The sequence below is a fragment of the Serratia sp. PGPR-27 genome (assembly GCF_022678525.1).
In the GTDB taxonomy this organism is placed as follows: Bacteria; Pseudomonadota; Gammaproteobacteria; order Enterobacterales; family Enterobacteriaceae; genus Serratia; species Serratia nematodiphila.
The window spans coordinates 55,760-104,253 of sequence record NZ_JALBYS010000016.1; the positions used below are offsets into that span (position 1 = coordinate 55,760).

The following is a 48,494-nucleotide window of genomic DNA, read 5'->3' on the forward strand; positions in this document are numbered from 1 at the left end:
AGGCAATACCGAGTCTGGCGGCATTGCAGGAGCTGCGTTTATACAACAATCGCATCGGCAACCTGCCCGGCGAAATCGGGCAGCTGCGCGCGCTGCGCGAGTTGCATATCATGAAAAATGCCCTGACCGCGCTGCCGGCGGAAATGGCTCTGCTCGGCGAGCTTGAGATACTCGATGCGGCCAACAATGCCATCACCGAACTGCCGGCATCCTTCTGCCGCCTGCCGCGATTGAGCGAGCTGAACCTGCGTTTTAATCAGCTGACGCGCCTGCCGGAAAATATCGGTGAGCTCACGGCGCTGAGAAGCCTGGATCTGCGCGCCAACCGCCTGAGCAATCTGCCGGAAAGCCTCGGTGAACTGAGCCGGCTGCGCAAGCTTGATCTGCGCTGGAATGATTTCACCCACACGCCTAAAATCGTCGACATCCTGCGGGCTCGCGGCTGTAGGGTGCACATCTGAAGAGACGCCGGCCGGGTTGTGGCCCTGCCGGCGTTAGCGGTAGAAAGGATTAACGATACAGATCGTCGCGCGAGTAAGGCTCAATCTCCCCTTCTTTGCGCGTCTTCAACAGTTTGAGGATCCAGGTGTACTGCTCCGGGTTCGGGCCCACCAGGTTTTCCACTTCTTCATTCATACGGCGGGCAATGCGCGGATCGTCCGCTTCGGCCAGATCGTCCATCGGCTCGCGAATATAGATATCCAGCATGCTGGTTTTGCCGTCGTACACCGGGAACAACGGCACGATCGCCGCACGGCATACCTTCATCAACCGCCCGACCGCCGGCAAAGTCGCCTTATAGGTGGCAAAGAAGTCGACAAACTCACTGTGCTCAGCGCCGTGGTCCTGATCGGGCAGATAATAACCCCAATACCCCTGGCGAACCGAACTGATAAACGGTTTGATGCCGTCATTGCGCGCGTGCATGCGGCCGCCGAATTTACGACGCACGGCGTTCCACAGGTAGTCGATCAGCTGATTGCGCTGGTTGTGGAACATCGCCGCCATCGGTTGGCCGCGCGCGGCCATCAACATCGCCGGCACATCCACCGCCCAGCCGTGAGGCACCAGGAAAATCACGTTGCGCCCTTCCGCCCGGATCTTGTCCAACACCTCTTCACCGTGCCAACGCACGCGCTTGAGCACTTTCTCGGGCTTGGTGCAGGCCAGCTCAGCCATCAGCACCATCGACTGCGGCGCGCAGGCGAACATCTGGTCGATAATGTGCTCGCGTTCGCTTTCAGGCAACTCAGGCAAGCAATACAGCAGGTTGATGCGGGCACGACGGCGCGCGCCCTTCGCCAGCTTGCCGGCCAGTTTGCCGACCGCACCCAGCACCGGATCGCGCAGGCGCGCAGGCACCAGCGAAATGCCGGCCATCAGACCGGTTCCCAACCACACGCCCCAGTAGCGCGGATATAAAAAGGCTTTTTGAAACTGCGGAATGAACTCTACGTTCGATTTCTTCTCGTTTTGCATGCACATGCTCTTGGCTTAGCGATTCGGCTAATCATAATTGCCAGCACCGATTTTGCAATTAACAACCGCGAACCGCCCAGATAAAACAGCATCGGCCCGCAATCAGGCCGATGAAATTAACGGCGCCGAAGCGCCGGAAAAAGGGGGCGTTAATCCAACTGCAGCTGAGGAACCACTTCCTTCACCTGCGCCAGATAATCGCTGCGGTCTTTGCCGCCCAGCCCTTCGGAACGCGGCAGTTTAGCCGTCAGCGGGTTCACCGCCTGTTGGCCGGTCCACAGTTCAAAGTGCAGATGCGGCCCGGTGGAACGGCCGGTGTTGCCGGAGAGCGCAATGCGATCGCCGCGTTTCACCTTTTGGCCTGGTTTCACCAGCAGTTTTTTCAGGTGCATATAGCGCGTGGTGTACTGACGACCGTGGCGGATCGCTACATAGTTACCCGCTGCGCCGCTGCGTTTGGCGATCACCACCTCACCGTCACCGACCGCCAGCACCGGCGTGCCGACCGGCATGGCGAAATCGACGCCCTTGTGCGGCGCCACGCGGCCGGTCACCGGGTTCACGCGGCGCGGGTTGAAGTTGGAGGAGATGCGGAACTGTTTCATGGTCGGGAAACGCATGAAGCCGCGCGCCAGGCCAGAGCCTTGGCGATCGTAGAATTTGCCGTCTTCGGCGCGGATCGCATAGTAATCCTTGCCGCCGGTGCGCAAACGCACGCCCAACAGCTGGCTTTGCGATTTCTTACCGTCGAAATGCTCACGCGACATCAGCACGGAGAACTGATCGCCTTTGCGCAGCTTGCGGAAATCGAGCTGCCACTGCAACGCCTTGATCACCGAGTTGATTTCGTTACGGCTCAGCCCGGCGTCGCCGGCGCTGCTGACGAAGCTGCCGTTGACCCGGCCGCTGATCACGTTGTTGCGCCATTCGCCCTGCTGCGCCTCTTTTGACTCCTTGAAGCTGTTGCCGACGCGATCATAGGTGCGAGTTTCGCGGCGGGAAACCTCCCAGGTCAACTGCTGCAAATCGCCTGCGTCGTTCACGGTCCACGACAGCTGTTGGCCGATCTTCAGATTACGCAGATCGCGGTTTTGCGAAGCCAGCAAGGTGACATCCGACATATCGATGCCGTACTGCGTCAGAATGCTGCCAAGGGTGTCACCGGTGGAAACCACATATTCATGCACGCCATCATCGCCGGCATCCTTCTGGTCCAGCTCATCCTGCGGGATTTCGTCATCGGGGGTGGGTTGGTCGACATCTATCGGTTCACTGGCTTCAGGGAGCAATGACCGCATCTGGCTGGATTCTAACTCGACGCTCTTGGCGATGGGGTTGTGTTCTGGGTGGTAAACAAAAGGCCGCCAAACAGCGACGGCCAATGTGACGACTGTCAGCGACCCCAGCATGACGCGGTGGGGCCGTGGCAGGTTGTTATACGCCAGAGCGATAGTTCGGACTATCTGCTGCACTCGATATTATCCTCATAAGCTTTACTTCAGGCAGCTCACGTACTGGTTTGACAACTGTGTCAGGAATTTCCCGTAGCTGTCCTTCCCCAGCGCGATGCCGGTGCCCAGCGGGTCCAGCGTTCCGGAACGCACTTTGGTACCCTTGGCGACGGCATTGATTACGGCCGGCCTGAATTGTGGCTCAGCAAAAACGCATACCGCTTTCTGCTCAACCAACTGTGTTCGAATTTGGTGTAGGCGCTGTGCTCCAGGCTGAATTTCGGGATTGACGGTGAAATGGCCCAGCGGACTCAAACCGTAGTGTTTTTCAAAGTAGCCGTAAGCATCATGAAAAACAAAATAACCCTTACCTTGCACAGGCGTAAGCATGTTACCAACATTTTTGTCAGTTTGCGTCAGCAGATTCTCGAACTGGCGCAGGTTTGCGTCTAATTTGTCCTTATTTTGCGGCATAAGTTCCAACAATCTGTCGTGAATCGCGATCGCGGTCACTTTTGCTATCTCCGGCGACAGCCAAACGTGCATATTGTACTCGCCGTGATGATGCCCATGATCGTCATCGGCATGGTTATGCGCTTCGCCTGCATGTTCATGATCGTCGTCCTCTTCGCCTTTCATCAGCAGCGGCTTCACCGCCGGCAGTTCGCTGATAGCCAGCTTTCGGGTCGCCGAGATCGGCACCAGCGCCTTGTTCAAGTACGCTTCCATGTCCGGCCCGACCCACAACACCAGGTCAGCGGAACGCAAGCGTTGGATATCGGAAGGACGCAACGCAAAATCGTGCGGCGAAGCGCCGTCCGGCAGCAACACCTCGGTCGGCGTCACGCCGTCGGCGATCGCCGAAGCGATAAAGCCTAAGGGGCGAATCGAGGTCACCACCGCAGCGGAAGCGCTGCTCAGCGGGCCGGCCATCAACAGTGCGCTGGCCAGCAGCGTGCGCTGCAGCCATTTATTTTTCTTTGCCATCATCAGTAATCCCATCGTTTTCATCAACAAGGCGTGATATTATAACATCCGCTTCGTTCTGCAACCTGTAATCTCGAGATGTCTACACTGATAACGCTAAAAAATATCTCCGTCGCCTTCGGCAGCCGCAAGGTGCTGTCGAACATTTCCCTCAGCCTGCAGCCCGGCCGTATTCTCACGCTGCTTGGCCCGAACGGCGCGGGCAAATCCACACTGGTACGCGTGGTGCTGGGATTGGTCAAACCAACCACCGGCACGCTGGAGCGGGAGCCCGACCTGCGCATCGGCTACGTGCCGCAAAAACTCCACCTCGACGCCACCCTGCCGCTGACCGTCAGCCGCTTTATGCGTCTTAAACCCGGCGTAAAGAAAGCCGACATTCTGCCGGCGCTCAAGCGCGTGCACGCCGCCCACCTGCTCGACCAGCCGATGCAAAAGCTCTCCGGCGGCGAGAACCAACGCGTACTGCTGGCGCGAGCGCTGCTGAATAAACCGCAGCTGCTGGTGCTGGACGAACCCACGCAAGGGGTGGACGTCAACGGCCAACTGGCGCTGTACGATCTGATCGATCAGCTGCGCAAGGAGCTGGGCTGCGCCGTACTGATGGTCTCGCACGATCTGCATCTGGTGATGGCGAAAACCGACGAGGTGTTGTGCCTCAATCAGCACATCTGCTGCTCCGGCGCGCCGGAGGTGGTCTCGATGCATCCCGAATTCATCGCCATGTTCGGCAACCGCGGCGCAGAGCAGCTGGCGGTGTATCGCCACCATCACAACCACCGCCACGACCTGCAAGGAAGAATTGTCTTGAAGAAAACCGGGAGCCGCGAAGCATGATCGAATTGTTACTTCCCGGCTGGCTGGCCGGGGTGTTGCTGGCTAGCGCCGCCGGGCCGCTGGGCTCCTTTGTGGTTTGGCGCCGCATGTCCTACTTCGGCGATACCCTGGCGCACGCCTCGCTGCTCGGCGTCGCCTTTGGTCTGCTGCTGGACATCAATCCTTTCTATGCGGTGATCGCCATTACGCTGCTGCTGGCTCTGGCCCTGGTGTGGCTGGAACGCCGCCCGCAACTTTCGGTGGATACCCTGCTCGGCATTCTGGCCCACAGCGCCCTGTCGCTGGGTCTGGTGGTGGTGGCGTTGATGTCCAACGTGCGGGTCGATCTGATGGCCTACCTGTTCGGCGATCTGCTGTCGGTCACGCTGAGCGACATCGTGATGATCGCCGGCGGCGTCGCCGTGGTGCTGTTGGTGCTGTGGTGGCAATGGCGAGATCTGCTGTCGATGACCATCAGCCCGGAGCTGGCGCACGTCGACGGCGTCAATTTGGCGCGGGCACGTACCGTGCTGATGCTGGTCACCGCGTTGACCATCGGCCTGGCGATGAAATTCGTCGGCGCGCTGATCATCACCTCACTGCTGATCATTCCGGCGGCCACCGCTCGCCGCTTCGCGCGCACGCCGGAGCAGATGGCGGGCGTCGCGGTACTGCTCGGCATGGTGGCGGTTACCGGCGGCCTGGCCTTCTCGGCATTTTACGATACGCCGGCCGGCCCTTCGGTGGTGCTCTGCGCTGCCGTGCTGTTCACGCTGAGCCTGTTCAAAAAACAACAGGCTTGATTAAAGCCGGGATATGACAAGGGCCGCATCTGCGGCCCTTTCTTATTGGCGGATTAAAAATTTACTCTTCGCGTTCGAGACCAAAGTGCCGGTAGGCGTGCTGCGTCGCCAGACGGCCGCGCGGCGTGCGCTGGATAAAGCCCTGCTGGATCAGAAACGGTTCAATCACGTCTTCGATGGTTTCGCGCTCTTCACCGATCGCCGCCGCCAGGTTATCCAACCCGACTGGGCCGCCGGTAAACTTGTCGATAATCGCCAGCAGCAGTTTACGATCCATATAGTCAAAGCCTTCGGCATCGACGTTGAGCATATCAAGCGCCTGCGCCGCTACCGAACCGCTGATCACGCCGTTGGCGCGCACTTCAGCGAAATCGCGCACCCGGCGCAACAGGCGGTTGGCGATACGCGGCGTGCCGCGCGCGCGGCGGGCCACTTCATGGGCGCCCTCGTCGGACAGCTCCAGCCCCAGGCACCCGGCGCTGCGCGAGACGATGTGCTGCAGATCCGCCACCTGATAAAACTCCAGCCGCTGGACAATGCCGAAGCGATCGCGCAGCGGTGAGGTCAGCGAACCGGCGCGGGTGGTGGCTCCCACCAAGGTAAACGGCGGCAGATCGAGCTTAATCGAACGCGCCGCCGGCCCTTCGCCGATCATGATATCCAGCTGGTAGTCTTCCATCGCCGGATACAATACTTCTTCCACCACCGGTGACAAACGGTGAATTTCGTCGATGAACAACACGTCGTGCGGTTCGAGGTTGGTCAGCATCGCCGCCAAATCGCCCGCCTTCTCCAGCACCGGGCCGGAAGTGGTGCGCAAATTTACGCCCATTTCGTTGGCCACGATGTTGGCCAGGGTGGTTTTCCCCAGCCCCGGCGGGCCGAAGATCAGTAAATGGTCGAGCGCGTCGCCGCGCTGCTTGGCCGCCTGAATGAAGATCTCCATCTGCTCGCGCACGTGCGGCTGGCCGACGTATTCAGTCAGCAGCTTGGGACGAATGGCGCGATCGAGGATCTCCTCTTCGTTGATCGGTTCGGCGGAAATCAGGCGATCGGCTTCAATCATTATCTACCCCTTTTCGGCCTTACAGGGCGGCGCGCAACGCGTCGCGGATCAGGGTCTCGCAGTCGGCACCCGGCTTGGCAATCTTGCTGACCATGCGGCTGGCTTCCTGCGGCTTATAGCCCAGCGCCACCAGCGCCGAGACAGCTTCGGCTTCCGCGTCCGCTTCCGGCGTTTTGTCGGCGGCGGCCGGCAGGCTGATCTCGCTGCTGTTGTTGAACAGATCGCCGTTCAGCCCTTTGAAGCGGTCTTTCATCTCGACCACCAGGCGCTCGGCGGTTTTTTTGCCCACGCCCGGCAGCTTGACCAGTGCGGTGATCTCTTCGCGCTCCACCGCGCTGACGAACTGCTGCGCGGACATGCCCGACAGGATGGCGAGCGCCAGTTTCGGCCCGACGCCGTTGACCTTAATCAGCTCGCGGAACAGCGCGCGCTCCTGCTTGTCGTTGAAACCGTACAGCAGCTGCGCGTCTTCACGCACCACGAAGTGGGTAAACACGATGGCCTCTTGCCCCAGTTCCGGCAGCTCGTAAAAGCAGGTCATCGGCATGTGCACTTCATAACCCACGCCGTTCGCCTCCAGTAACACCAGCGGCGGCTGCTTTTCCAGAATATTTCCTCTGAGACGACCTATCATTTACCCTCCTGCAGAATGACCGGGCATGGCGCCCTGCCATGCCGTTGCTGGTAAAGCTTATAACATAAAAAAGGCTGGATGAATATCCAGCCTGAGCAATCATCGTTTCGCGTCAGCGCAAACGCCCGCGCGCCAGGTTCAGCCGCCCTTCGCTCATTCGCAGCACGTTCTGGCTGAGGTGGCAGTGGGTGATGGCGATGGCCAGGGCATCCGCGGCATCCGCCTGCGGGTTGGCCGAGAGTTTGAGCAGCGAGCGCACCATGTGCTGTACCTGCGCCTTTTCGGCCGCGCCGGTGCCGACCACGGTTTGTTTGACCTGCCGCGCCGCGTACTCGAACACTTCCAGGTTCTGATTCACCGCCGCCACGATCGCGACGCCGCGCGCCTGGCCGAGCTTGAGCGCCGAATCCGGGTTCTTGGCCATAAACACCTGTTCGATGGCGAAGAAATCGGGCTGAAACTGGGTGATGATCTCGCTGACGCCGGCGTAAATCAGCTTCAGCCGCGTCGGCATGTCGTCCACCACCGTGCGGATGCAGCCGCTGGCGATATAGCTCAACTGGCGCCCCTGCTGGCGGATAAGGCCATAGCCGGTGACGCGCGAGCCGGGATCGATACCGAGTATGATCGCCATATCTACATCCACCTTGCATGCACGGCGCCGCCGAACGGCGGCGCCCGTTTTACCGGATTACAGCGTCGCCGCCACTTCGTCGGAGATTTCACCGTTATGGTAAACTTCCTGCACGTCGTCGCAGTCTTCCAGCATATCGATCAGGCGCAACAGCTTAGGCGCAGTTTCCGCGTCCATGTCGGCCTTGGTCGATGGGATCATCGACACTTCCGCCGCTTCGGCTTCGAAGCCCGCCGCGGTCAGCGCGTCTTTCACCGCGCCCAGGCTTTCCCAGGCGGTGAACACGTCGATGGCGCCATCGTCATAGGTCACGATGTCTTCCGCACCGGCTTCCAACGCCGCTTCCATTACGCTGTCTTCATCCAGGCCCGGTGCGTAGGTGATCACGCCCTTCTTGGTGAACAGATAAGCCACGGAACCGTCGGTGCCGAGGTTGCCGCCGCATTTGGTAAAGGCGTGGCGCACTTCCGCCACGGTGCGGTTGCGGTTGTCGCTCAGGCATTCGATCATGACGGCGGTGCCGCCAGGACCGTAACCTTCATAGATGATGGTTTCCATATTGGTATCATCATCGCCGCCCACGCCGCGCGCGATTGCACGGTTCATGGTGTCGCGCGTCATGTTGTTCGACAGCGCCTTGTCCATCGCCGCGCGCAGACGCGGGTTGGAATCCGGATCGCCGCCGCCCAGCTTGGCGGCCGTGACCAGCTCACGAATAATCTTGGTGAAAATTTTACCGCGCTTGGCGTCCTGCGCCGCTTTACGGTGCTTTGTGTTGGCCCACTTACTATGACCTGCCATAAAAAATCTCCGAAAAAAACTACTGGACTGAATTGATCACGAACTCTTCAATCGCCTGCTGATTGCTCCACGACTTGGTCAACTTCACGGCCTCGGCCGCCTCAAGCCATTGGTAAGCGTGATGCTCGGTAATCACCGGATCGCGCTCCTCGGGCAACGCCAGACAGAACCAGTGCTCTTTATTGCGCGTGGTTCCCGGCGCATAGCGATGTCGCAAATGGACAAAGAGTTCAAACTCCACGCAGCGCTGGCAATCGAACAACGGCAGGTGCTCTGCTTCGATATCGATGCCCACTTCTTCCATGACCTCACGCCGCGCGGCATGCGGCGGCGACTCATCCTGTTCCAGGCTGCCGGTGACCGACTGCCAGAACTCGGTATCGTCGCGCCGCTGTAACATCAGCACCCGACCACTGGATTTCGCGTAAATCACTACCAGGATAGATTCAGGGCGCTTGTAACTCATCACTCGCTCTCTTGTTCCGCACCGGCTTTCTTTACCACGCTGATCGCCAGCTCCTGCAGCGCCGCCGGGTTAGCGAAGCTCGGTGCGTCGGTCATCAGACAGGCCGCCGCGGTGGTTTTCGGGAAGGCGATAACGTCGCGGATGTTGTCGGTGCCGGTCAGCAGCATCACCAGACGGTCCAGGCCGAAAGCCAGGCCGGCGTGCGGCGGCGTGCCGTACTTCAGCGCGTCCAGCAGGAAGCCGAACTTCTCGCGCTGTTCGTGTTCGTCGATGCCCAGAATGCTGAATACCGTCTGCTGCATTTCGCTGCGGTGAATACGCACCGAACCGCCGCCCACTTCGTAACCGTTGATCACCATGTCATAGGCGTTGGCGATGGCGTTGACCGGCGCTGCGGCCAGCTCTTCCGGGCTCATGTCGCGCGGCGAGGTGAACGGGTGGTGCATCGCCGCCAGGCCGCCCTCTTCGTCTTCTTCGAACATCGGGAAGTCAACCACCCACAGCGGCGCCCAGCTGTCGAGTTGGGTCAGCCCCAGATCGCGACCCAGCTTCAGGCGCAGCGCGCCCATCGCATCGGTGACAATCTTGAAACTGTCTGCGCCGAAGAACAGGATGTCGCCTGTCTGCGCGTCGGTGCGCGCCAGGACGGCTTCCAGCACTTCCGCACTGAGGAATTTGGCGATCGGGCTCTGCACGCCTTCCATGCCGGCGGCGCGGTCGTTGACCTTCAGCCAGGCCAGGCCTTTGGCGCCGTAGATGTTGACGAAAGCGCCGTACTCGTCGATCTGCTTGCGGGTCAGCTGTGCGCCGCCCGGTACGCGGATCGCCGCCACGCGGCCTTTGTCGTCGTTGGCCGGGCCGGAGAACACTTTGAACTCGACGTCCTTGACCAGGTCGGCCACGTCCACCAGCTCCAGCGGGTTACGCAGGTCCGGCTTGTCGGAACCAAAGCGACGCATCGCTTCGGCGAAGGTCATGACCGGGAAATCGCCCAGATCCACGCCCTTCACGTCCAGCCACAGTTCGCGCGCCAGCTTCTCCATCACTTCACGCACCTGCTCGGCGGTCATGAAGGAGGTTTCGACGTCGATCTGGGTGAATTCAGGCTGACGGTCCGCACGCAGGTCTTCGTCACGGAAGCATTTGACGATCTGATAGTAACGATCGAAGCCGGACATCATCAGCAGCTGTTTAAACAGCTGCGGAGACTGCGGCAGCGCGTAGAATTTGCCCTTGTGCACGCGGCTCGGCACCAGGTAATCGCGGGCGCCTTCCGGCGTCGCTTTGGTCAGCATCGGCGTTTCGATGTCGAGGAAACCGTGGCTGTCCATAAAGCGGCGTACGAAGCTGGTGATTTTGGCGCGAGTCTTCAGACGCTCGGCCATTTCCGGGCGACGCAGATCGAGGTAACGGTATTTCAGGCGCGCTTCTTCGCTGTTGACCTGGTTGGAGTCCAGCGGCAGCGGCTCGGAGCGGTTGATGATCTCGAGCGCGTGGGCGAACACTTCCACTTCGCCGGTAGCCATATCTTTATTGATCTGGCTGTCCGGACGCGCACGCACGGTGCCGACGATCTGGATGCAGAACTCATTGCGCAGGTCATAGGCCTTGTCGAACGCCACTTTCTGGTCCGGATCGAAGAACACCTGCACGATGCCTTCGCGGTCGCGCATATCAATAAAGATCAGGCCGCCCAGATCGCGACGACGATTGACCCAACCACACAGAGTGACTTCCTGGCCCACGTGGGACAGATTCAACTGCCCGCAATATTCAGTACGCATACGCTATCCTTTTACACAGCCGATGCCGCGCCGGGCTACTGCGCCCCTGTCGCGCGGCTGTTATCTGATAAATTCTACTTGTTGCCCGGTTTAAAATCCGTCGCATACCAGCCGGTGCCCTTAAGCTGGAAACCGGAAGATGAAATCAACTTGGTCAACGCGGGCTGCCCACACGCCGGGCAGTCTGCCAGCGGCGCATCGGAAAATTTTTGCAATTTCTCTAACCGATGGTTGCAAGCACCACATGCATATTCATAAATCGGCATAGGTCGTTGGATTAAAGAGTGTTGAAAAAAGGGAGTCATTATAAAGGAAATTCATCCGCCCGATAAGTGCGAACACAGCATTGTTACTGCACTAAATGGCGCGTTTTTGTTCGAATCAACACATCGGTTAACAAATTTCCCATTAACCTGCGACAGTTTTTTCACGTAGCCTGATTCTCCCCCGGTTTTGCGCCGAACGCAGCTCGCCCGACGCGCCGAACAGTTTTTATCCACTTCGCAACGAGATGAAATCCATGCTGAAACTTGACGCCCAAACCACCGCTCTGGTGCTGATCGATTTGCAAAACGGCATTCTGCCTTACGCCGGCGGCCCGCACGGCGCCGACCAGGTGGTGGCGAACGCCGCCCTGCTGGCCGCCCGTTTTCGCATGCTGGGCGCGCCGGTGCTGTTGGTGCGCGTCGGTTGGTCAGACTCCTTCGCCGAGGCGCTGAAACAACCGGTGGATAAACCGGCTCCCGCGCCCGCCGGCGGTTTGCCGGCCAGCTGGTGGGAATTCCCCGCGCCGCTGGCGGTCTGCGACAACGATATTCTGATCACCAAACGCCAATGGGGCGCCTTCTACGGCACCGATCTGGACTTGCAGCTGCGCCGCCGCGGCATCAAATCCGTAGTCTTGGGCGGCATATCCACCAATATCGGCGTGGAATCCACCGCCCGCGCCGCCTGGGAGCACGGCTATGAGCTGGTGATCGCCGAAGACGTCTGCAGCGCGCAGAACGCGGAAATGCACCGCTTCGCGTTCGAACACATCTTCCCGCGTTTGGCGCGGGTGCGCGACACCGGCGAAATTCTTGCCGCGCTCGAGCGGTAACGTTAAGTTGTAGCCTGATAAACCAAGCACAAGTAAAGGAAGACGACGCCGTGATCTACATCGGACTGCCGCAGTGGCAACATTCAGCCTGGAATCGTATCGGGCTGCGTGATTTGGCGGATTACAGCCGCTACTTCAACTGCGTGGAAGGCAACACCACCTTCTACGCGCTGCCGAAACTGGAAATCGTGCAGCGCTGGCGCGACATGACCGGCGACGATTTTCGCTTCTGCTTCAAATTCCCGTCGGACATCAGCCACAAGGCCGCCCTGCGCAACTGCGCCGCCGAGCTACAGGCATTTTACCACTGCCTGGGCCCGGTGCATCAGCGCATCGGCCAGTTGTGGCTGCAGCTGCCCGCCGCCTTCGGCCCCGATGAGCTGCCGCGCATGTGGCAGTTCTTCGAAAGCCTGCCGCAGGAATTCACTTACGGCGTAGAAGTGCGTCATCCGGCGTTTTTCGCCAAGGGTGAGGAAGAGCGCGCGTTGAATCAGGGGTTACACCAGCGCGGCATCAATCGGGTGATCCTCGACAGCCGCCCGGTGCATCACGCCGCCCCCAATACCGCCGCCGTGCGCGATGCCCAGCAGAAAAAACCGAAGCTGCCGGTACACGCTCTGGTCACCGCCGACCAACCGTTGGTGCGCTTTATCGGCGGTGACCAACTGGCCGATAACCTGCGCTGGTTCGAAGCCTGGCAACAAAAACTGCCGCTGTGGCAGCAACAGCATCAGCCCTATCTGTTTATTCATACGCCGGACAACGGCGATTCGCCCCAGCAGGCGCAAAAAATTTGGCAGCAGTTGCACCTGGCGATCCCTGATTTGCCTGCGCCGCCAGACTGGCCAGAACAAGATGCACTGTTTTGACCTATTAATCTGACCAATAACATCAAATATTTCCCCGCGACAGTGAATACAATGACGGCTATGATGCTGGCTGCCAGTTTTGGTTAGGGAACGGAGTTAAAAATGGTAAGCGCGCTTTATGTGGTGCTCGGCGCATTGTTGTTGATCAAACTCTCTTATGACGTAGTCAGGTTAAGGATGCAGTACCGCGTAGCCTACGGCGACGGCGGTTTCTACGAATTGCAGACCGCCATCCGCGTGCATGGCAACGCCGTTGAATACATTCCTATCGCTGCCGTATTGCTGGTGATCATGGAAATGAACGGCGCAGAAATCTGGATGATTCACCTCTGCGGCCTGATGCTGATGGCCGGGCGGTTGGTGCATTACTACGGTTTACGCAACCGCGAGGTTCGTTGGCGTCGTTCAGGCATGGCCGCGACCTATATCTCTTTGTTGTTGATGGTTCTGGCAAATATCTTCTATCTGCCTTGGGATCTGATTTTCAGCCTGCACTGATCCCGTTTTATCATCAGGCGGCCGCGCCGCCTGCTTCCGCTCCGCTTTTTTGCGCTTTTCTGTTAGACTACGCAGCTTCGAATTCTGAACTGATTTGCCGCTATGCCAAACCGCGATACTCTTTTCTCCGCCCCCATCGCCAAACTGGGCGACTGGACCTTCGACGAACGCGTCGCCGAAGTATTCCCCGACATGATCCAACGCTCCGTTCCCGGCTATTCCAACATCATCTCGATGATCGGCATGCTGGCCGAACGTTTTGTGCAACCCGACAGCCGGGTGTATGACCTGGGCTGCTCGCTGGGCGCGGCGACGCTGTCAATGCGGCGGAATATCAAGGTGCCCGGCTGCAATATCATCGCCGTCGACAATTCGCCGGCGATGGTAGAACGTTGCCGCCGCCATATTGACGCCTTCCGCGCTGACACGCCGGTTGATGTCATCGAAGCCGACATTCGCGACATCGACATCGAGGACGCCTCAATGGTGGTACTGAACTTTACGCTGCAGTTCCTCGAGCCGGCCGATCGCCTGCGCCTGCTGGAGAAAATCTATCGTGGCCTGCGCCCAGGCGGCGCGCTGGTGCTGTCGGAGAAGTTCAGCTTTGAAGACGCCGAAGTCGGCGAGCTGCTGTTCAACATGCACCACGATTTCAAACGCGCCAACGGATACAGCGAGCTGGAGATCAGCCAAAAACGCAGCATGCTGGAAAACGTGATGCTGACCGATTCGGTGGAGGCGCACAAGGCGCGTCTGCAACAGGCCGGATTCGAGCATGCTGAAGTGTGGTTCCAGTGCTTCAACTTCGGTTCGCTGATCGCCCTGAAAGCGGGGGATGCGCAATGATCGAATTCGGTGATTTCTATCAGCGCATTGCCAAGAGCCCCCTCAGCCACTGGCTGGATACGCTGCCCGCGCAGCTGAGCGCCTGGCAACGCGAATCGCTGCACGGCAAATTCAAGCAGTGGTTCAACTCGGTGGAGCATTTGCCGACGCTGACCCCCACCCGTCTCGATCTGCTGCACGGCGTGCGCGCTGAGATGGAGCCTGGCCTGTCGCCGGGCCAGCGTGAAGGCGTCGAGAAAATGCTGCGCACCCTGATGCCGTGGCGTAAAGGGCCGTTCTCGCTGTATGGCATCGATATCGATACCGAATGGCATTCCGACTGGAAGTGGGATCGCGTGCTGCCGCACATCTCCCCGTTGGCCGGACGCACCATTCTCGACGTCGGCTGCGGTAGCGGTTATCACCTGTGGCGCATGATCGGCGCCGGCGCACACTTTGCCGTAGGCATCGATCCGATGCAGCTGTTCCTGTGCCAGTTCGAAGCGGTGCGCAAGCTGTTGGGCGGCGATCAGCGCGCCCACCTGCTGCCGCTCGGCATCGAGCAGTTGCCGGAACTGGCGGCATTCGACACCGTGTTCTCAATGGGGGTGCTGTATCACCGCCGCTCGCCGCTCGATCATCTGTATCAGTTGAAAAATCAGCTGGTAGCTGAAGGCGAACTGGTGCTGGAAACGCTGGTGGTGGAAGGCGATCGCCACCAGGTGCTGGTGCCGGGCGACCGTTATGCGCAGATGCGCAACGTGTATTTCATTCCTTCCGCCGAAGCGCTGAAATGCTGGCTGGAGAAATGCGGCTTCGTCGACGTGAAAATCGCCGATATGTGCGTCACCAGCCTCGAAGAACAGCGCCGTACAGACTGGATGACCAGCGAGTCGCTGGCTGAATTCCTCGACCCGAACGACCGCAGCAAAACGGTTGAAGGCTATCCTGCGCCGCTGCGCGCCGTATTGACCGCCAAAAAGCCCTAGCGCTTGCTAATCGGGCCGGCCTGCGCCGGCCTCAACTTACCCGTTGCCGGCATCGACAATCCGCAGCTCATACACCATCGTCGCGTTCGGCGGGATCTGCGGCGCATAGCCCGTTTCACCGTACGCCAACTCCGGCGGCACCACCATCGTCAGCGAACCGTGATTTTTCAGATGGCCGATCGCCTCGCGGAACAACGGCGGATAGGCGGAAAGCGGCTGAGACATCACCTTTCCACTGCGATCCATATCCTGGATCACGCTGCCGTCGGTTAAGCTCTCTTTCACCACGATATCCACCCGCGCGTTTTCCGCAATGGTTTCATCACCCGCATAATCGATGCGATACCAGAAGCCGGCTGGCGACTTCTGCGTGCCCTTCTTCTTTTTGAACTCGGCAACGAACGCTTCGCCTTTGCTGGTTTGCCTCTTCGCCGCCTGGCTTCTGGCGTCGTTCACCGCTTTTTCCGACTCCGCCAATGCGCGGGTCAGCTGCGCATCGCTCAACTGGTAATGGCCGTTGAAGGTATCGATCACGCCGGCCAGCAGCACGGTTTTATCGGGTGTGATGCCCCAATTTTTACGCTCCGCCAGCATCGTTTGGATATCGCGCCCCAGGGCGACGCCGGCAGCATAGCTCTGTTGTTCCGGCTTTTTCTTCAGCGTTTTCACCTCCGGCAACCATTTGGCCCGCGATCTCAGCCCGCTCAGTTCGTCTTGCAAAGCTTGCTGAGCCTGATGGGCGGCAGCCAGCTCCGCCGCCGTTTTATCCGCCCGTTGCGTCGCTTCATCCCTCTTCTGCGCTGCCTGCGCGCTTTCCGCCGTCACCGCCGCCAGACGTTGTTCCAGCGTTTTGGCCTGCTCGGTTTGCGTTTTGTTTTTTTCCTGCAGTTGCGCCAACTGCCGCTGCAGTTCCTCCGTCGCTTTGGCGGCTTCTATCGCCTGCTTTGCCAGCGCCGCCTTCAGGCTGTTCTCTTGCTGCTCGGCCTGCTGGCGTTGGTCATCACGCTCTTTTTGCAGCGCTGCCAGCTGCCGCTGCAGTTCCCCCGTCGCTTTGGCGGTCTCGGTCTTTTGCTGCTCCAGCGCCATCTTCAGGTTTTTCTCCTGTTTTTCGGCCTGTTGGCGTTGGAGATCCTGTTCTTTCTGCAGTTGTGCCAGCTGCCGCTGCAGTTCCCCTGTCAACTTGGCGGCTTCGGCCTTCTGTCGTTCCAGCTCAGCGGCGGCCGCTTTTTTGTCCTGTTCATAACGCTGACGCGCTTTATCGTTGGCGGTTTGCGCCGCCGCCAGCTTCTCCTCCCAAACCTGCTGCCGAACGTTTTCCGCCGGTTTAGGCAAGGCCGCCAGCCGTTGTTCCAGCAAGGCAATGCGCCGATCTCGCTCCGCGGTTTGTTGCTTTTGCCGCGCTAACGCGGCTTGCGCTTCGGCGATCTGCGCCTGAGCCTTGCGCTCCTGCGGCGTCAGATTCAGCGCCTGTCGCACGCCGCTGGCGAAGTCGCTCAAGGCGCTCAGATCGGGAGCAGGTGCCGGTTTATCGGCAGCCGTCAGGGATGACGCAACGCGCAGCGCGGTCAGCTCCTGCTGCAGTGATTGAATAGCGGCTTGCTGTTGTTCCAATCGAGTCTCTTTCTCACGCAGCGCCTTTTGCAACTGCGTCAGTTGCTTTCTCTGCGCAGCCGTTTCACGAATCTGAACCGGCCGGGACGCCGGCTTTTGGGTTTCCTGAGATGGGGTAACCACGGTATCAGCCGCCGGTGCATCCTGCCGCTGATAACGCTCGGCAAACTGCAATAACGCCGGCACATCGTCATCCGCCGCGGCCACCGCTGGCGCAAACGCCAGCGGTATCATCAGGCTCAGTAATGCCTTTCTTGCACGAGGGGTCATTGGGCGCGTTCTCCGCGCTCAGCCAGGCCGGTCATCATGGCAGAACTGATGTCTGCGCAGAGACGGCTGGTGCGATAACGATACAGCGCGTCGACGGTTTCCTGCGTGCCCGTATTGACCCGCTGACGTACCCCGGCATACTGCGCGGCGCCGCTCATCAAGGTATCGAACTCGCGTTTGAATTTCTGATATTTCTCGTTATCCATGCCGCGCATGGCATCCAGTTCGCGCTGGCACTGTTGCATGCGCTCGGCCTCACGCTGCCGCTTATCTTGCTCCGCAACTTCTTCTGCGCTGGGCGGCTTACTCAATGTAGAAACAGGCCGCTTGGCGGTCTGGCAGCCGGTCAGGGCCAACGTCAGCAAAAGCGCAGCGGTCAAACAGTGTGCCGTTCGGGTCATTATCGTTATCTCCTTGTAAAGTCCGCCGTCGACGTGCTCTGTGGCTGCGCCGACGGCTCTCCTCATTGGTGCTGTGATGTTCCGGCCATCAACCAGGCTGTGTTCGGACATGAAAACGCAGACGCAGCGTTGAGAGGCATGACGCCAATAATTCACCGCATCAATACATACAAAAAAATCATTTAATATTATGATATTTAAAGGATTTTAACTCACAAACTTATCAGCAGGACATGACGATCGCAAGAAGATATGGGGGGTTGGTCGACCGAGATACCGCGTTGAAACGGGCAAATGGTCTTTACAAAACATAAAAAAAGCCCCGGCAAAACGCCGGGGCCTGACTTTACGCTGTATCAGCGTCCTACAAACCTTATCGACTGTTTCAATCGTCCCGTCTGATTGACAATCATGTTGCCAACCAACAGGAGAAATACCATGAGCAATATGATTAGTGTAAATAATATCAGTGAATTGCGTAATCTGACGCCAGTTACAGATGACCAGATTGTCTTTTTAGTTTCTCACTCCGCCGGACGTTTCGCCGGCGGCGGAGAATTCTATTATGCGAAAACGGATACAACCAGTGCAGACAATAACGGCACCGTGGTGGTTACATCGGGAGGAGCCCGCTGGAAACGACTGGAGCAGAAACTTAGTTTCGATCACTTCGGCGCCGATCCCAGTGGTGCCTCCGCCTCGGATGCAGCAATCAGCGCGACATTAAACTATGCCGCGAGTTTAAAAAACAAAGTGGTCTATGCTTCGGAAAATGCTCAATATCTGCTGACCAGTGCTCAGCCTATCAACGTCGCTAGCGGCGTCACTGTGAGAGGCTCCCGTCGCGGTATTGCTCAAGGCCCTGCAAGCCTCACAAGCAATGGTCCTAATCGGGCAGGCCTTGCGGACGACAGTGCTTTCATTATCAAGAAACCCGCGGGTACGGTTTGTTTCGCCTGCGATAAGAATGTTGTCTTTGATGGTTGGTCGTTCCTCTACCCGGATCAAAAATATACTGCCACCCAGCCGGAGGCATTCGTTCAATACGGTGCCACCATTACGGCAGGTGGCGCTCTGTCAGTCGCCAACTGCCGTTATGTAGGCGCCTATGACTTTGTTGAAGCTCGAGGAGAAGCCAACAACTTTGAGAATATCTACGGTTGGGCAGTCCGCTGCGACTACAGGGTTTATGAAAGCAGGGACATCAACAGATTTACCAATGTTCACGTCAATGCCAATGTCGTGCGTCCGACAGAAAACGCGGTTACTGCCTCTATCGCCGTAGCCGGTTCTTGTGCTTTCAATTTCGATCGCCACGACAATACGTTTATGGTGAATGTATTCTCTTATGGCAAAAAGATCTTTATCAAAACCACAACACAAGGAACTTCCTATTTAGGCGGTCTCAGCCTAAGCAATTTCATGGCAGACAGAAATGGTACCGGCATCGATATCGACTCAGATTCCTCCGCCAATATTCAAATCGCCAACGGTTCCTACATCAATGATTATGGTGATGCCGTTGGGGGATTCCTGGTATTAAGAAAATCCACCAGCCAATCTAATATCACCCCAGTTCAAATCAGTAATGTTAACTTCGCTACCGCCAATGGGCCCAAGGGCACACTGTCGCCCCAGGCTATTCGCTTCGAAGCTAACGCTGGGTATCAACTCTCATTCAGCAACACCGTTATGCCAATGTGGACAAACGGCAGTCTGAACAATGAAGCTGGTTACAACATTCTCAGAGGCACACTGGGCATTGCACAGCGCAGTTATCAGCTGCATGAGGCCCCGCTAAATTATTTGACGAACAGCAATCTGATCGCCATCGGTGCTGACAATCAGCCTACAGGCTGGTTTATCGACGGGAAACTGACGGTAGACAGCAATCTTCTGACAGCCACTGGCGACAACCCGGCCTACAAAGGTTTGGGTCAACGTATTCATCGGAGCATGGGACCGAGGACATTCTGGGCCATCGCATCCTCTATCGGCGATCAATCTATCGCGCAAGCTTCGACTGGCATTTGGGCCCGCTCGTTCAACGATAACTATACCGACACTGTCGAGAGCAATCAGGCTATTCCCTGGATACGCATCGGCAACCTTTACTACGCGCGTTTTGTCATGAACAACAATCGCACTATCCACGATATCTTGGTCAATCCCGGCAGTGGCAATAATACGGTGCGCATTTTAGCCTGCGGCATTAGCCCGGGTGAAATCTTCGACTTCTCGCCTGACACGTTGCAATAGTCTCTCGCGGCATAAAAAAAGCCCCGGCAAAACGCCGGGGCCTGGTACTTGCGTGATCGCCGAGGGCTTCAGTGACACGCAAAGGGGTCTTACGGCCCGGAAACCGGTTGTCAAACGCGGCTAACTGCGTGCTTATGCGCTTTGCGCCAGAGGATCAACCAAGGCCAGCGCGTTTTTCATCGCCTCCACCATTTCGCCATCCACGCAATAATGGCTAAATTCGTCAAACTCGTTATCGGAGCACATGGTGACGCCCGCCTTGCGATAACGCATGGTCGACGGCACCAGATGGCCGGAAGAGCTGTGCAGTTCATGCAGGCCGATATCGACAAACTTGTGCAGATTGCTGAGGCGCACGCCGGCACCCGCCATGATCACCGGACCCTGGCTGGCCTGGCGCAAATCGCGCAGCAACGGCAGGCCAAGTTCGGCGCTCTGCTGCTGGCCGGAGGTCAGAATGCGCGCCACACCCAGTTCGGTCAGTTGCTCCAGCGCCACCATCGGGTTCTGGCACATGTCGAACGCGCGATGGAAGGTCACCGCCATGCCCTCGCACAGCCTCATCACTTCGCGCATGCGCGGCAGATCGATGTGCCCTTCGTCGTCCAGCATGCCAACCACCACGCCGGGGAACCCCATCTCGCGAATTTGGCGGATATCTTGTTTGATCACTTCGAAATCCACCGCGCCGTAGCAGAAATCGCCACCGCGCGGGCGAACGATCGGATGCACCGGGATCGCAACCCGCTCACGCGCCAGACGCAGCGTGCCATAGCTCGGCGTCAATCCCCCTTCGCTCTGGCTGGCGCACAACTCGATGCGATCGGCGCCCGCCCGTTCGGCCGTCAGCGCACAGTCGACGCTAAAGCAACAAACTTCCAGTTTTATCATTGTCACCCCCAGATAACGGCCAACATACGGCGGCAATTGTTCATTTCTTCATTTCTCACGTAGGCTCATGCATAGGCATAAACCGGCTCAGGGTTATCACTATGGCATTCAATTTTGATCAATGGGTAGACCGCAGTCACAGTGACAGCGTTAAGTGGGATAAATATCGCGGCAGCGACATCATCCCGCTTTGGGTCGCCGACAGCGATTTCACCTCACCGCCGGCGGTGATCGAAGCCTTGCAGCGACGCGTAGCACACGGCGTATTCGGCTACACCCACCCATCCCCTGATCTTGTTGAGGTTTTTACCCGCCGCATGGTAGAGCGCTACGATTGGCACATCAAGCCTGAATGGATCATTTTCCTGCCTGGCCTGGTGTGTGGCCTGAACCTGTGCGTGCGGGCCTGCACCGAACAACATCAGAGCACGCTGGCCCCCTCGCTCATTTATCCGCCGTTTCGCAAAGCGGCCAAATTCGCCGGGCGTAAACACCTTCCGGTATCGCTAACAGCGGTCAACCAGCGTTGGGGACTGGATTTTTCCTCGATGCATGATCAGCTCAACGGCAACGAAAAACTTCTGTTGCTGTGCAACCCGCAGAACCCCGGTGGCACCGTGTATCGCCGAGAGGAGTTGTTGCAGCACCATCAGTTCGCTCGCGAACACGATTTAATCGTCTGTTCGGATGAAATCCACTGCGAACTGCTGCTTGAGCCCGGCGCGCGGCATATCCCCTTCGCCACCCTGAATGAAGACGCGGCCCAACGCAGCGTGACGCTGATGTCACCGTCAAAGACGTTTAATCTCGCCGGGCTCGGCGCCTCAATGGCGATCGTTCCCAACGAAGCATTGCGACAAAAGCTGAAACGCGCGCGCAGCGGCATCGTGCCGGAGGTCAATCTGTTGGCGCTGGTGGCGGCGCAGGCGGCTTATCAATACGGACAACCCTGGCTGGATGAGCAGTTGATTTATCTGCGCGCCAATCGCGATCGGCTGACAAAACGTATCAACGCCATGCCGGGATTGACGTTGCTGCCCGTCGAGGCCACCTATCTGGCCTGGATAGACTGCAGCGCACTGCCGGTAGATAACCCGCATCAGTTCTTCGAACGTGCGGGCGTTGGGTTAAGCGCCGGCCTGGACTTCGGCGATCGGCGCTTTGTACGGCTTAACTTTGGTTGCCGATGGGCTCTGCTCGATGAAGCGCTCGATCGCATGGCGCGCGCCTGTGCGGCGCTGCCTGGCTAACCTTGTTCGCTGGCGACGATGTCTCGAATGGAATACGGATGAAACTTGATCGTGACCGTTCCGTCGGTGATGGCCAGCGTCGGGTTCGGTAGCCGCTCGCCCTCGCCTTTTGGCGAGCTTTGCTTCAGCTTGATCCCCGGCGCCAACAATGCCTCATCGGCAAGGTGGCTCAACGCCCGAGCGTACAGCGTCTGAGGATCGCCACTGAGCACTAATTCGACGTGTTCCCAGCCTTCGTGCGGATAGCGTTTCTCCCCAGGATACGGCAGCTCGATGCAGTCTATCCGCCACGGCCCTACTGCCAGCGGCTGAGACAAATCGAACAGACAGATAGGCCGCCCGTTGATCATCGATTCGGATAGCAGTGTCCCGCACTGCATCAGCCCCTGGCGCCAACGTTCGGCGGTGGCATTCTGGTGACAGCGCAGGGAGATGTGATCGGCGGTGAACGCGGCCAGATCAAGCCGCAATTTGGCGGCAAATTGATGCAGCGCCTGCTCGAAACGCGGCAAATCGAGCTTCAGATCGTCAAGCTCGGCAATGGCCTGCAAGGGAGTGGTCATAGAAACCTCAAAACAACGGAGCGCAAAGTTAAACGCGGTAATTTACACGGTGGCGGCAGTGCTCGCCACCGTTACGACGTTTTTCGGCGGCAGTTCAGAATGATTTTTGGTTGCGGACGGGGAGAATAAAAAAACCAGTCCCTTATTAAGATGACAGCTTATTAAAGCAACAGAAAAATAAAAAATAAGATTTTTCGCAAGCCATTATACCTTTTCTTCATGACGCTATGATTTAAGTTATTTTGCACAAAACTCTCTGCAGTCCATTGGGCAACTCGATTGAATAGTCTGGTTTAATCAAACCTGATCCACTTATCGAAACCACATAAAACCATAAGCACAACCTATTGTAAAAGAAGACAATAAACCCCACTAATTGATGTGAAACTAAGGATTATCTTAATTTAACCCCGGGCAATTGATTCACCAAGACAACTCAGCTACTTTGGAGGAAATTTAAATTCGAGATGATCATTATGTTATTGCTGACGATATCCTTGGTGTTGATAATTATCGCCGTATACGCCATCTACCGTCATTTCAAATCACGCAGCGCCAACACGCTGGATGCCGGTCGCCGCAATAAAAAGCGCTAGCTTCGCAACTCTCCCCTTCGTACATTCTGTTCAGATCATTCTGCTTTCACCTTCCGGCAATCAACGCGCCGCCCTCGACAACTGTTTCATCGCAGCGGCCGCGCCAACTGCTGACGGGCTCCGTCAGATCGGTTACAATTACAGGCTGTTTTGTGGCGGTCGCCCATCGCGCCCGCCACCGTTGAATCCCGCAGGGGCTGGCTTCAGCCCCTCGTTCGTCATTAAGGTAACCCGGTGAATATTCAGGTTCTTCTTTCAGATAAAGTCAGCCAGGCGCTGATCGCCGCTGGCGCGCCAGCCGATTGCGAAGCGCAGGTCCGCCCTTCCGCCAAGGCGCAGTTTGGTGATTACCAGGCCAACGGCGTGATGTCAGTCGCCAAAAAGCTGGGCATGCCGCCCCGTCAGCTGGCGGAAAAAGTGGTGCAACTGCTGGATCTCGGCGACGTCGCCGGTAAAGTGGAAATCGCCGGTCCCGGCTTTATCAACATTTTCCTGAACAGCGATTGGGTCGCCTGCCAGGCCGATCAGGTGCTGAACGCACCGAAGCTGGGCATTGCGCCGGTTGAGCCCCAAACCATCGTTATCGACTACTCCGCGCCGAACGTGGCGAAAGAGATGCACGTCGGCCACCTGCGCTCCACCATCATCGGCGACGCCGCGGCGCGTACCCAGGAGTTTTTGGGCCATAAAGTGATTCGCGCCAACCATGTCGGTGACTGGGGCACTCAGTTCGGCATGTTGATTGCCTACCTGGAAAAAATGCAGAACGAAAACGCCAGCGATATGGGCCTGTCCGATTTGGAACAGTTCTATCGCGAAGCCAAAAAACACTACGACGAAGACGCCGAGTTCGCCGAGCGTGCGCGCGCTTACGTCGTGAAGCTGCAGGGCGGCGATCAGTACTGCCTGAAAATGTGGCGCAAGCTGGTCGACATCACCATGGCGCAAAACCAGCTGACCTATAACCGCCTGAACGTCACGCTGACCGAAGACGACGTGATGGGCGAAAGCCTGTATAACGCGATGCTGCCGGGCATCGTCGCCGATCTGAAAGCCAAAGGGCTGGCGGTGGAAAGCGAAGGCGCCACCGTGGTGTTCCTCGACGAATACCAGAACAAGGACGGCGACCCGATGGGCGTCATCATCCAGAAAAAGGATGGCGGCTACCTCTACACCACCACCGATATCGCCTGCGCTAAGTATCGCTACGAAACTCTGGGCGCCAACCGCGTTCTGTATTACATCGACTCCCGTCAGCATCAGCACCTGATGCAGGCCTGGACCATCGTGCGCAAGGCCGGTTATGTGCCGGAGTCCGTCTCGCTGGAACACCACATGTTCGGCATGATGCTGGGCAAAGACGGCAAGCCGTTCAAAACCCGCTCGGGCGGCACGGTGAAGCTCTCCGATCTGCTGGATGAAGCCATCGAACGCGCCGAACAGCTGATCGCCGGCAAAAACCCGGATATGCCGCAAGACGAAATGAAGACCGTGGCCCGCGTGGTCGGCATCGGCGCGGTGAAATACGCCGATCTGTCGAAAAGCCGCACCACCGACTATGTCTTCGACTGGGACAACATGTTGGCCTTCGAGGGCAATACCGCGCCTTATATGCAATACGCCTATACCCGTGTGGCATCGGTATTCAAGCGCGCCGGGATCGACGAAAGCAGCCTGACACTGCCGCTGACGCTGACCGAAGAGCGTGAAATTGCGCTGGCTACCCGCCTGCTGCAGTTCGAAGAGGTGCTCACCACCGTCGCACGTGAAGGCACGCCTCACGTCATGTGCAGCTACCTGTATGATCTGGCCGGCTTGTTCTCCGGCTTCTACGAACACTGCCAGATCCTGAACGCCGACAGCGAAGAAACCCGTCAGAGCCGCCTGAAGCTGGCGCTGCTGACCGCTAAAACGCTGAAAACCGGCCTGGATACGCTGGGTATCGAAACCGTCGAACGTATGTAAGCCGCACCGCGCGGAAAGTAAAAAGGTCGCCAAGGCGACCTTTTTTTGTTCTTGCATTCGGCTCAGGCGACGCGGCGCGCAAAATCACGCGGGCGGAAGCCCAACCCGGCCAGCACGCCAAAGTAGGCCATCACACCGGCCACCACCACCGCCGCCAAACGCAGCAAACGTTCCAGCATATTGCCCTGATCCCAGGCCGGCATCAGCCACATCACGCCAATCAGCACCGCCGACATCGCCAGCACGGCGATCACCAGCTTAGTGAGGAACAGCGCCCAACCCGGCTGTGGCTGGAAGATCTTCTGCTTGCGCAGCTGCCAATACAGCAGCGAGGCGTTCAGGCAAGCCGCCAAGCCGATCGACAACGCCAGGCCGGCATGCTTCAGCGGACCAATAAACGCCAGGTTCATCACCTGCGTCATGATCAGCGTGATGATAGCGATCTTGACCGGCGTTTTGATGTTCTGCCGCGAATAGAAGCCCGGCGCCAGCACTTTAACCACGATCAGCCCCATCAGCCCCACCGAGTAAGCCACCAGCGCGCGTTGCGTCATCGCCGCGTCAAAGGCGCTGAACTTGCCGTACTGGAACAGCGAGACGGTCAACGGTTTGGCCAAAATGCCCAGCGCGATGGCGCTCGGCAGCGCCAGCAGGAAGCACAGGCGCAGCCCCCAATCCATCAGGCGCGAATACTCATCGTGGTTGCCGCTCGAGAAGCTTTTGGCCAACGACGGCAGCAGGATGGTGCCCAATGCCACGCCCAACACGCCGGAAGGAAATTCCATCAGGCGGTCGGCGTAGTACATCCAGGACACCGAGCCGGATACCAGGAACGATGCGAAGATAGTATTGATGATCAGCGAGATTTGGCTGACCGACACCCCAAGGATCGCCGGCCCCATCTGACGCATTACCCGCCAGACTCCGGCATCGCCCAATTTGATGCGCGGCAGCACCAGCATGCCGATCTTGCGCAAGTGCGGCAGCTGGTAACCCAGTTGCAGCACGCCGCCCACTACCACCGCCCACGCCAGCGCCAGCACCGGCGGGTGGAAATACGGCGCGGCGAACAGCGCGAAGCCAATCATGCTGACGTTAAGCAGCGTTGGCGCAAAGGCCGGGATCGAGAAGCGGTTCCAGGTATTGAGGATCGCCCCCACCAGCGACGCCAGCGAGATCAACAGAATATAGGGAAATGTGATGCGCAGCAGCGCCGACGTCAGGGCAAACTTGTCGGGCGTATCGGTAAAGCCCGGCGCGGTGAGATAGATAACCCAGGGCGCGGCCAACATCCCCAGCACCGTCACCACCGCCAGCACCAGCGTCAGCAGCCCGGAGACATAGGCGATAAAAGTGCGTGTCGCCTCGTCGCCCTGCTGGCTTTTGTATTCGGCCAGGATCGGCACGAAGGCCTGCGAAAATGCCCCTTCGGCAAAGATACGGCGTAACAGATTCGGGAGTTTGAACGCCACGAAGAAGGCGTCCGTTGCCATGCCGGCCCCGAACACCCGCGCGACGATCGCATCGCGGGCAAAGCCCAACACCCGCGAAAACATCGTCATCGAGCTGACGGCAGCCAAGGATTTGAGTAGGTTCATGTGGTTGTCTGATAGGTACCGTAAATATCAACGCCTGCAACAGCAGGCGTCAGTGAAACAATCGGCTCAGTTTACGCATCCGGAAAAGAATAGCTACCGCCAGATGTTACATAGAGTTATCCCGCAGCAAACGCTCGACCACCCGCTGGGCAAGCAGCGCCTGTTCGCCGCCGGTTTCTGGCGCGCTCTGATTGGCGACGGCATCAAGGAAATGCCGCACCGCACCGTCGAAGCCGCGTTGCACCAGCGTGCTTTGCCAGCCAGGCACCGGTTGTTCCAACTCGCCCTGCGCATCTTCACGCAGCCAGTGGCGCATATCGGTCAACTGATACAGCGCGCCGTCTGTCACCGCCTGCACGCTTTCGCGCTGGCTGCCGCCGCGGCGATGCATGCTGGTCGTCACCTGCGTATCGCCGCAGGCGAAGTGATGCTCGGCGTACAGCATTTCGCCTGCGGCGTTGGTGCGCACGCTGCCGCTCAGCAGTTGCTCGCCGCCGCCCGCCAGCCACAGCGCCGTGTCCACCACGTGCAGGTAATCATCCAACAGGGTAAAACGCAGATCGTGCGGGCCGACGCTGTCCGCCCGATGTTTATCCATGCGAATGGAGGCCGGCTGGTTCATTTGCTGCTTGAGCTGCCGGTAAAGCGGCGCGAAACGCCGGTTGAACCCCACCATCAGCGTTTTGCCTCGCCGCTCGGCCAGCTCAAGCAACTGCTCGCCCTGCTCCAGCGTCTCCGCCAGCGGTTTATCGACGTAAACGTGTACGCCGCGGTTCAGCAGCTCGCCTATTACCGAAAAATGGCTGGCGGTGCTGCTGTGAACAAAGACCGCGTCGCACTGTTCGGCCAGGCTGTCCAGCCGGGAGAAACAGGCCATGCGGTAGCTATCGCACAGCGGCTGCGCTTTTTGCTGATTGGGCGAAAAACCGCCCACCAGCGACCAATCCGCCGCCTGGCCGAGGATTGGCAGGTAAGCCTTCTGCGCGATACTGCCCAATCCCACCACGCCTACACGCAATTTAGTCATTCGCATCCCTCGCCAACAGGTGTTGCAACTGCCGTTTCAGTTCCGCCACTTCGCTTTCCAATGCGCTAACCCTGGCGCTCAGTTCGCCGTCGTCCTCGGATTCGAACGCCGCCGGCGGCGCTTCATCAATCTGGCCGCTGAACAGATGCATGAATCGGCTTTCGCGCTTGCCCGGCTCACGCGCCAGGCGCACCACGAACGGGCCATCTTCTCGCGTGGCCAGCTGTTGCAACACCTGTTCGACCTCGCTGACATCACTGAACTCGTGCATCCGATTGGTACGGGTGCGCAGCTCGCCGGGCGTTTGCGCGCCGCGCAGCAGTAAGGTGGCGATCACCGCCAGTTCGGCGGGCGAAAGTTTCAGCTGGCCAAATTCGGAATTGCAAAACCGCTGCTCGTACTTCACTACCCGGTTGCCGAATCCGCTGAGGGTGCGCAGGAAATGTTTGCGCAGCAACAGATCGAGCAGCTGCTGCACCTCGCTTTCGCTCAGATCCATCACCGGTTCACGGTTGGTCTTTTGGTTGCATGCCAGCGTAATAGCGTTAAGCGAAAGCGGGTATTGGTCCGGCGTCGTCACCTGTTTTTCCAACAGGCAGCCGATAACCCGAGCCTCTTTGGCGTTCAATTCATATTTCATCGTTTGGCCTCAACGTGGGGGTAGCCACTCTTTATTGGTGTATGCCGTCAAAACGTGGTCTTGCCACTGGCCGTCGATCAGCAGGTAATCCTTGGCGTAACCTTCGCGTTCGAATCCCAGACGCGTCAGCAATGCGCCGCTGCGCTGGTTGTGCGGCATATAGTTGGCCATGATGCGGTGCATGCGCTGTTGGCGCAGCATATAGCGGATGGCGGACTGCAAGGCTTCGAACATCAGCCCCTGTCCCTGCCATTTCTCCCCCAGCGAATAACCGAGGAAACAGGCGTGAAACGAACCGCGCAGCACGTTGCTGAAGTTCGCCACGCCGCGCACTTCCTGCTCTTCTGGATCGAGCAGGATAAAATAGTAGGCGCTGCCCTGCTTTTGCATTTCAGCGATCATGCCCAGACGCGCCTGCCAGCCGGAAGGATAACAATGGCTTTCGTCGCGTACCGGCTCCCAGGGTTTGAGAAAGGCTCGGTTCTCGGCATAATAATCCGCCAGACGATAGGCATCCCGTTCATGCACTAAACGGACCACCATCCGGTCGGTAGTAAGGCGTACTTTTGGCGATGCAGAGCGGTAGCCGAACATCATTTCCCCCGCAGTCAAAACGGTTCGATAAGAAGTATTTATTGGGAAGCCGCGTGGATAATCATCCGATGCCGATCTGATGGCATGATTTTATTTTGCCAATAGCGCTTCAGAACCGCACTTCCCTGCATTCAATATAACCGTAGCCCGCCCCCGAGGTAAAACCTCGGTCGCTCAGTAAATCGCCGAATACGCGTTTTACGGCGTTTTTCCGCCCATTTTGCAGCACAGGTAACACCTTGACGATAAAAAAATATTATCTACTCAGCCCCTGTCGCCGTCCGGCAATTGGGTAGAGAATGGTGGGGTTGCCTCCCCCCTCTCTCTTAATTGCTCATGGTGATGCATGTCTCTGGTATCGCAAGCGCGCAGCTTGGGTAAATATTTTCTGTTGCTCGACAACCTGCTGGTGGTTTTAGGCTTCTTTGTCGTGTTCCCGCTTATTTCGATCCGCTTCGTCGATCAATTGGGATGGGCGGCGCTGATCGTCGGCATCGCGCTGGGTTTGCGTCAGCTGCTGCAACAAGGGCTCGGCATCTTTGGCGGCGCCATCGCCGATCGCTTCGGCGCCAAGCCGATGATCGTCACCGGCATGCTGCTGCGCGCCGCCGGTTTCGCCACCATGGCGATGGCCGATGCGCCGTGGATCCTGTGGTTCTCCTGCGCGCTGTCCGCCCTCGGCGGCACGCTGTTCGATCCGCCGCGCACCGCTTTGGTGATCAAGCTGACCCGCCCGCACGAACGCGGCCGCTTTTTCTCGCTGCTGATGATGCAGGACAGCGCCGGTGCGGTCGTCGGCGCGCTGATCGGCAGTTGGCTGCTGCAGTACGATTTCCACTTTGTCTGCTGGGTCGGGGCGGCGATCTTCGTGCTGGCCGCCGGCTGGAACGCCTGGCTACTGCCGGTTTACCGCATCTCCACCGTGCGCGTGCCGATGAAAGAAGGCATGTTGCGGGTCGTGCGCGATCGCCGCTTCCTCACCTATGTCCTGACGCTGACCGGCTACTATATGCTGGCGGTACAGGTGATGCTGATGCTGCCGATCGTGGTCAATGAAATCGCCGGCTCACCGGCGGCGGTGAAATGGATGTACGCGATCGAAGCGGCGCTGTCGCTGTCGCTGCTCTATCCGCTGGCGCGTTGGGGTGAAAAACATTTTCGGCTTGAACAACGCCTGATGGCGGGCCTGCTGCTGATGACGCTCAGCCTGCTGCCGATCGGCCTCGCCACCAGCTTGCAGGGCGTATTCACGCTGATCTGCTGTTTCTACCTGGGTTCGATCATCGCCGAACCGGCGCGCGAAACGCTGAGCGCTTCGCTGGCCGATCCACGTGCGCGTGGCAGCTATATGGGCTTTAGCCGCCTTGGTCTGGCGCTGGGTGGCGCGTTAGGTTACACCGGCGGCGGCTGGATGTACGATACCGGACGCACGATGAACATGCCGGAGCTACCTTGGTTGCTGCTTGGGGCAGTGGGTTTCGCTACGTTGCTGGCGCTGTACTGGCAGTTCAGCCCGCGGCGCAGTGCATCGATGATGCTGCGCGGCGGTTAACGCCATAGAAATCCGGCCGAATCGGCAACAGCTGCTATCCTGTTAGTAAAAACCCCCACAGGAGCCCGTCGGCATGAGCGAAGAAGCAAAATTACCGCAACTACTCGAACATATGATACTGAACTTGCGCATGATTTATGCGCGCTCCACCCTGGTGGAAAAGGCCCTGGCCCATATCCTCGCCAGCGACGCCGGCCTGAAAAACGATATTATCAAACAGCTGCAGGTCGTCACCGCCGCCAACGAACGTGACAAAATCGACCTGGAAGAAGCTCGCATTCACCTGATCGATGTGCTCAACTCGGTACCGGCCAAGAAATAACGCCCCCTAGCCCGCGCCGGTGCGCGGGCAATATCGCAATAACGCACCATCCAACACACGCACGTCAAGACAGCCTCGATAAGCTGTGGTAACTATTGCTGTTAAAACCTGACAACCCGGAGCAAGCATGAAACTGTTCATTTACGATCATTGCCCATTCTGCGTTAAAGCCCGCATGATTTTTGGCCTGAAACGTCTGCCGATTCGTCTGGTCACGTTGCTCAACGACGATGAGACGACTCCGTTCAACCTGATCGGCCAAAAAATGGTGCCTATCCTGGTCAAAGACAACGGCGAAGCGATGCCGGAAAGCCTGGATATCGTGCGCTATGTCGATCACCTGGACGGCAAGCCGGTGCTGACCGGCCGCACCAACCCGGCCATTGCCGAGTGGCTGCAGCGGGTCGGCGGGTACAGCGCAAAATTGCTGTTGCCGCGTATTGCGCATGCCGATTTCGAAGAGTTCGCCACCGACAGCGCCCGCCGTTATTTTATCGATAAAAAGCAGGCGTCAATCGGTGATTTCGCCGAGCATCTCGCCAACAGCGCCGATCTGATCGCCCAGCTGGAGGCCGATCTGCAAACCCTGTCACCGCTGATCGTCTCCGCCGAAGCGGTAAACGGCGAGCTGTCCGAGGACGATATCCACCTGTTCCCGCTGCTGCGCTCGTTGTCGATCGTCGCCGGGGTCGCGCTGCCGGACAACGTGGAAACCTACCGCAACCGCATGGCGCAGCGCTGCGAGGTGCCGTTGCTGCTGGACATGGAACAATAACGTTTGAATAACCCAAAGGATAGGGCGTACTGATGCTGAAAATGGTGCTCGCCACCGCTCGCGATCGGGCGCGGCTGAAGGAAATTACCTCCGTTCTGATTCGTTACGGCCTGCAAGACGTTCTGCGTCTGCTGGGCCTGGGGGCTTTGCTGCGCGGCGCCCGCGCTGGATCCGCCCAACAGGACGCACAAACCCTGCCCGAGCGGCTGCGCGAAGCGCTCGAGGCGCTGGGCCCGACCTTCGTCAAATTCGGCCAGATCCTGGCCACGCGTTCTGATCTTCTGGATCCCGCCTGGACCGACGAACTGGATCGCCTGCACAGCCAGGCAGCGGTGCTGCCATGGAAAACGCTGGCACCCCAGATCGTTGCCGACCTGGGCGATGAGCCCGAGCGGCTGTTCGCCGAATTCGATCGCACGCCGCTGGCCGCGGCGTCGATGGCGCAAATTTACCGCGCCCGCTTGCACAGCGGCGAACAGGTAGTGGTGAAAGTGCTGCGGCCCGGTTTGGCGAAAACCATCCACGCCGATCTGCGGCTGCTGGCCTCGCTGGCGGAAACCGTGGAGCAGCAGAGCCCCACGCTGGCACGCTATCGGCCGCGGCAGATGGTCAGAGCGCTGGCGACGGCGCTCAATCATGAGCTGGATTTAACTCACGAAGGGCATAACTGCGATCGCGTCGCCGGGATGTTCGCGCATGAACCCGATGTGGTCGTGCCAAAAATCTATTGGCAATGGTCGTCTCCACGTCTGTTAGTGCAGGAGTACTTGCCCGGCACCGCGCCGGAGAACCCTCAGCAATTGGCGGCGGCGGGCTTTGACGGCCCGCTGCTGGCGCAACGCGGCGCGCGCGCCTTTATGAGCATGGTGCTGGAGCATCGGTTGTATCACGCCGATCCTCACCCCGGCAACGTCATGGCGCTGAGCGGTGACCGCGTCGGCTTTATCGACTTCGGCATGGTGGGCCAACTGTCTGAGCGGCGGCGCAATCAGTTGCTTCTGCTGCTGCAGGCCATCGCCGATCGTCAGTCCGAAGGCATCGTCAACACGCTGATCGCCTGGTCGGACAGCGAACCGCTGGATCTGATGGATCTGGAGCTGGCGGCGCAAAACTTTCTCGACAAGCAGTCCGCCGCCACCCTGACGCTCGGCAAAGCCCTCACTGACCTGTTGGTGATGGCGCGTGAGCACCAGTTGGCGCTGCCGCCCGATCTGGTGCTGCTGTTCAAGGCGTTAATCACCGCCGACGGCGTGCTGCACCGATTGGATCCAGCCTTCGACATCGTCGCCACGCTCAAACCGATGCTGCAACAAACGGTGCTGCAACGCTATGCCCCTGACGCCGTGCGCCAGCGGTTGTTGGCCCTGGGCGGGGAAGCGCTCGACGCCGGGGAAGAACTGCCGCAAACCCTGCGGCTGTTGGTGCGCCGCCTAAAACGCGGGCAGCTCAATGCCGATATCAACGTCAGTAATCTCGGCCAGTTGAGCAAAGCGCTGGAACGCGCCGCCGTCACCCTGGCTATCGCCATTGTCACCGCCGCTTTCGCCCTGGGCCTGGCGCCTTATCTGATGCACTCCTCACTGCAGTTGTGGGGCATTCCGCTGTTCCCGCTGTTGGGGGCCGCGGCCTGCCTGGCCGGCGTGATCCTCCTGGCGCTGCGATTGCGGCGCTGACGCTTTCGGCGTTATCCGATAGGTGTCGCCCGCTTTTGCGCGCACTATCCTCTGCACATCACCGCCTGCCGTTTTCACGCGCAGGCGGAACGTTTATAATGATTAATCAATTATCTGCAGCACTTTTCGCCAGCAGTCGCAATGAGGCATTAATGAAGAAGATCCTGATGGGCGCAGCCGCCCTGCTGTTCGCCGGCGTATTGGCCGGTTGCAATCAACTGACCCAGTACACCCTGAGCGAGCAGGAAGTGAATGATTACCTGCAGAAACATAACGACTATCAGAAGCAGATCGGCGTGCCCGGCCTGGTGGACGCCAACATCGTGCTGACGCAGCTGCAAAGCCAGATCGGCCGCAGCGAGCCGGGTAAAGTCACCCTTTCCGGCGACGCCAAGGTCAACATCACGTCGATTCTCGGCCCGCAGACCGCGGATCTGAAGTTGACGCTGAAAGCGCAGCCGGTTTACGACCGCGCACAGGGCGCCATTTACCTGAAAGACATGGAACTGACCGATTACAGCGTACAGCCGGAAAAAATGCAGACGGTGATGAAAGCGCTGACGCCATATCTGAATCAGTCACTGAAGTCTTACTTCGACCAAAAGCCGGCTTATGTGCTGAATCCTGACAACAGCAAAACCGAAGCGCTGGCGAAAAAACTGGCGAAGGGATTGGAAGTGAAACCGGGTGAGTTGGTGATACCGTTCAGCGACTGACGCCGTCTGGGGACATCAAGCCCGCCGCCAGGCGGGCTTTTTATTGCAAAAAAAGCGTTACTGCGGCGCGCTGTAGGCGATCTCGCCGGTGTTGCAGTCAAGCGTCACGTTGTAGGTTTTATCTGCCTTGGTGCCACGCACCGTCAACGGCACCTGCCACACCTGATCCTTGCCGCTGATGGCATCCGGGCTAACCCAGGCAATCGGCGTTGCGGTGCCCAGCAGCTTTTTGTCCGATTCCCAGCGCGTGATGCGGTTCTGCAAGAAGTCGCGCTTGACCTGGGCGGCGATATCCGCCGGCTGCAGACCCGCACACTGCCCCACCTTGGCGGCGCGCTGCTCGTGATCCTGCGCCCACACCGCAGTCGATGCTCCCATCATGGCCAACAAGGCGATAGCCAAACCCGTTTTTTTCATATCTCCTCCCGTTGTGATTAGCGCTATCCGGGCGCCCATCCCTGGCTCACAACAGGGTTTCGGCAAAGGGTTTACCGTTTGACGAACTCGATGACAAACAGCGCATCCAGGCCCGGATAGATTTCCTTGATCACCTGCTTCAATTCGCCGAGCGACATGTTCTCCTGCTGTGCGTGGCGTTCAGTCAGCGCGTCCAGGCGCACCGGCGTTACCGACAGCACTTCGATAAAGCAGAAAAATACGCCGTCTTCATTGCGGCTTACGCGCAATACCTCGCCCGGTTCGAAGTGCGACTCACTGGCATCCCGAATGGTGATGGTTTTGCGCCCGGCCAGAATATCTTGCTCAAAGCGGCTGAAGAAAGTTATTTCACGGCTCATTTTAGATCCTTTTTCATCACAACACCGCAACATAAGTCATTATGCCGCTTGCTTTTCTGACGCAGATCCCTCTTTTGAGTTAGAGGCCGCTTTTTTCGCTTTCGCTTCCGCCGGTTTCTTGAGGGTTTCCGCCGGTGAAGCGCCGCGCAGAATCAGCCCCAGCGCATCTTTATTCTCTGCTAGGAAGAAGCTCAGCCCTTCGCGCTGTTCGTCGTCCAGGTTCAGCGGCGCCTGTTGCAGCCACTCTCCGAGGTTATCCGCCAGATCCAGCATTTTGTCGTAGGCGTCGGCTTCTTTCTTGCTCGCGAAAGTCATTTTTTCCTCACCGTTTCTCACCACCACATATTTAACTTCAACCGCCATGCGTGCGTCCTCAAATACTCAAATAACTGTAATTACATACAGTATAAATAGATAATGGCGGGAGGGCAAACCGCCGCCCGCCTTCGGCTTATTTCAGCAGCCGCACCTTGCAGCTCTTGCCTTTGATTTTGCCCTGTTGCAGCTGTTGCAACGCCTTACGCGCGCTGGCTTTACGGATCGCGACGTAGGCATGCACCGGGAACATGTCGATCTTGCCCACTTCCGCCGCCGTCAGCCCGGCATCGCCGGTCAGCGCCCCAAGGATATCGCCGGGACGGATCTTCGCCTTGCGGCCGCCGTCGATGCACAGCGTCACCATCTCTGCCTCCAGCGAGCCGTTGGCCGCCCCGCTCAGCTCGGACACCGGCGCCCAATCGACGGTCATCTGCAGGTAGTCTTCAATCGCATGCGCCCGCGCCATCTCCTGCGGCGTGCACAGGCTGATCGCCAGCCCGCTCATGCCGGCGCGGCCGGTGCGGCCGATACGGTGCACATGCACTTCGGGATCGAACGCCAGTTCGTAGTTAACCACCAGCTCCAGCTCTTTGATGTCCAGCCCGCGAGCGGCGACGTCGGTCGCCACCAACACTCGGCAACTGCGATTGGCGAAGCGCACCAACACCTGATCGCGGTCGCGCTGCTCCAGATCGCCATGCAGCGCCAGCGCGCTGATGCCGCGGGCCTCCAGGGCCTCAAGCACTGTCTGACAATCGCGCTTGGTATTGCAGAACACCACGCAGGACGCGGGTTGATGGTAGCGAATGGCCGACACCAGGAGCGCCGGACGCTGCTCGCGCGTAGTCTCATAAAAGCGTTGTTCGATAGCGGTCTGCGCTTCGTCATCGTCCACTTCGACGCTCAGCGGCTGACGCTGAACACGCTCGCTGATGCGTTCGATGCCCGCCGGATAAGTGGCGGAAAACAACAGCGTCTGACGCTGCGGCGGCGTGTAGCTGATCACATCGTCGATATCGTCGGCGAAACCCATATCCAACATGCGGTCGGCCTCATCCAGCACCAACACCTTCAGCTCGTCCAGCAGCAGCGTTTTCTTGCGCAGATGCTCCTGAATGCGCCCCGGCGTCCCCACCACGATGTGTGGCGCGTGCACCAGCGAGTCGAGCTGCGGCCCCATCGGTTGGCCGCCGCACAGCGTCAGAATTTTGATGTTTTGCGTGAAACGCGCCAGGCGACGCAGCTCTTTGCTCACCTGATCGGCCAACTCGCGGGTGGGACAGAGCACCAGCGCCTGCGTGGCAACCTGAGTAACGACGATGTTATTCAGCAAGCCAATGCCGAATGCCGCCGTTTTGCCGCTGCCGGTTTTCGCCTTGGCGCGCACGTCTCGCCCTTGCAGGATAGCGGGCAACGCGGCGGCCTGCACCGGCGTCATTTTGGCGTACCCCAGTTCGTTGAGGTTGGCCAACTGTTCGGCTGGCAGAGGCAGGGAAGAAAAAGAAACTGTGCTCACGGCGATAACTCTTATATGACGAATGGAATGGCGGCGCGCCCGCAGGTTGGCGCCGAATCAGCGGTAAATGATAACAGAGATGGGCGGCGTTACGGGCAGCGGGCATAAAAAAACCCGCCGGCGGCGGGTTTCTTGGCGGCTCAGTCGTTAAATCGCAACGACGTTGGCTGCGGCTGGGCCACGTTGGCTGTCCTGGATGGAGAATTCAACCTGCTGGCCTTCAGCCAGAGTCTTGAAACCATCGCTAACGATAGCGGAAAAATGAACGAAAACGTCTTTAGAGCCGTCGGCAGGCGTGATGAAGCCGAAACCTTTGCTTTCGTTGAACCATTTAACGTGACCAGTGATCTTGCTCATTTGTGTTTCCTTTACTTGATAAACCTGCCTTGACGGCACGAGACGCGAAAACCTTGCTATATATAGGCCTTCTTTCGCCGTCGCTTATTAACGCACAATCGCCCAGGCAGGGCAAATATTTCTGCTTGTTATAAAAACAGTAAGTTAGCAACAAACCTGGCGCGGCGGCTGTGAACGCAATCGTTTTCGTATATACTGCCCGCCGATCATCAATCCGCTTACTTTCACCAATCCAGGTACGAAACTATGTTAACGATTGGAACCGGCCTGCGCCCTTCCGCCACCCGCGTTATGTTGCTCGGCTCCGGGGAGCTGGGTAAAGAAGTCGCCATTGAATGCCAGCGCCTCGGTCTGGAAGTGATCGCCGTCGATCGCTATGCCGACGCCCCCGCCATGCATGTGGCGCACCGCAGTCACGTCATCAATATGCTGGACGGTGACGCGTTGAAAGCCGTTATCGAACAAGAGCGGCCGGACTATATCGTTCCCGAAATCGAAGCGATCGCCACCGCCATGCTGGTGGAACTTGAACGTCAGGGCCACCGCGTGGTGCCCTGCGCCGAAGCCACGCGCCTGACCATGAACCGCGAAGGCATCCGCCGTCTGGCGGCGGAAGAACTTGGCCTGCCTACCTCCAGCTATCGCTTTGCCGACAGCGAAGCGGCTTTCCGGCAGGCGGTCGAGCACATCGGCTATCCGTGCATCGTCAAACCGGTGATGAGTTCTTCCGGCAAAGGACAAAGCCTGATCCGCGCGCCTGAGCAGCTGCAAAGCGCCTGGGATTACGCGCAACAGGGTGGACGCGCCGGCGGCGGCCGGGTGATCGTCGAAGGGTTGGTAAGATTTGATTTTGAAATTACGTTGCTGACCATCAGCGCCGTGGACGGCGTACATTTCTGCGAGCCGATCGGCCATCGTCAGGAAGACGGAGATTATCGCGAATCCTGGCAACCGCAGCGCATGTCAGCCACGGCGTTGAGCCGTGCTCAGGCTATTGCGGAGAAGGTGGTGAAAGCCCTGGGCGGATTCGGCCTGTTCGGCGTGGAGCTGTTCGTCTGCGGCGACGATGTGATCTTCAGCGAAGTGTCTCCGCGGCCGCACGATACCGGCATGGTTACGTTGATCTCACAGGATCTGTCCGAGTTCGCCCTGCACGTTCGCGCGTTTCTCGGGTTGCCGATTGGCGCCATCCGCCAGTTCGGCCCTTCCGCTTCGGCGGTGATCCTGCCGCAGCTCACCAGCAGCGATGTGCGTTTCAGCGGACTGGAAAATGCGCTGCGCGGGCACAACCAGCTGCGCCTGTTCGGCAAACCGGAGATCGCCGGGCAACGTCGTCTGGGCGTAGCGCTGGCGACGGCCAACACGACGGAACTGGCGGTGGAGCAAGCAAAACAAGCCGCCGCCGCCGTGACGGTCAACGGCTGATACTCACGGGGCCGCTTGCGCGGCCCCGATAACGTCAATAGTCTTCGTCTTCTTCAGCATCGTCATCCCGCGACGCCTCCGGTGCGGCCTCATGTTGCTCGTCTTCGTCATCGAACAATACCGCAACCTGAGCACCCTGATGCTTCTCGCGAATTTCCTGCGCAACGCGAGCAATGGCCTCACCGCTGCTCATGCCCTGCTCCATCAGTTGATGGATGCGATCCGCCGCTTCCTGCTGCTCCGCGTGATTCAGTAATGGCATACCTGCATGCATGTGTCGTTCTCTCCGGCAAAAGGGAGAAGGAGTATACGCGCTAAAGCGGCGGATCCCAACGTCTGGTGCGTCAGGCCGGTTGCGAACAGCCGTTATCGTTGCGCCACTGCTTCAGGCGATGCCGCCACAGCATGACATGCCACCCCTGCTTCAGGCCGCGCGCATTGGCGAACATCGCTCTGTCGATACCGCGCTGATAGAACTCTTCGGTGATCTGACTCTGAGCGGCCGGTTCCGGCTCGCGACGAATGCTGTGGCAAATGCCCAGCGCTTCGCGGGTGATTTGCCAATGGAAAGCCGGACGAATGACGATAGTGCCCGCATAGCGCTGGTTGAGCCGCTCCAGCATTTCGACGATTTTCATATAGTGGCGTTGATACTCCACGTTCGCCTTACCGATGCGCCGACGATTACTGATCGACTTGTCGTGCACCCGTTGACGGTACAGCGGCGTACTTAAATATTTGACCCGTTTGGCATTAAACATGACTTCTGTCGTCCAGGGAATATCCTGGTGATGTAACCCCGGCTCGAAATAAAGCCGATGCTGGCGAATAAAGTCGAGGCGATATATTGCCAGCCATACAACGTGAATAAACTTTCGCGATTTCAGCGCACGTTCAAACCACTGCACGCCACTGATAACATCGGTGGTACGCAAACGCGCCTCGGGAAAAATCGGCTGCAATTCATCTTGGCTGGTGAAATAGCGCTCGCCATTACATTGCATCACGTCTAATTGGTGTTTTTCCGCCTGTTCCAGCAGCGTGGAATACATCTCCGGCGCCAGCAAGTCGTCGGCATCGGGAAACGCCACATATTTGCCTTGGGCAACGGCAAGCCCGGCATTACGCGCGTTAGAAACACCGGCATTGGCCTGATCGATCACACGAATATGCGGATGTACCGCCGCGTAACGGTGCGCGATCTCTCCTGAACCGTCAGTGGAACCATCGTTGCCGATGATCACCTCCAACCGTTGCTCGCGCTGGGCCAGCAGCGAGGCCAGGAAAGGCTCCAATAATTCCCCCGCATTGTGCATCGGGACGATCACGCTCAGCATTAACGACATAGTCAGCTCTTCAATAATAATGTAACAAAATAATAATTTTATTTTTCTAAAAGACTCATTCGGTCTGCGTACGCTTGGGATAGGCGTGAAACCTGCAAATTCCCGCGCTGGCTAATGGGACCGAACTGGCCTTTCTTTCTCAAACCCGCGCCAGAAAAGCGCTGAGTAATTAAGCCATTAATTCCAAAGGGCGGCGACGTTGCTAAAATCGGGCATAGCAACATCTCCCCCGCTTCTAATAACAAGCAGAAATAATAAATTTATGAAATTAACGAATCTTTTTTTATATTTCTCGGGTATTGCGCCCTCGATGAATAGGCTTCCAGTGCATTTGACGTTAAATTTTTAACATATCGAAGTATAATCAATGGCGCAAAAAATGCCTTATTTCAGGTTTATTGAGCTGCCGTTTATGTGAACCGTGCTGCATGTCGCGCATGGCAAAACATGCATGACGTGGCCGTCTATGGCACACTAGCCGCCAGATATCGCCGTCCTCACAGCCAGGTTTATTGACGTTCATGAGCGTAACCGCCCCAAACATAAAATCTTTGCCCTACAGCCGCCGTGCCCTGATGACGCTTTTCGCCCCGCTTTCATCGCAGCCTTGGGCGATGCTGCTGCATTCGGGCTTTGCCGACCATTCGCACAACCGCTTCGATATCCTGGTCGCACAACCGCGCGTGACACTCACCACCCAGGGTGCCGGCACGCAAATCGAAAGTGACGGCGTCACCATTCAGTCGCAGGAAGATCCGTTCTCCTTGCTGCAGCAGCAATTGGCGGCGCAAGGCTGGCAGCCGGCGTTTAATCCGGACCTGCCGTTTCAGGGCGGAGCTCTGGGACTGTTCGGCTACGATCTTGGGCGCCGGGTGGAAACCCTGCCGCAGTTGGCCGAAGCCGACCTCGCTTTGCCGGATATGGCAGTGGGCATTTATGACTGGGCAGCGATCGCCGACCACCAATTGCAAACCCTGACGCTGCTCAGCTATGGCGATGTGGAGCAGCGCTGGCGCTGGCTCAATAGCCAAACCGCACCTGCAGAACGCCCTTTCACGCTGCTGAGCGACTGGCGCGCCAATATGAGCCGGCGACAATACGGCGAGAAATTCCAACGTATTCAGCACTACCTGCGCAGCGGCGACTGTTACCAAATTAATCTGGCACAACGATTCTCCGCCGACTATCAGGGGGATGAATGGCAGGCGTTCTGCCGCCTGAGCGCCAGCAACCGCGCGCCGTTCTCGGCCTTCCTGCGCTTGCCGCACAACAGCGTACTGAGCGTCTCTCCCGAGCGCTTCCTGTGGCTGGAGCAGCAGCGTATCCAAACCCGCCCGATCAAGGGCACGCTGCCGCGGCTGGCGGACGCGGAGCAGGACGCCGCGCAGGCTCGCCGTTTGGCCGATTCACCCAAGGATCGCGCTGAAAATCTGATGATCGTCGATCTGCTGCGCAACGATATCGGCCGCGTCGCCCAGCCTGGCAGCGTACGGGTGCCGGAACTGTTCGCCGTGGAGCCGTTCCCCGCCGTGCATCACCTGGTGAGCACCATCACCGCGACCCTGCCAAACCATACCTCGGCGGCCGAACTGCTGCGCGCCTGCTTCCCCGGCGGTTCGATCACCGGCGCGCCCAAGGTGCGCGCGATGGAAATCATCGAAGAGTTGGAGCCGCAGCGCCGCAATGCCTATTGCGGCAGCATCGGTTACCTGAGCGCCTGCGGCACCATGGACACCAATATCACCATTCGCACGCTCGTCACCGAAAACGGTCGCATCCACTGCTCCGCCGGCGGCGGCATCGTGGCGGACAGCCAGGAGCAGGCGGAATACCAGGAGACCTTCGACAAGGTCGGCCGCATTTTGCCGCAGCTAGGGGAGTATGCCCTGTCGTGATCCCATCGAACTCACCGGCCTCACTGCACGCCTTTATCAGCCGTTTTCAACTGCAGCTGCCGCAGGCGACGCAGATTTCGCACCATGTGCGCCCGGCGGCGGTGCTGATCCCGATCGTCTGCCGCGCCGAGCCGACGCTGCTGTTGACCCGCCGTGCCGACTCGCTGCGCAAACATGCCGGTCAAGTGGCCTTCCCCGGCGGCAAAACCGACGCCGAAGACGGATCGGCGATCGTCACGGCGCTGCGAGAAGCGCAGGAAGAAGTGGCGATACCGCCGCAAGCGGTGACTGTCCTCGGCCAAATGGCGCCGCTCGACAGCAGCACCGGATTTCAGGTTACCCCTATCGTCGGCCTCATCCCGCCGGACGTGCAGTTCCACGCCAATGAAGGCGAAGTGGCGGACGTGTTCGAGATGCCCCTGCGGGAAGCGCTGACCCTGTCGCGTTACTATCCGCTGGATATTCATCGCGCCGGCCATACGCACCGCATCTACCTCTCCTGGTATCACAGCCAGTTTATCTGGGGGCTGACCGCCGCCATCATTCGGCGCCTGGCGCAACAGGTCAGTATTTAGCCCGCATTACGTGATCTGACTCGCAATCTGGCACGGTTGCCGGCCTCCGCGGCGGGTAAAGCGATCGCTATCACTTCATTTGATCGCTTTTTCAACTACCGTTCCGTTTGAATGGTTTTAAAAAAACTGTAAACCCTCTCTTAAACCTTACGAAATACCTGTAAAATACCACCGCCCGAGATAAACCACTGTAGAAACAGGGATTAAGCCGGCGGCGTTCAGCACGGAAAGCTGGCGCGATTACCGCTAATGGAGCTTGGGCGAAAGCGGATACCCCGCACAAGGGTTCGCCCCGGGTAATCAGTAAAAAAAGCGACACCACGGATTATTTAATTTCATGCGAAAAAGGCAGCCGAACCCGCACGGCCCTTTTACAATATCGCTGTTCCCTGCGCGGTTTTTGACCGCCGCAGCCATAACAATACGTCTCTTTAAGGAGTTTTAGCGTGATTAGCGTTTTCGACATGTTTAAGATCGGCATCGGCCCGTCCAGCTCTCATACGGTTGGACCGATGAAAGCCGGCAAACAGTTTGTCGACGATCTGGTAAATAAAGGCCTGATGCCTTCTATCACGCGTGTTGCCGTAGACGTTTACGGCTCACTCTCATTGACCGGCAAAGGTCACCATACCGATATCGCCATCATTCTCGGCCTAGCCGGCAACATGCCGGACACCGTCGATATCGATAGCATTCCGGGTTTTATTCGCGATGTAGAACAACGTCAACGCCTGATGCTGGCCAACGGCCTGCATGAAGTCGATTTCCCGCGCGACGGCGGCATGGTCTTCCGCAGCGACAACCTGCCGCTGCACGAAAACGGCATGCAGATCCACGCCTTCGCCGGCGATAAAGAAGTGTACAGCAAGACCTATTACTCTATCGGCGGCGGTTTCATCGTCGACGAGGAGAATTTCGGCAAGGCCGCCGAGCAAGAACTGCAAATGCCCTATCCGTTCAACTCCGCGCGCGAAATGCTCGACCACTGCCGCGAGACCGGCCTGTCGCTGTCCGGCATGGTGATGCAGAACGAACTGGCGCTGCACAGCAAGCAAGAGATCGAGACCTACTTCGGCAACGTCTGGCAAACCATGCGCGCCTGTATCGATCGCGGTCTGAACACCGAAGGCGTACTGCCGGGGCCGCTGCGCGTACCGCGCCGTGCCTCCGCGCTGCGCCGCATGCTGGTGGCGTCGGACAAACTGTCCAGCGATCCGATGAACGTGATCGACTGGGTCAACATGTTCGCGCTGGCGGTTAACGAAGAAAACGCCGCCGGCGGCCGCGTGGTCACCGCGCCGACCAACGGCGCCTGCGGCATCGTGCCTGCGGTGCTGGCTTACTACGATCACTTCATCGAGTCCGTCAGCCCGGATATCTACATCCGCTACTTTATGGCGGCGGGTGCGATCGGCGCGTTGTACAAGATGAACGCCTCCATTTCCGGCGCCGAAGTCGGTTGCCAGGGTGAAGTGGGCGTTGCCTGCTCCATGGCGGCGGCCGGTCTGGCCGAACTGCTGGGCGGCAGCCCTGAGCAGGTCTGTGTGGCGGCGGAGATCGGCATGGAACATAACCTGGGTCTGACCTGTGACCCGGTCGCCGGCCAGGTGCAGGTGCCGTGCATCGAGCGCAACGCCATCGCTTCGGTCAAGGCGATCAACGCCGCCCGCATGGCCCTGCGCCGCACCAGCGAGCCGCGCGTTTCGCTGGATAAGGTGATCGAGACCATGTACGAAACCGGCAAAGACATGAACGCCAAGTACCGCGAAACGTCACGCGGCGGCCTGGCAATCAAGGTGCAATGCGACTGACAGACAACCCCGCCACCCGGCGGGGTTTTTTATGGGTAATCAATTCATTGGCCGCCTTTTGTGACAATGTCACCAGAAAAAATCCTGCATTTCTCTCATCGATCCGGCGGTTAGCCTGCAAATTGACCTTCTGTTTTGCCAAATCGAAATAATTTACTGAGTTACCATCAATCTTGTATAACCTCAGGCTAGAATTAGCCGAGCGCAACTTAAGGATCTATGACCTGACCGTGACTCGGGGCTGGATTACCGAACAAGGATTTACCGGATGTTGATGACCCACCTCGCCGCGTCCCGATATCGTTATTACCGTTGGCTGCTGGCCGGAGCGGTGGGCGCGGCTATTCTGTTGGTATCGCTGTATACCCGTTACTATCAAGAGGTCAAAAGTATCGAGCTGAGCCAACAGACATTGGCCACCCGCACCGTCGGCAAGCTCAACCAGTTGTTGACGCCGGCTCAGCTGCAGGCGGAGCGCAGCATGGACATGCTGGACCAGCCCTGCGAGAACGTTTCGTCGGCCCTGCGCTTTCGCGCCGCGCAGAATCAGGCGCTACGCGCCATGTTGCTGGTAAAAAACGGCATTATTTACTGCTCCAGCCTGTTTGGTTCCCGTCATTATCAGCTGGCCGCGGTAATGCCGACCTTCGTCAACAGCAACGCCAGGCTGGCGCTGCGCCCCTCGCTGGCGGTGAGCAAAGGCCTGCCCACGCTGGTGATGTGGACGCCATCCCCCCACGATAAAACCAGCGGCGTGCTGCACGTGTTTAATATCGAGCTGCTGTCCAACTTTTTACTCGAGCCGCAGGAGCCTTACGTTCAGCGCGTGGTGCTGAACGTGGCTGACAGCAGCCTGGAATACGGCCGACGTGAAATCCTGAGCCGTGACACCTTGACCAACGATCTGCGCTACACCGCCGGCTCTGCGCTATACCCGTTCTCGATTTCGCTGTTCGGCCCGCAGATCGGCATGCTGGCGCTTTCCGCACTGCCGCGCCATATCCCGCTCGCGCTGCTGATCAGCCTGTTGGCCGCCTATGTGGTCTATCTGCTCACCGCTAACCGCATGAGCCTGTCTTATCACATCGGCCATGCCATCACCCATCGCGAGTTCCGCGTCTATTGCCAGCCCATCATCCATAGCGACACCGGGCGCTGCGCCGGCGTCGAGATGCTGCTGCGCTGGAAAAAGAAGCGGCAAGGGTGGATCTCCCCCGACGTGTTTATTCCGCTGGCCGAGCAGCATGAGCTGATCATTCCGCTGACCCGTTATCTGATGAACACCGTGACGGAAAATCTGCAGCTGTTCCCGCCGCGACCGTCGTTCTACATCAGCATCAACGTCGCCGCCGAACACTTTAAAACGCTCAACATCATCGACGATATCCGCCGGATTTGGCTACCGGCGCATCCGATGCCGTCACTGATGCTGGAGCTGACCGAACGCACCGCGCTGTCGGCGATCCAGCATGACCAGATCCGGACGCTGAAAGACATGGGGATCATGCTGGCCATCGACGATTTCGGCACCGGCCACAGCTCGCTGAGCTACCTGAAGAACCTTAGCCCGGACGTGTTAAAGATCGACCGCGGGTTTACCGCGGCCATCGGTACCGACGCGGTCAACGCCACGGTGACCGATACCATCATTACGCTGGCGCAGCGGCTGAAGCTGAAGCTGGTGGCTGAAGGAGTAGAAACGGCGGAACAGGCCGACTATCTGCGCTCGCGTGAGGTCAATGCCCTGCAGGGGTATTATTTCGCCAAGCCGATGCCGATCCACGTTTTCCCGCTGTGGTTGCAGCAGTACGAATCGCGCGTCAGGAAAACAGAAGAGAATACGCCGGAGGCCTGAGCCTCCGGCGGGGGGGTTACGAATGCGCCGGTTCGTCGAAGACGACGCGGGTGACACGCACCAACTCGATGCGATAGTCGGAGACCTCGACGATATCGAAACGCAGGTGGTTCAGTTCAATGGTGTCCCCCACCACCGGCATCTGGCCGTAGTGGGCTAACAGCAGCCCCGCCAGAGTGGCGTAGTCTGCGGTTGGGCTGACCAGGTCATCGCAGGCCAGCGCCTGTTCCAGCGAGTGCAGGTCGGTCCCGCCTTTGACCAGCCAGCCGTCGCCTTCCGCCACGATGTCCGGCGTTTCATCTTCGTCCGGGAACTCGCCGGCAATCGCTTCCAGCACATCCAGCGGCGTCACCAGCCCCTGCACCACGCCGAACTCGTTAGTGACCACCACCAGGCGCCCTTTGGCGCGGCGCAGCACCGCCAGCAGCTTGATGACATCCATGGTTTCCGGCACCACGATCGGCGGCGTGCGGGCGGCAAACTCGGCGATATCGTCCCCTTGCTCCAGCGCCACCAGCAGATCCTTGGCGCGTACCACGCCGACGATCTCATCCACAGAGTCGCGACACACCGGGAACAGGCTGTGCGGCGTATCCAGCAACTGTGCGCGCACCTCCTCACGGGAGCGCTCGCAGTCGACCCAGGAGATGTCAGTGCGCGGCGTCATCACGCTGCGCAATGAGCGCGAGGCCAGCGTCAGCACACCGCTGATCATATAACGCTCTTCCGCCGCAAAGGTTTCATCCCTCGGCAACGCCACCGCGTCGTCAGGCTGCTGTGCGCGCTGCTGCCCCATCAGGCGCATGATCGCTTCCGCGGTGCGCTCGCGCATCGGGCGACGCGCCTGATGCTTGATAAAGTTGCGGCGCGCGATCTGGTTGAACAATTCAATCAGGATCGAGAAGCCGATCGCGGCGTACAGATAGCCTTTAGGAATATGCAAGCCGAAGCCTTCGGCGATCAGGCTCAGACCGATCATCAACAGGAAGCTCAGGCACAGCACCACAATGGTCGGGTGCGCGTTGACGAAGTTGGTCAACGGCTTGGATGCCAGCAGCATCACCGCCATCGCGATCACCACCGCCGCCATCATCACCGGCAGATCGTTCACCATGCCCACGGCGGTGATCACCGCATCAAGCGAGAACACCGCGTCAAGGATCACGATTTGCACCACCACCGCCCAGAACTTGGCGTAACCGCGGTTGGCGCCATCCTGGTGCGTCTGCCCTTCCAGCCGTTCATGCAGCTCCATGGTGGCCTTGAACAGCAGGAATACCCCGCCGAACAGCAGGATAAGATCGCGGCCGGAGAAGCTGAAATCGCCGACGCTGAACAGCGGCGTGGTCAGGGTTACCATCCAGGAGATCACCGACAGCAGACCCAAACGCATCAGCAATGCCAGCGACAGGCCGATGATGCGCGCCTTATCGCGCTGCTTAGGCGGCAGTTTGTCGGCCAAAATGGCGATGAATACCAGGTTGTCGATGCCCAGCACGATTTCCAGCACCACCAGCGTAAGCAACCCCGCCCAAATAGAGGGGTCCATTAAAAATTCCATATCAGACTCCAGAGAAAAGTGGGAATGAGCGCACGCCGCTCAGACGTGACGATGCCGCCGCTGCATGGGCGCAGTCGACAATAGCAAAGTGACGGGATGGGATTACCGGGAGATGGCCGAAGGGCCGAACAACATATGCAACGCCAGCAGGTGGCGGGTGAAACCTGGAAAAACAGTTACTTCGGTGACAGTCCATAGGGAGGGCTGAGGCCCTTCACTCCTTAGTGATGAAAGAGGAAATTACTGTATCAGGATTTTTCTGGGGGACAAAGCGGCTTTTTCAACGGCGGTTTAGGGTGACGCCACGCCATATCGTCTGCGACAGCTAAGATTTCTCCGAGCATTCAATAGCGGAGCAGCGTCACAAAAAATATTTTTTCACTCACTAAAATAAATCTCGCGTTCGTGAAGTATCACGCACAGGCATTTGATACTGCGTGAGAAATGTTAGGCGTGCGTTTCTTTTTTTCTACCATAATGTATCTGAACCGCGGAAGTGACTGCCAAGACGGCGCGGAGAAACGACACAAACCGCGTCTGGAGTTCAACGAGGAGGTAGCGAGTGGCAATAGCTATTATCATCGGCACACACGGGGCTGCAGCGGAACAACTGCTGAAAACGGCGGAGATGCTATTGGGCGAGCAGGACAACGTCGCCTTTATAGACTTCGTTCCCGGTGAGAATGCCGAAACGTTAATCGTCAAATACAACGAAAAAATCAGTGGATTGGATACCAGCGGCGGCGTGCTGTTCCTGGTGGATACCTGGGGCGGCAGCCCGTTCAACGCCGCCAGCCGCATTGCGGTCGACAAAGAAAACTATGAGGTCGTCACCGGGGTCAACATCCCGATGCTGGTGGAAACCTTCATGGCGCGGGACGACAACCCCGCTTTCGATGAACTGGTGGCGCTGGCGTTGGAAACCGGCCGCGAAGGCGTGAAAGCGCTGAAAAAACCGCAGGAAGAACCCGCAAAACCCGTGGCGCCCGTCGCCAAAGCCGCTGCCCCTCAGGCGCCGCTGGGGCCGAACGACCACATGAAAATCGGCCTGGCGCGCATCGATGACCGCTTGATTCACGGCCAGGTGGCTACCCGCTGGACCAAAGAGACCAACGTCAGCCGCATCATCGTCGT

At 58.6% G+C, this 48,494-nt stretch carries 48 protein-coding genes (1 of these 48 cut by a window edge); 22 read left to right on the plus strand and 26 right to left on the minus strand.

The window, feature by feature from the left end:
• Positions 1-461, plus strand: partial view of a leucine-rich repeat domain-containing protein gene (locus MMS95_RS10950; RefSeq protein WP_015378126.1) — the 3' portion only. 421 nt of this gene lie to the left of the window's left edge; the window shows 461 of its 882 coding nt (coding positions 422-882); the start codon falls outside the window, past its left edge; the stop codon is at positions 459-461.
• A 49-nt stretch (positions 462-510) separates the two neighbouring features.
• Here MMS95_RS10950 and lpxM read toward each other — a convergent pair whose 3' ends face one another.
• From lpxM to znuA, 3 genes are all read right to left on the minus strand, one after another.
• The gene (gene lpxM, locus MMS95_RS10955; RefSeq protein ID WP_015378127.1) at positions 511-1,479 is read right to left on the minus strand and encodes a lauroyl-Kdo(2)-lipid IV(A) myristoyltransferase; all 969 of its coding nucleotides are present in this window, start codon (positions 1,477-1,479) and stop codon (positions 511-513) included.
• A 149-nt stretch (positions 1,480-1,628) separates the two neighbouring features.
• Positions 1,629-2,951: a murein DD-endopeptidase MepM gene (mepM, locus tag MMS95_RS10960; RefSeq protein ID WP_004932347.1), complete on the minus strand. Its 1,323-nt coding sequence runs from the start codon at positions 2,949-2,951 to the stop codon at positions 1,629-1,631.
• A gap of 21 nt (positions 2,952-2,972) precedes the next feature.
• Positions 2,973-3,917 carry a zinc ABC transporter substrate-binding protein ZnuA gene (gene znuA, locus MMS95_RS10965; protein ID WP_242141676.1) on the minus strand — a complete coding sequence of 315 codons (945 nt, stop codon included), beginning with the start codon at positions 3,915-3,917 and terminating at the stop codon, positions 2,973-2,975.
• A gap of 78 nt (positions 3,918-3,995) precedes the next feature.
• Here znuA and znuC point away from each other — a divergent pair, with 78 nt between their 5' ends.
• Both znuC and znuB read left to right on the plus strand, forming a co-directional pair.
• Positions 3,996-4,754: a zinc ABC transporter ATP-binding protein ZnuC gene (gene znuC, locus MMS95_RS10970; protein ID WP_048323849.1), complete on the plus strand. Its 759-nt coding sequence runs from the start codon at positions 3,996-3,998 to the stop codon at positions 4,752-4,754.
• A complete protein-coding gene (gene znuB, locus MMS95_RS10975) occupies positions 4,751-5,536 on the plus strand; it encodes a zinc ABC transporter permease subunit ZnuB (RefSeq protein WP_015378131.1) in 786 nt (261 codons plus the stop codon). The genes znuC and znuB overlap by 4 nt, the downstream gene beginning before the upstream one ends.
• A gap of 61 nt (positions 5,537-5,597) precedes the next feature.
• Here the strand turns inward: znuB and ruvB are convergent, their stop codons facing one another.
• The 7 genes from ruvB to MMS95_RS11010 form a co-directional block, all read right to left on the minus strand.
• On the minus strand, positions 5,598-6,602 hold the full coding sequence (gene ruvB, locus MMS95_RS10980) for a Holliday junction branch migration DNA helicase RuvB (RefSeq protein ID WP_004932364.1): 1,005 nt from the start codon (positions 6,600-6,602) through the stop codon (positions 5,598-5,600).
• 19 nt (positions 6,603-6,621) lie between these two features.
• The gene (gene ruvA / locus MMS95_RS10985; protein WP_004932365.1) at positions 6,622-7,236 is read right to left on the minus strand and encodes a Holliday junction branch migration protein RuvA; all 615 of its coding nucleotides are present in this window, start codon (positions 7,234-7,236) and stop codon (positions 6,622-6,624) included.
• Between the two features lie 112 nt (positions 7,237-7,348).
• On the minus strand, positions 7,349-7,870 hold the full coding sequence (gene ruvC, locus MMS95_RS10990; protein ID WP_004932367.1) for a crossover junction endodeoxyribonuclease RuvC: 522 nt from the start codon (positions 7,868-7,870) through the stop codon (positions 7,349-7,351).
• Positions 7,871-7,927: 57 nt separating this feature from the next.
• The gene (locus MMS95_RS10995; RefSeq protein ID WP_004932370.1) at positions 7,928-8,671 is read right to left on the minus strand and encodes a YebC/PmpR family DNA-binding transcriptional regulator; all 744 of its coding nucleotides are present in this window, start codon (positions 8,669-8,671) and stop codon (positions 7,928-7,930) included.
• A gap of 19 nt (positions 8,672-8,690) precedes the next feature.
• Positions 8,691-9,137 (minus strand): dihydroneopterin triphosphate diphosphatase, encoded by a 447-nt coding sequence (nudB, locus tag MMS95_RS11000; protein WP_004932373.1) that lies wholly within the window; start codon positions 9,135-9,137, stop codon positions 8,691-8,693.
• Positions 9,137-10,921, minus strand: coding sequence for an aspartate--tRNA ligase (gene aspS, locus MMS95_RS11005; RefSeq protein ID WP_048323852.1), 1,785 nt, complete (start codon positions 10,919-10,921; stop codon positions 9,137-9,139). Before aspS ends, nudB begins: the two co-directional genes overlap by 1 nt.
• A gap of 74 nt (positions 10,922-10,995) precedes the next feature.
• Positions 10,996-11,226 carry a zinc ribbon domain-containing protein gene (locus tag MMS95_RS11010; RefSeq protein ID WP_320204121.1) on the minus strand — a complete coding sequence of 77 codons (231 nt, stop codon included), beginning with the start codon at positions 11,224-11,226 and terminating at the stop codon, positions 10,996-10,998.
• A gap of 215 nt (positions 11,227-11,441) precedes the next feature.
• On the opposite strand from MMS95_RS11010, the gene MMS95_RS11015 reads away from it, so the two are divergent.
• The 5 genes from MMS95_RS11015 to cmoB all read left to right on the plus strand — a co-directional run bounded on the left by MMS95_RS11015 (position 11,442) and on the right by cmoB (position 15,201).
• Positions 11,442-12,020, plus strand: coding sequence for a hydrolase (locus tag MMS95_RS11015; protein ID WP_044031071.1), 579 nt, complete (start codon positions 11,442-11,444; stop codon positions 12,018-12,020).
• Between the two features lie 53 nt (positions 12,021-12,073).
• Positions 12,074-12,889 (plus strand): DUF72 domain-containing protein, encoded by an 816-nt coding sequence (locus MMS95_RS11020; protein WP_242141677.1) that lies wholly within the window; start codon positions 12,074-12,076, stop codon positions 12,887-12,889.
• Positions 12,890-12,991: 102 nt separating this feature from the next.
• Positions 12,992-13,387 carry an MAPEG family protein gene (locus MMS95_RS11025; protein ID WP_004932387.1) on the plus strand — a complete coding sequence of 132 codons (396 nt, stop codon included), beginning with the start codon at positions 12,992-12,994 and terminating at the stop codon, positions 13,385-13,387.
• A gap of 102 nt (positions 13,388-13,489) precedes the next feature.
• Positions 13,490-14,233 (plus strand): carboxy-S-adenosyl-L-methionine synthase CmoA, encoded by a 744-nt coding sequence (cmoA, locus tag MMS95_RS11030; protein WP_033632842.1) that lies wholly within the window; start codon positions 13,490-13,492, stop codon positions 14,231-14,233.
• A complete protein-coding gene (cmoB, locus tag MMS95_RS11035; protein ID WP_015378134.1) occupies positions 14,230-15,201 on the plus strand; it encodes a tRNA 5-methoxyuridine(34)/uridine 5-oxyacetic acid(34) synthase CmoB in 972 nt (323 codons plus the stop codon). Before cmoA ends, cmoB begins: the two co-directional genes overlap by 4 nt.
• 36 nt (positions 15,202-15,237) lie before the next feature.
• Here the strand turns inward: cmoB and MMS95_RS11040 are convergent, their stop codons facing one another.
• Complete coding sequence (locus MMS95_RS11040; protein WP_242141662.1) at positions 15,238-17,082, minus strand: FKBP-type peptidyl-prolyl cis-trans isomerase N-terminal domain-containing protein; 1,845 nt, start codon at positions 17,080-17,082, stop codon at positions 15,238-15,240.
• Positions 17,079-17,483: a hypothetical protein gene (locus MMS95_RS11045; RefSeq protein WP_033632840.1), complete on the minus strand. Its 405-nt coding sequence runs from the start codon at positions 17,481-17,483 to the stop codon at positions 17,079-17,081. The genes MMS95_RS11040 and MMS95_RS11045 overlap by 4 nt, the downstream gene beginning before the upstream one ends.
• A gap of 438 nt (positions 17,484-17,921) precedes the next feature.
• On the opposite strand from MMS95_RS11045, the gene MMS95_RS11050 reads away from it, so the two are divergent.
• Positions 17,922-19,742, plus strand: a complete 1,821-nt coding sequence (locus MMS95_RS11050) for an exopolysaccharide biosynthesis protein (protein ID WP_242141663.1) — start codon at positions 17,922-17,924, stop codon at positions 19,740-19,742.
• A 132-nt stretch (positions 19,743-19,874) separates the two neighbouring features.
• On the opposite strand, the gene cutC is transcribed toward MMS95_RS11050, so the two are convergent.
• Positions 19,875-20,633: a copper homeostasis protein CutC gene (gene cutC, locus MMS95_RS11055; RefSeq protein WP_015378138.1), complete on the minus strand. Its 759-nt coding sequence runs from the start codon at positions 20,631-20,633 to the stop codon at positions 19,875-19,877.
• A gap of 101 nt (positions 20,634-20,734) precedes the next feature.
• Between cutC and MMS95_RS11060 the strand changes: the two genes are divergently transcribed.
• Positions 20,735-21,883: a PatB family C-S lyase gene (locus MMS95_RS11060; RefSeq protein WP_075684563.1), complete on the plus strand. Its 1,149-nt coding sequence runs from the start codon at positions 20,735-20,737 to the stop codon at positions 21,881-21,883.
• Here the strand turns inward: MMS95_RS11060 and MMS95_RS11065 are convergent.
• On the minus strand, positions 21,880-22,446 hold the full coding sequence (locus MMS95_RS11065) for a VOC family protein (protein ID WP_004929646.1): 567 nt from the start codon (positions 22,444-22,446) through the stop codon (positions 21,880-21,882). The genes MMS95_RS11060 and MMS95_RS11065 overlap by 4 nt on opposite strands.
• Positions 22,447-23,276: 830 nt before the next feature.
• On the opposite strand from MMS95_RS11065, the gene argS reads away from it, so the two are divergent.
• On the plus strand, positions 23,277-25,007 hold the full coding sequence (gene argS, locus MMS95_RS11070; RefSeq protein WP_242141664.1) for an arginine--tRNA ligase: 1,731 nt from the start codon (positions 23,277-23,279) through the stop codon (positions 25,005-25,007).
• A 62-nt stretch (positions 25,008-25,069) separates the two neighbouring features.
• Here argS and murJ read toward each other — a convergent pair whose 3' ends face one another.
• From murJ to rimJ, 4 genes are all read right to left on the minus strand, one after another.
• Positions 25,070-26,605 carry a murein biosynthesis integral membrane protein MurJ gene (murJ, locus tag MMS95_RS11075; protein WP_242141665.1) on the minus strand — a complete coding sequence of 512 codons (1,536 nt, stop codon included), beginning with the start codon at positions 26,603-26,605 and terminating at the stop codon, positions 25,070-25,072.
• Between the two features lie 106 nt (positions 26,606-26,711).
• Entirely contained in the window at positions 26,712-27,632 is a 921-nt protein-coding gene (locus tag MMS95_RS11080; protein ID WP_033632835.1) for a Gfo/Idh/MocA family oxidoreductase, read from the minus strand.
• Positions 27,625-28,272, minus strand: coding sequence for a YceH family protein (locus tag MMS95_RS11085; RefSeq protein ID WP_242141666.1), 648 nt, complete (start codon positions 28,270-28,272; stop codon positions 27,625-27,627). Before MMS95_RS11085 ends, MMS95_RS11080 begins: the two co-directional genes overlap by 8 nt.
• Positions 28,273-28,281: 9 nt before the next feature.
• On the minus strand, positions 28,282-28,866 hold the full coding sequence (gene rimJ, locus MMS95_RS11090) for a ribosomal protein S5-alanine N-acetyltransferase (RefSeq protein ID WP_004929636.1): 585 nt from the start codon (positions 28,864-28,866) through the stop codon (positions 28,282-28,284).
• A gap of 346 nt (positions 28,867-29,212) precedes the next feature.
• Between rimJ and mdtH the strand changes: the two genes are divergently transcribed.
• The 5 genes from mdtH to MMS95_RS11115 all read left to right on the plus strand — a co-directional run bounded on the left by mdtH (position 29,213) and on the right by MMS95_RS11115 (position 33,904).
• Positions 29,213-30,418, plus strand: coding sequence for a multidrug efflux MFS transporter MdtH (mdtH, locus tag MMS95_RS11095; RefSeq protein ID WP_242141667.1), 1,206 nt, complete (start codon positions 29,213-29,215; stop codon positions 30,416-30,418).
• Positions 30,419-30,491: 73 nt separating this feature from the next.
• Complete coding sequence (locus MMS95_RS11100; protein ID WP_004929632.1) at positions 30,492-30,740, plus strand: hypothetical protein; 249 nt, start codon at positions 30,492-30,494, stop codon at positions 30,738-30,740.
• A gap of 127 nt (positions 30,741-30,867) precedes the next feature.
• Entirely contained in the window at positions 30,868-31,515 is a 648-nt protein-coding gene (gene grxB / locus MMS95_RS11105) for a glutaredoxin 2 (protein ID WP_156865931.1), read from the plus strand.
• 32 nt (positions 31,516-31,547) lie between these two features.
• A complete protein-coding gene (locus tag MMS95_RS11110; RefSeq protein WP_242141668.1) occupies positions 31,548-33,188 on the plus strand; it encodes an AarF/UbiB family protein in 1,641 nt (546 codons plus the stop codon).
• Between the two features lie 152 nt (positions 33,189-33,340).
• Positions 33,341-33,904, plus strand: a complete 564-nt coding sequence (locus MMS95_RS11115; protein ID WP_033632830.1) for a lipoprotein — start codon at positions 33,341-33,343, stop codon at positions 33,902-33,904.
• Positions 33,905-33,961: 57 nt separating this feature from the next.
• Here MMS95_RS11115 and yebF read toward each other — a convergent pair whose 3' ends face one another.
• The 5 genes from yebF to cspC form a co-directional block, all read right to left on the minus strand.
• A complete protein-coding gene (yebF, locus tag MMS95_RS11120; protein ID WP_082996706.1) occupies positions 33,962-34,321 on the minus strand; it encodes a protein YebF in 360 nt (119 codons plus the stop codon).
• Between the two features lie 71 nt (positions 34,322-34,392).
• The gene (gene yqfB / locus MMS95_RS11125) at positions 34,393-34,701 is read right to left on the minus strand and encodes a N(4)-acetylcytidine aminohydrolase (protein WP_004927562.1); all 309 of its coding nucleotides are present in this window, start codon (positions 34,699-34,701) and stop codon (positions 34,393-34,395) included.
• Positions 34,702-34,740: 39 nt separating this feature from the next.
• Entirely contained in the window at positions 34,741-35,064 is a 324-nt protein-coding gene (locus MMS95_RS11130; RefSeq protein ID WP_004927565.1) for a YebG family protein, read from the minus strand.
• A gap of 88 nt (positions 35,065-35,152) precedes the next feature.
• A complete protein-coding gene (dbpA, locus tag MMS95_RS11135) occupies positions 35,153-36,535 on the minus strand; it encodes an ATP-dependent RNA helicase DbpA (protein WP_031299688.1) in 1,383 nt (460 codons plus the stop codon).
• A gap of 147 nt (positions 36,536-36,682) precedes the next feature.
• Entirely contained in the window at positions 36,683-36,892 is a 210-nt protein-coding gene (gene cspC, locus MMS95_RS11140) for a cold shock-like protein CspC (RefSeq protein WP_004927572.1), read from the minus strand.
• A 246-nt stretch (positions 36,893-37,138) separates the two neighbouring features.
• Between cspC and purT the strand changes: the two genes are divergently transcribed.
• Positions 37,139-38,317: a formate-dependent phosphoribosylglycinamide formyltransferase gene (purT, locus tag MMS95_RS11145; RefSeq protein WP_242141669.1), complete on the plus strand. Its 1,179-nt coding sequence runs from the start codon at positions 37,139-37,141 to the stop codon at positions 38,315-38,317.
• Positions 38,318-38,351: 34 nt separating this feature from the next.
• On the opposite strand, the gene MMS95_RS11150 is transcribed toward purT, so the two are convergent.
• Both MMS95_RS11150 and MMS95_RS11155 read right to left on the minus strand, forming a co-directional pair.
• Complete coding sequence (locus tag MMS95_RS11150; RefSeq protein ID WP_015378151.1) at positions 38,352-38,591, minus strand: YoaH family protein; 240 nt, start codon at positions 38,589-38,591, stop codon at positions 38,352-38,354.
• A 70-nt stretch (positions 38,592-38,661) separates the two neighbouring features.
• Positions 38,662-39,663 (minus strand): glycosyltransferase, encoded by a 1,002-nt coding sequence (locus MMS95_RS11155; RefSeq protein ID WP_242141670.1) that lies wholly within the window; start codon positions 39,661-39,663, stop codon positions 38,662-38,664.
• A gap of 521 nt (positions 39,664-40,184) precedes the next feature.
• Here MMS95_RS11155 and pabB point away from each other — a divergent pair.
• From pabB to MMS95_RS11175, 4 genes are all read left to right on the plus strand, one after another.
• Complete coding sequence (gene pabB, locus MMS95_RS11160) at positions 40,185-41,558, plus strand: aminodeoxychorismate synthase component 1 (protein ID WP_242141671.1); 1,374 nt, start codon at positions 40,185-40,187, stop codon at positions 41,556-41,558.
• On the plus strand, positions 41,555-42,133 hold the full coding sequence (locus MMS95_RS11165) for a CoA pyrophosphatase (protein ID WP_004927587.1): 579 nt from the start codon (positions 41,555-41,557) through the stop codon (positions 42,131-42,133). Before pabB ends, MMS95_RS11165 begins: the two co-directional genes overlap by 4 nt.
• Before the next feature lie 446 nt (positions 42,134-42,579).
• Positions 42,580-43,944 (plus strand): L-serine ammonia-lyase, encoded by a 1,365-nt coding sequence (sdaA, locus tag MMS95_RS11170; protein ID WP_004927589.1) that lies wholly within the window; start codon positions 42,580-42,582, stop codon positions 43,942-43,944.
• A gap of 268 nt (positions 43,945-44,212) precedes the next feature.
• Entirely contained in the window at positions 44,213-45,799 is a 1,587-nt protein-coding gene (locus tag MMS95_RS11175; RefSeq protein ID WP_033632825.1) for an EAL domain-containing protein, read from the plus strand.
• Positions 45,800-45,815: 16 nt separating this feature from the next.
• Here MMS95_RS11175 and MMS95_RS11180 read toward each other — a convergent pair whose 3' ends face one another.
• Positions 45,816-47,360, minus strand: coding sequence for a TerC family protein (locus MMS95_RS11180; protein WP_242141672.1), 1,545 nt, complete (start codon positions 47,358-47,360; stop codon positions 45,816-45,818).
• A gap of 562 nt (positions 47,361-47,922) precedes the next feature.
• Here MMS95_RS11180 and MMS95_RS11185 point away from each other — a divergent pair.
• The coding region (locus MMS95_RS11185) for a mannose/fructose/sorbose PTS transporter subunit IIA (RefSeq protein WP_242141673.1) at positions 47,923-48,494 on the plus strand (572 nt) is incomplete at its 3' end.

Coding starts and splice junctions, on each gene's coding strand:
- lpxM (WP_015378127.1), bottom strand. CDS start 1,479: ATGCAAAACGAGAAGAAATCGAACGTAGAGTTCATTCCGCAGTTTCAA.
- znuA (WP_242141676.1), bottom strand. CDS start 3,917: ATGGCAAAGAAAAATAAATGGCTGCAGCGCACGCTGCTGGCCAGCGCA.
- znuC (WP_048323849.1), top strand. CDS start 3,996: ATGTCTACACTGATAACGCTAAAAAATATCTCCGTCGCCTTCGGCAGC.
- znuB (WP_015378131.1), top strand. CDS start 4,751: ATGATCGAATTGTTACTTCCCGGCTGGCTGGCCGGGGTGTTGCTGGCT.
- ruvB (WP_004932364.1), bottom strand. CDS start 6,602: ATGATTGAAGCCGATCGCCTGATTTCCGCCGAACCGATCAACGAAGAG.
- ruvA (WP_004932365.1), bottom strand. CDS start 7,236: ATGATAGGTCGTCTCAGAGGAAATATTCTGGAAAAGCAGCCGCCGCTG.
- ruvC (WP_004932367.1), bottom strand. CDS start 7,870: ATGGCGATCATACTCGGTATCGATCCCGGCTCGCGCGTCACCGGCTAT.
- MMS95_RS10995 (WP_004932370.1), bottom strand. CDS start 8,671: ATGGCAGGTCATAGTAAGTGGGCCAACACAAAGCACCGTAAAGCGGCG.
- nudB (WP_004932373.1), bottom strand. CDS start 9,137: ATGAGTTACAAGCGCCCTGAATCTATCCTGGTAGTGATTTACGCGAAA.
- aspS (WP_048323852.1), bottom strand. CDS start 10,921: ATGCGTACTGAATATTGCGGGCAGTTGAATCTGTCCCACGTGGGCCAG.
- MMS95_RS11010 (WP_320204121.1), bottom strand. CDS start 11,226: ATGACTCCCTTTTTTCAACACTCTTTAATCCAACGACCTATGCCGATT.
- MMS95_RS11015 (WP_044031071.1), top strand. CDS start 11,442: ATGCTGAAACTTGACGCCCAAACCACCGCTCTGGTGCTGATCGATTTG.
- MMS95_RS11025 (WP_004932387.1), top strand. CDS start 12,992: ATGGTAAGCGCGCTTTATGTGGTGCTCGGCGCATTGTTGTTGATCAAA.
- cmoA (WP_033632842.1), top strand. CDS start 13,490: ATGCCAAACCGCGATACTCTTTTCTCCGCCCCCATCGCCAAACTGGGC.
- cmoB (WP_015378134.1), top strand. CDS start 14,230: ATGATCGAATTCGGTGATTTCTATCAGCGCATTGCCAAGAGCCCCCTC.
- MMS95_RS11040 (WP_242141662.1), bottom strand. CDS start 17,082: ATGACCCCTCGTGCAAGAAAGGCATTACTGAGCCTGATGATACCGCTG.
- MMS95_RS11045 (WP_033632840.1), bottom strand. CDS start 17,483: ATGACCCGAACGGCACACTGTTTGACCGCTGCGCTTTTGCTGACGTTG.
- MMS95_RS11050 (WP_242141663.1), top strand. CDS start 17,922: ATGAGCAATATGATTAGTGTAAATAATATCAGTGAATTGCGTAATCTG.
- cutC (WP_015378138.1), bottom strand. CDS start 20,633: ATGATAAAACTGGAAGTTTGTTGCTTTAGCGTCGACTGTGCGCTGACG.
- MMS95_RS11060 (WP_075684563.1), top strand. CDS start 20,735: ATGGCATTCAATTTTGATCAATGGGTAGACCGCAGTCACAGTGACAGC.
- MMS95_RS11065 (WP_004929646.1), bottom strand. CDS start 22,446: ATGACCACTCCCTTGCAGGCCATTGCCGAGCTTGACGATCTGAAGCTC.
- murJ (WP_242141665.1), bottom strand. CDS start 26,605: ATGAACCTACTCAAATCCTTGGCTGCCGTCAGCTCGATGACGATGTTT.
- MMS95_RS11080 (WP_033632835.1), bottom strand. CDS start 27,632: ATGACTAAATTGCGTGTAGGCGTGGTGGGATTGGGCAGTATCGCGCAG.
- MMS95_RS11085 (WP_242141666.1), bottom strand. CDS start 28,272: ATGAAATATGAATTGAACGCCAAAGAGGCTCGGGTTATCGGCTGCCTG.
- rimJ (WP_004929636.1), bottom strand. CDS start 28,866: ATGTTCGGCTACCGCTCTGCATCGCCAAAAGTACGCCTTACTACCGAC.
- mdtH (WP_242141667.1), top strand. CDS start 29,213: ATGTCTCTGGTATCGCAAGCGCGCAGCTTGGGTAAATATTTTCTGTTG.
- MMS95_RS11100 (WP_004929632.1), top strand. CDS start 30,492: ATGAGCGAAGAAGCAAAATTACCGCAACTACTCGAACATATGATACTG.
- grxB (WP_156865931.1), top strand. CDS start 30,868: ATGAAACTGTTCATTTACGATCATTGCCCATTCTGCGTTAAAGCCCGC.
- MMS95_RS11110 (WP_242141668.1), top strand. CDS start 31,548: ATGCTGAAAATGGTGCTCGCCACCGCTCGCGATCGGGCGCGGCTGAAG.
- MMS95_RS11115 (WP_033632830.1), top strand. CDS start 33,341: ATGAAGAAGATCCTGATGGGCGCAGCCGCCCTGCTGTTCGCCGGCGTA.
- yebF (WP_082996706.1), bottom strand. CDS start 34,321: ATGAAAAAAACGGGTTTGGCTATCGCCTTGTTGGCCATGATGGGAGCA.
- yqfB (WP_004927562.1), bottom strand. CDS start 34,701: ATGAGCCGTGAAATAACTTTCTTCAGCCGCTTTGAGCAAGATATTCTG.
- MMS95_RS11130 (WP_004927565.1), bottom strand. CDS start 35,064: ATGGCGGTTGAAGTTAAATATGTGGTGGTGAGAAACGGTGAGGAAAAA.
- cspC (WP_004927572.1), bottom strand. CDS start 36,892: ATGAGCAAGATCACTGGTCACGTTAAATGGTTCAACGAAAGCAAAGGT.
- purT (WP_242141669.1), top strand. CDS start 37,139: ATGTTAACGATTGGAACCGGCCTGCGCCCTTCCGCCACCCGCGTTATG.
- MMS95_RS11150 (WP_015378151.1), bottom strand. CDS start 38,591: ATGCATGCAGGTATGCCATTACTGAATCACGCGGAGCAGCAGGAAGCG.
- MMS95_RS11155 (WP_242141670.1), bottom strand. CDS start 39,663: ATGTCGTTAATGCTGAGCGTGATCGTCCCGATGCACAATGCGGGGGAA.
- pabB (WP_242141671.1), top strand. CDS start 40,185: ATGAGCGTAACCGCCCCAAACATAAAATCTTTGCCCTACAGCCGCCGT.
- MMS95_RS11175 (WP_033632825.1), top strand. CDS start 44,213: ATGTTGATGACCCACCTCGCCGCGTCCCGATATCGTTATTACCGTTGG.
- MMS95_RS11180 (WP_242141672.1), bottom strand. CDS start 47,360: ATGGAATTTTTAATGGACCCCTCTATTTGGGCGGGGTTGCTTACGCTG.